Origin of the sequence: Pseudomonas sp. MCal1 (assembly GCF_026341415.1) — a bacterium.
Lineage (GTDB): Bacteria > Pseudomonadota > Gammaproteobacteria > Pseudomonadales > Pseudomonadaceae > Aquipseudomonas.
In genome coordinates, this window is record NZ_JAKUMP010000009.1 from 243205 (window position 1) to 297635 (window position 54431).

Genomic DNA, 54431 nt, shown 5'->3' on the forward strand with positions numbered 1-54431 from the left:
GTGCCGGTCACCCATAACCACTCCGCTCGACATGGCCTCGCCCGCAGGCCTCACGCCTTGTCCGCGACGGGCGCAGGCGCCGCCGGCAAGGTGAACCCGGACACCGAGCGACGCAACTGGCTGGCCATTTTCGCCAGGTTGCCGATGCTCTCGGCGGTGGCCGTGGAACCGGACGAGGTCTGCGAGGTGATCTGCTGAATCACGTTCATCGTCAGGGAAATCTGCCCGGCCGAAGATGTTTGCTGCTGCGCCGCGTTGGAAATGCTCTGGATCAGCGCCGCGAGGGTCTTGGACACGCCTTCGATTTCTTCCAGGGCCACACCGGCATCCTGCGCCAGCCGCGCGCCGCGCACCACTTCGGTGGTGGTCTGCTCCATGGAAATCACGGCTTCGTTGGTGTCGGTCTGGATCGCCCGCACCAGCGTTTCAATCTGCCGGGTCGCGGCAGACGAACGTTCGGCCAGCCGTTGCACTTCGTCGGCAACCACGGCAAAGCCACGGCCGGCGTCACCGGCCATCGAGGCCTGAATCGCCGCGTTGAGGGCGAGGATGTTGGTCTGGTCGGCAATGTCGTCGATCAGGCTGACGATGTCGCCGATCTCCTGAGACGACTCGCCCAGACGCTTGATGCGTTTGGCGGTGTCCTGGATCTGTTCGCGGATGTTGTCCATGCCGTGGATGGTGTTGTGCACCACCTCGTTGCCCTTGTTGGCGATCTCCACCGATCGCTCGGCCACCGCCGACGATTCGGCGGCGTTGGCCGACACCTGATCGATGGATTGGGCCATGTCGCTGATCGCGGTCGAGGCTTCGGAAATCTGCTGCGCCTGATGCTCCGAGGCCTGGGCCAGGTGCATCGCGGTGGCCTGGGTCTCCTGCACCGCCGCGGCGACCTGGCCGGCGGTGAGGTTGATGGTGGCCACCAGATCGCGCAACTGATCGACGGAATAGTTGATCGAGTCGGCGATGGTCCCGGTGAAGTCTTCGGTCACCGAGGCGGTCACGGTCAGGTCGCCGTCGGCGAGGTCTTCGATCTCGTCGAGCAGGCGCATGATCGCGTTCTGGTTGCGTTCGTTCTTCTCGGCGGTCTCGCGCAACTGGCGGTTGGTTTCCCGGACCATGACCATGCCGATCAGGATGATCGAAGCCAGCGCCAGCAGGCCCAGCACATAACCGCCGATGGTGTCGGTGCTGCGTCCGCCGGCAAGGTTTTCGAAACCGGTGGCCAGGTGCGAGGCTTCGTCGAGCAGGGTCTGCGACAGGCTGAAGATATTGGTGGCCGACTCACGGACCTTGAACAGCTCAGGCGAGGTTTCGAGGATTTCATCCACCGAACCGGAGACGAACTGGAACAGCTCAGAAATATCGCTCAAGCGAGCTCGGGCGTCGCGGTCTTCGACCTGGCTGATCTTCAGCGTCGAGTTGCCTTGCAGCATGCCGTTAAGCACCTGACCGAAGCGTGCGGCATCGCGACCGAAGGCGTCGGCGGCCTGCTGGGAGTTTTCATCGCCGGAGAGCACGGTGTTCACCGCGCCGAGAATCCGCTCGGCCAGCAGCGACTGACGCTGGGCCATCGCCACCTGTCCCGCCGGGGCACCGCGTTGCAGGAGGATTTCGACGACTTTTTCGTATTCGATCTGCAACTGCGGCACGGTTTCGGCCAGGGTCGCGGCCACCTGATGCAGGGACAGCACGGTCTGTTCGCTGGAGAGAATCGCGTCGGTGTTTTTCAGCAGGCGTTCCCAATCCAGCTGCACGGCGCGCATTTCCGGGCGCACGGTGGACGGCGCGGGTGGCAGGCCGGTGGCCGGGTCGCCTTTCTTCAAATAGCCCCAGCGCTGGGCGAAGTCGTTGCGCGCATCGCTCAACAACTTGAACGCGGCGGCCTTGCCGGCGGCGGCTTCGGTGGCGTTCTTGGCGATCCGCTGCGACAGCACCCGCAGCTCGCCGGCGTGGCCGATGTACTGCTTGTCGTAGTTGGCCTGGGTGTTGAGATAAGCGAAGTTGGCGAACAGCAGCATGATGAACACGATCAGTGCGATGAACAGCACGATGATCTGCGAGCGGCTGCGCGAGCCTTCTGCGGGCTTGCCTGTTTTTGCTTTGATCATCGGTCCTCGCCTGTTAAACCGCGACGTGCATGAAACTCGGTGACTGCGCCAGCGCAAACAGGCTGAACACCCGCCAGTTCTGCTCGCGCCGGAAATAGCCCTTGATGAACTCGCCCTTGGAACCTTGCCGTTTACTGATCGAGACCGACTCGAAACTGTCCTGCTCGAAGTGCTGCAGGCCGAAGACTTCATCGACCAGCAACCCGGCAAACACGTCCTGATGTTCTACCACCAATACCCGCCGCTGTTTGCGCATCGGTGACAGCTCATGGCCGAAGAATCCGCACAGGTCCATGACCGGCAGCAGCCGACCGCGCAGATTGGCCACGCCCTTGACCCACGGCTTGACGCCCGGCAGCTGGGTGACGCGCAGTTCGGGCAGCACTTCGCTGACTTCGCCCATCGGCGTGACGTACCAGTGCTCGCCCAGACGAAAGCCGATGCCGCTCCAGCGATCCTGGCGCGCAGCTTGCGACGGCAGGTCCGCCGCCAGCAGGCGACAGCGCTGGTCGATCTGCCACAACAGTTCGAACGCGGTCAGCGACTCGCTCATGACGGCGCGATCAACCGGCCAGCACGTTGTTCAGGGTCTTGATCAGCGTGTCTTCGTCGACCGGTTTGGTCAGGTAGTCCCTGGCGCCCTGGCGGGTGCCCCAGACCTTGTCGGTCTCCTGATCCTTGGTGGTGATGATGATCACCGGGATGTGGCTGGTTTCCGCATCCTTGGTCAGCTGACGGGTGGCCTGAAAGCCGTTGAGGCCGGGCATGACGATGTCCATCAGCACCGCGTCGGGTTTTTCCTGGCGGGCCAGGGCCACGCCGTCGGCGCCGTTTTCGGCTTTCAGCACTTCGTGCCCGTGCTTTTCCAGCATGCCGGTGAGTTTGTACATTTCGGTCGGCGAATCATCGACGATCAGGATACGTGCCATGGTCTTCCCCATTTTTCTTGTCGACACCGGGCCCGCTGGCCGAGCGTCTCTGTGCGTGTCTTACTGCGGCAAAGCGGCAGCGAAGCCCGGAACATGGGCCGAAATCGCGTCGAGCAGTTCTTCCTTGCTGAAAGGCTTGGTCAAAAATTGATCGGAACCGACAATCCGCCCCTTGGCCTTGTCGAACAACCCGTCCCGGGACGACAGCATGATCACCGGCGTGCCCTTGAACGCGTTGTTGTTCTTGATTAAAGCGCAGGTCTGATAACCATCCAGACGCGGCATCATGATGTCGACAAAGATGATCCCGGGATGGTGGTCGGCGATCTTCGCCAAGGCATCAAAACCGTCGATCGCGGTGATGACTTCGCACCCTGCATTTTTCAACAGGGTCTCGGCGGTGCGACGAATCGTTTTCGAGTCGTCGATCACCATGACCTTCAAGGCGCTGGACTGCTGTTCCATAAGGGGGCTCTACCGTCGCCTTTGCGAATCAATTTGTCCGTTTTGCGATGACTGATGGCTGGAAACCCTTGATGCTCAAGGGCCAGCACGGCTGGCAGCCTTTTTAGCACAGTCTCCAGACGCAATCTATCGACGGGTTTTTCCTTGACCGAAAACCCGCCCGGCGCCACTCTGGCGGCACTTTTTTCATACCGATCCGGTAGCCAATTTTCGAGGAAAACCCAATGAGCGTTCGCGTCGGGATTGTCATGGACCCTATCGCCAGCATTTCCTACAAAAAGGATAGCTCGCTGGCCATGCTGCTGGCGGCGCAGAAGCGCGGCTGGGAACTGTTCTATATGGAACAGAAAGACCTTTATCAGGGTGAAGGCCAGGCACGGGCGCGGATGAAGCCGCTGAAAGTCTTCGCCAACCCGGAAAAATGGTTCGAACTGGGCACCGAGCAGGATTCACTGCTCAGCGACCTGAACGTGATCCTGATGCGCAAGGATCCACCGTTCGACATGGAGTTCGTCTACTCCACCTACTTGCTCGAACAGGCCGAAACCGCCGGCGTGCTGGTGGTCAACAAGCCGCAGAGCCTGCGCGACTGCAACGAAAAGCTGTTCGCCACGCTCTTTCCGCAGTGCACGCCGCCAACCATTGTCAGCCGCCGTCCGGACGTGTTGCGCGAATTCGCCGACCACCACGGTGACGTGATCCTCAAGCCGCTGGATGGCATGGGCGGCTCGTCGATTTTCCGTCACACCGCCGGCCATCCAAATCTGTCGGTGATTCTGGAAACCCTGACCCTGCACGGCAAGCAACAGATCATGATCCAGGGTTATCTGCCGGCCATCGTCGATGGCGACAAGCGCATCCTGATGATCGACGGCGAGCCGGTGGATTACTGCCTGGCGCGGATTCCGGCCCATGGCGAAACCCGTGGCAACCTCGCGGCCGGCGGCCGAGGCGAAGCCCGTCCGCTGACCGACAAGGATCGCTGGATCGCCGCCCAGGTCGGCCCGACCTTGCGTGAGAAGGGCCTGCTGTTCGTCGGCCTGGACGTGATCGGCGAGCATCTGACCGAAATCAACGTCACCAGCCCGACCTGCATCCGCGAAATCGACAATGCTTTCGGCACCGACATCGGCGGGATGCTGATGGATGCCATCGAGAAAAAGCTGCAAGGTTGATGTGTGTCACATGCAGCCTGTCGCTTGATGCTTGAAGCCCAAGGCGTGAAACCAACATTGCGTTATCATGCGCGGCCTGTGAAAAACGCGATGTTGGTTTTCTTGTCATGACACTTCCGTCCGATCTGCCTGCTGAACTCGCCCACCGCGGCGTGCGCCCGGTCGATCGCCTCGGATTTACCCTGTTTCTCGCGGCGCTTATCCATTTGGCACTGCTGCTCGGCGTGGGCTTCACCATGGTCGAGCCCAAGCAGATCAGCAAAACCCTGGAAATCACCCTCGCCACCTTCAAAAGCGAAAAGAAGCCGGCGAAGGCCGATTTCCTCGCCCAGGAAAACCAGGAAGGCAGCGGCACTCTCGACAAGAAGGCGATCCCCAAGACCACCGAAGTCGCGCCGTTCCAGGCAAACGAGGTCAAGAAAGTCACCCCGCCGCCGGCCGCCAAGCCACAAGTGCAGGAAGCCGCGCCCAAGGCGGCCGTGACCACCGTCGCGCCGAAACCGAAAAAGGCGCCGACCAAGAAAGAAGAAGCCAGGACCGAGATCAAACCAACGGTCGATGCGCCGACTTTCGACAGTTCGCAACTCTCCAGCGATATCGCCAGCCTCGAAGCGGAACTGGCCAAAGAACAACAGCTGTACGCCAAGCGCCCGCGCATCCACCGCCTGAGCGCCGCATCGACCATGCGCGACAAGGGTGCCTGGTACAAGGACGAATGGCGCAAGAAGGTCGAGCGCATCGGCAACCTCAATTACCCCGAGGAAGCCCGGCGCAAGCAGATCTACGGCAATCTGCGCCTGATGGTGTCGATCAACCGCGACGGCTCGCTGTATGAAGTGCTGGTGCTGGAGTCCTCCGGCCAGCCGCTGCTGGATCAGGCGGCGCAGCGCATCGTGCGACTGGCAGCTCCGTTTGCACCGTTTACCGGCGACCTGTCGGACATCGACCGGCTGGAAATCATCCGCACCTGGAAATTCGCCCGCGGTGACAAACTCTCGAGCAACTGACACACCGAAGACCCCCTGTGGGAGTGAGCTTGCTCGCGAATGCGGTGTGTCATACAACATTGAAGTGACTGATCCACCGCTTTCGCGAGCAAGCTCGCTCCCACATTGGAACAGTGTTGCAAGCATCTCCAGCTTGTCAGTTCGCCCCCCGAACGCCACACTAGCGCACATGAAAAACGTCAGCCCCAGCTACCTCAAGCATCACTTCCTGATCGCCATGCCACACATGGCCGACCCGAACTTTGCCCACACCTTGACCTACATCGTCGAGCACACGGCCAATGGGGCCATGGGGCTGGTGGTCAACCGACCGCAAGAGCTGAATCTGGCCGACATCCTCGAACAACTGCGCCCGGACATCGATCCGCCAGCGCTGTGCCAGCATGTACCGATCTTCATCGGCGGCCCGGTACAGACCGATCGCGGTTTCGTGCTGCATCCGGCGGGCCAGACCTTCCAGGCCACCGTCGAGCTGGACGGCGACCTGGCCCTGTCGACCTCGCAGGACGTGCTGTTCGCCATTGCCGACGGCGTGGGCCCGGCCAAAAGCGTCATCACCCTCGGCTATGCCGGCTGGGAAGCTGGACAACTGGAGGCCGAACTGGCCGACAACGCCTGGCTGACCTGCCCGTACGACGCCGACATCCTGTTCAACACCAGCAGTGAACTGCGCCTGGAGGCGGCGGCCAGGCACCTGGGGATCAACCTCAGCCTGCTGACCAGCCAGGCAGGACACGCCTGATGGCCCTGCGCCTGATCCTCGGCTTCGACTACGGCACCAAACAGATCGGCGTCGCGGTCGGCCAGGTGATTACCGGCCAGGCCCGCGAACTGTGCACCTTGAAGGCGCAAAACGGTGTGCCGGACTGGAATCAGGTCGAAGCCCTGATAAAGGAATGGAAGCCCGACGCCGTGGTGGTCGGCCTGCCGCTGAACATGGACGGAACGCCCAGTGAAATGTGCGCCCGCGCCGAGAAATTCGCCCGACGCCTCAACGGCCGCTTCAACCTGCCTTTCTATACCCACGACGAACGCCTGACGACCTTCGAAGCCAAGGGCGAACGACTGGTGCGCGGCGGGCAGAAAGGCAGCTACCGCGACAACCCGGTGGACGCCATCGCCGCCGCCCTGCTGCTGCAAGGCTGGCTCGACGAAAACACCGCACTATTTGAATCCTGACAAGCGCTACGGCGCTTTTCTTTTGGTTACAACCCGAGCCAAGGTTCGCGAGAACCGGCTCGACCCCAAGAAGGAGCAACCATGAGCCTGCCCAATCCCGCCGATCTGATCAGCCAGATGGCGACCCGCCTCAAGGCGCACCTTGCCCAGCGTAATATCAGCGAACCGCGTTACATCGGCATCCGCACCGGCGGCGTCTGGGTCGCCCAGGCCCTGCTTGCAGAGCTGGGCAGCGACGCGCCATTGGGCACGCTGGATGTTTCCTTCTACCGCGACGACTTCAGCCAGAACGGCCTGCACCCGCAAGTGCGCCCGTCCGCCCTGCCCTTCGAAATCGAAGGCCAGCATCTGGTGCTGATCGACGACGTACTGATGAGCGGCCGGACCATCCGCGCCGCCATGAACGAACTGTTCGACTACGGCCGCCCGGCCAGCGTGACGCTGGTCTGCCTGCTGGACCTGGACGCCGGCGAACTGCCGATCCGCCCGAACGTGGTCGGCGCGACCCTGTCGCTGGCCGCCCACGAGCGGGTCAAGCTGTCCGGCCCGGAGCTGGCCCTCGAACTGCAAGACCTTGCCCTTTAATCCGCCCTATTGAGAGTCCCCTTCGCGATGACGCCTCTAGATACCAAGCGCCCGCTGCAGCTCAATGATCAGGGCCAGCTGCGCCACTTCCTCTCGCTCGACGGCCTGCGCCGCGAGTTGCTGACGGAAATCCTCGACACTGCCGACTCGTTCCTCGAAGTCGGTGCCCGGGCCGTGAAGAAGGTCCCGTTGCTGCGCGGCAAGACCGTGTGCAACGTGTTCTTCGAAAACTCCACACGCACCCGCACCACCTTCGAACTGGCGGCCCAGCGACTGTCGGCGGACGTGATCACCCTGAACGTGTCGACCTCGTCGGCCAGCAAGGGCGAAACCCTGCTCGATACCCTGCGCAACCTGGAAGCCATGGCCGCCGACATGTTCGTCGTGCGCCACGGTGACTCCGGCGCTGCGCACTTCATCGCCGAACATGTCTGCCCGCAGGTGGCGATCATCAACGGCGGCGACGGCCGGCACGCGCACCCGACCCAGGGCATGCTCGACATGCTGACCATCCGCCGCCACAAGGGCGGCTTCGAGAACCTTTCGGTGGCCATCGTCGGCGACATCCTGCACTCGCGGGTGGCGCGCTCGAACATGCTCGCCCTGAAGACCCTCGGCTGCCCGGACATCCGCGTGATCGCGCCGAAGACCCTGCTGCCGATCGGCATCGAGCAATACGGCGTGAAGGTCTACACCGACATGACCGAAGGCCTGAAAGACGTCGACGTGGTGATCATGCTGCGCCTGCAGCGTGAGCGCATGACCGGCGGCCTGCTGCCGAGCGAAGGCGAGTTCTATCGCCTGTTCGGCCTGACCACCGCGCGCCTGGCAGGCGCCAAGCCCGATTGCATCGTCATGCACCCGGGGCCGATCAACCGTGGCGTGGAGATCGAGTCGGCGGTGGCCGACGGCCCGCACTCGGTGATCCTCAATCAAGTCACCTACGGCATCGCGATCCGTATGGCCGTGCTGTCGATGGCCATGAGCGGACAAACAGCGCAGCGTCAATTCGAGCAGGAGAACGCCCAGTGAAGCTCAGCATTCTCGGCGCCCGCGTCATCGATCCAAGCAGCGGCCTGGATCAAATCACCGATATTCACGTTGAAGCCTGCAAGATCGTCGCCCTGGGCGCTGCACCGGCCGGTTTCAGCGCCGTCGAAACCATCGACGCCCAAGGCCTCGTCGCCGCTCCCGGCCTTGTAGACCTGAACGTTGCCCTGCGCGAGCCGGGCTACAGCCGCAAAGGCACCATCGCCAGCGAAACCCGCGCGGCTGCGGCCGGCGGCGTGACCAGCCTGTGCTGCCCGCCGAAGACCAGACCGGTACTCGACACCTCCGCCGTGGCCGAGCTGATCCTCGACCGCGCCCGCGAGGCCGGCAACACCAAAGTGTTCCCGATCGGCGCGCTGAGCAAAGGTCTGGATGGCGAACAGCTTGCAGAACTCGTTGCACTGCGCGACGCCGGTTGCGTGGCGTTCGGCAACGGCCTGGAGAGCTTCCGCAACACCCGTACCCTGTGCCGGGCGCTGGAGTACGCGGCGACCTTTGACCTGACGGTGATTTTCAACTCCCAGGATCACGACCTGGCCGACGGCGGCCTGGCCCACGAAGGCGCTACCGCCAGTTTCCTCGGCCTGCCGGGCATTCCGGAAACCGCTGAAACCGTGGCCCTGGCCCGTGACCTGCTGCTGGTCGAACAGACCGGCGTGCGTGCGCACTTCAGCCAGTTGACCAGTGCTCGTGGCGTAGCCCTGATCGCTCAGGCTCAGGCTCGTGGTTTGAAAGTCACGGCGGATGTCGCCCTGTATCAGTTGATCCTGACGGACGAAGCGCTGATCGATTTCAGCAGCCTGTATCACGTACAACCACCGCTGCGCACCCGCGCGGATCGCGACGGCCTGCGTGAAGCGGTGAAGTCCGGGGTGGTCTCGGCGATCTCCAGCCATCACCAGCCCCATGAGCGCGATGCCAAACTGGCACCGTTCGGCGCGACCGAGCCGGGCATCAGCAGCGTCGAGCTGCTGCTGCCGCTGGCGATGACGCTGGTGGAAGATGGTCTTCTGGATCTGCCAACCCTGCTGGCACGCCTGAGCGCCGGCCCGGCCGAGGCCCTGCGCCTGCCGGTGGGCAAGCTGGCGGTGGGTGGCGCGGCGGATATCGTGCTGTTCGATCCGAAGGCTTCGACCGTGGTTGGCGAAACCTGGCTGTCGAAGGGCGAGAACTGCCCGTTCCTCGGCCATAGCCTGCCGGGTGTGGTGCGTTACACCTTGGTGGATGGCCGGATCAGCCATCAGGCTTGATACCGAGTCGAGCCTAATCGCGAGCAAGCTCGCTCCCACAGGATTTGTGCAGTGACAAATCCCAGGTTACACACAGAACCTGTGGGAGCGGCGGTGCGACGATTCGACTTGCCAGCAATGACTTACTGAAAGGCACCCCGCCCTTCGGCATTACGCACCGACACCTGATCGTTCAGCGTCCAGAAGTCATACAGCACTCCCAGAAAGAACAACCCGCCGGTCAGCAGATAAATCACCCCGCTGATCCACTTGCCCTGATACATCCGGTGCACGCCGAGCGCGCCGAGGAAGGTCAGGAGAATCCACGCCACGTTGTACTCGATAGGGCCCGCGGCGAAACGCAGGTCGGCTTCGCGATCCATCGCCGGGATCAGGAACACGTCGATCAGCCAGCCGATTCCCAGCAACCCGAAGGTGAAAAACCAGATCGTGCCGGTCACCGGTTTGCCGTAATAGAAGCGGTGCGAGCCTGTGAAACCGAAAATCCACAACAGGTAACCGATCACCTTGCTATGGGTGTCTTTTTCCTTCACACGGGGCAGCTGATAGCTGTTCATTAAGACCTCGATACACGCGATAGATAAATATTCTTTAATTCTTTGTGACTTTTTTACAGGTTGCCGACGTATGGCAAATGCTACCGTGTCTCCCGTCAAACCCTTATAGCACCGGACTTCTGTCCGACAATTGCGTTTTTTTGCCGCTTATTTGGTTCCGTTGGCGCCCGATTGAATCGACCAACGGCCTCGGAAGTGACAAAAAAGCTGTTATAAAGTTGCGCGCTAACACACCAAGAGCCCTGCCTAATGCGTCCATTTTTCAAGACATGGCTAACCATTTGCCTATTAATGCCACTGGCCGCCCACGCCACCAATCGTGAGCAACGTCTTCCAAACGTTAACGGTTTCACCCCCAAATCCCATGCCTCTGCTCCTTCGAACAAAGGCAAACAGGTCAAACACACCACGCTGAGCAGCAACGGCCGCAGCAAGCTGGTGCCACCAATGGCGACCAAGGAAAGCAGCAATGTCCTGAGTCGTGCGGTAAACGTCCTCGGTACGCCATACCGTTGGGGCGGCAGCAGCCCGAGTAAAGGCTTCGACTGCAGCGGTCTGGTGAAATACGCGTTCAACGACGCCACGTTCGACCTGCCACGCACCTCGAATGCCATGGCCAGCGGTCACGGCGAGAAAGTCGAACGCAAGGACCTGAAGCCGGGCGACCTGATTTTCTTCAACATCAAGAGCCGTCGGGTCAATCACGTTGCCATCTACCTGGGCAACGATCGTTTCATCCACGCACCACGGCGCGGCAAGTCGGTGAGCATCGACACTCTGAACAAGCCGTACTGGGAAAAGCACTACGTGGTGGCCAAACGCGTATTGCCGAAGGAACAGGGACAGATGCGCGTCGTTCAGCGCTAACACCATACCGATCGTTCCCACGTCGAGGCGTCGAACCGTCCGCGTGGCAATGCCTCAATGGACGCTCCGCGTCCGCTTCGGCAGGGACGCAGAGCGTCCCGGGCTGCATTCCCAAGCAGAGCGTGGGAACGATCAGAACAAAAAAATCGCAGCCCACGGGCTGCGATTTTTTTTGCCTAGAAGTTATCCGGCGTACGCGCCTTCTCCCGCGCATGTTCGCGACTGATCAAGCCCTTGGTCACCAGATCCTTCAGGCACATGTCGAGTGTCTGCATCCCCAGTGAGCCGCCGGTCTGTATCGCCGAATACATCTGCGCCACCTTGTCCTCGCGGATCAGGTTACGGATCGCCGACGTCCCCAGCATGATCTCGTGCGCCGCCACCCGGCCGCCGCCGATCTTCTTGATCAGCGTCTGCGACACCACCGCCAGCAACGACTCCGAGAGCATCGAGCGCACCATGGACTTTTCATCCCCGGGGAACACGTCCACCACCCGGTCGATGGTTTTGGCCGCTGACGTGGTGTGTAACGTGCCAAACACCAGGTGCCCGGTCTCGGCGGCGGTCAGGGCCAGGCGAATGGTTTCCAGGTCCCGCATCTCGCCCACCAGGATCACATCCGGGTCTTCACGCAGCGCTGAACGCAATGCAGTGGCGAAACTGCGGGTATCGCGATGGACTTCGCGCTGATTGATCAGGCATTTGCGCGATTCATGGACGAATTCGATCGGATCTTCGATGGTCAGGATGTGGTGATGGCGATGGGTGTTGAGGTAATCGATCATTGCCGCCAGGGTTGTGGACTTGCCGGAGCCGGTCGGTCCGGTCACCAGCACCAGCCCGCGCGGCGCATCAGTGATCTTGCGAAAGACGTCGCCCATGGCGAGGTCTTCCATGCTCAGCACTTTCGATGGGATGGTCCGGAATACCGCGCCAGCGCCGCGGTTCTGGTTGAAGGCATTGACCCGGAAGCGCGCCACGCCAGGCACCTCGAAGGAAAAGTCGGTTTCCAGATGTTTCTCGAAGTCCACCCGCTGGGTGTCGTTCATGATGTCGTAGATCAGCTCGTGCACCTGTTTGTGATCCAGCGCCGGCAGATTGATCCGCCGCACGTCGCCATCCACGCGGATCATCGGCGGCAGACCGGCCGACAGGTGCAGGTCGGAAGCGCCCTGTTTGGCGCTGAAGGCCAGCAGTTCAGTGATATCCATAGCGTCCCTCAATTCCAGTAGAATGCCGCGAACCTTCAGACCGCTGGCGCCTCTTGATGTCCACGATAGCAGACAACATTCTCCAGGTTAGTTCGCGCATTAAGGCAGCCGTCAAAGCCGCCGGCCGCGATGAAAACAGCGTCCGGCTGCTGGCCGTGAGCAAGACCAAACCCGCCCAAGCCTTGCGCGAAGCGTACGCCGCCGGCCTGCGCGACTTTGGCGAGAACTACCTGCAGGAGGCCTTGGGCAAACAGCTCGAACTGGCCGACCTGCCCTTGATCTGGCACTTCATCGGCCCCATTCAGTCGAACAAGACCCGCTCGATTGCCGAGCATTTCGCCTGGGTGCACTCCGTGGATCGTCTGAAAATCGCCCAACGCCTGTCCGAACAACGCCCGGCGGATCTGCCGCCCCTGAACATCTGCATTCAGGTCAATGTCAGCGGTGAAGCCAGTAAATCCGGCTGCACCCCGCAAGACCTGCCAGCCTTGGCCCAAGCCATCAGCACCTTGCCGCGCCTGAAGCTGCGCGGATTGATGGCGATTCCCGAGCCGACCGAAGATCGCGCCGAGCAGGATGCTGCATTCGCTGCCGTCCAGAAATTGCAGGCCGGCCTCGATCTGCCGCTCGACACACTTTCCATGGGCATGAGCCACGACCTCGAGTCGGCCATTGCCCAGGGCGCGACCTGGGTCCGTATCGGTACGGCCCTGTTCGGCGCCCGCGACTATTCCCAATCTTGACCATTTCCAGATAAGGACCTGACATGAGCAACACACGTATTGCCTTTATCGGTGCCGGCAACATGGCCGCCAGCCTGATCGGCGGCCTGCGGGCCAAGGGTCTGGAAGCTGCACGGATTCGCGCCAGCGATCCGGGTGAAGAAACCCGCAACCGGGTCAGCGCCGAGCACGGCATCGAAACCTACGCCGACAACGCCCAGGCCATCGACGGCGCCGACGTCGTCGTGCTGGCAGTCAAGCCGCAGGCCATGAAGGCCGTGTGCGAGGCCATCCGCCCGAGCCTGAAACCGAATCAACTGGTGGTCTCCATCGCCGCCGGCATCACCTGCGCCAGCATGACGGCCTGGCTGGGAGAGCAGCCGATCGTGCGCTGCATGCCGAATACCCCGGCGCTGCTGCGTCAGGGTGTGAGCGGTTTGTACGCCACCAGCGCAGTGAGCGCCGAACAACGCCAGCAGGCTGAAGAACTGCTGTCCGCCGTGGGCATCGCGCTGTGGCTGAACGAAGAGCAGCAACTGGACGCAGTCACCGCCGTCTCCGGCTCCGGCCCGGCGTACTTCTTCCTGCTGATCGAAGCCATGACCGCCGCCGGCGTCAAACTCGGCCTGCCGAAGGAAACCGCCGAGCAACTGACCTTGCAGACCGCGCTGGGCGCCGCGCACATGGCGGTTTCCAGCGACGTCGACGCTGCCGAGCTGCGCCGCCGCGTGACCTCGCCGGCCGGCACCACGGAAGCCGCGATCAAATCGTTCCAGGCCGGCGGCTTCGAAGCCCTGGTGGAAAAAGCACTCGGCGCCGCCGCGCACCGCTCGGCCGAAATGGCCGAACAACTGGGCAAATAAGGAGCCTTACATGATCGGATTGAACACCGCAGCGGTTTACGTGCTGCAAACCCTCGGCAGCCTGTACCTGCTGATCGTGCTGCTGCGCTTCGTCCTGCAACTGGTGCGGGCGAACTTCTACAACCCGCTGTGCCAGTTCGTGGTCAAGGCTACCCAGCCGTTGCTCAAGCCGCTGCGCCGGATCATCCCGAGCCTGTTCGGCCTGGACATGTCGTCGCTGGTACTGGCGATCCTCGTGCAACTGGTACTGATGGCGCTGACCCTGCTGCTGACTTACGGCACCACCGGTAACCCGCTGCAACTGTTGATCTGGTCGCTGATCGGCGTGACGGCGCTGTTCCTGAAGATATTCTTCTGGGCCATGATCATCAGCATCATCCTGTCCTGGGTCGCACCGGGCAGCCACAATCCGGGCGCCGAGCTGGTGAACCAGATCTGTGAACCGGCCCTGGCGCCGTTCCGTCGCATCGTTCCGAACCTTGGTGGCCTGGACCTGTCGCCGATCTTCGCTTTCCTCGTGCTGAAGCTGATCGACATGCTGGTGATCAACAACCTTGCGGCGATGACGATGATGCCGGAAATCCTGCGCCTGCTGATGTGAGCTGGTTTCGTTGGGACGGTGACGATCTGATTCTGGAATGTCACCTGCAGCCGGCCGCCCGCAGCGATGACTTTTGCGGGCTGCACGGTGATCGCCTGAAGATCCGCCTGACCGCGCCGCCGGTCGAGGGCAAGGCCAATGCGTATCTGATGGGCTTTCTGGCCAAGGCTTTTGGGGTTTCCAGGAGTCAGGTCAGTTTGCTCAGCGGCGAGTTGAACCGGCAGAAGCGGGTGAAGATTTGCTCGCCGAAGAAGTTGCCGGATTTGCCGGGTTTGGTTTTTCCCTGATCGTTCCCACGCAGAGCGTGGGATCGAGCGCAGGTAGTTGCTTGCCGCTAACCCCACCGGTCTTTAGACTTACGCCTCATTTCAACGAGAGCAGGGTCGATGCCAGCTGCCTTTCCCCCCGATTCTGTTGGTCTGGTGACGCCGCAAACGGCGCACTTCAGCGAACCGCTGGCCCTGGCCTGCGGCCGTTCGCTGGCCGATTATGACCTGATCTACGAAACCTACGGCACGCTGAACGCGCAAGCGAGCAACGCCGTGCTGATCTGTCACGCCCTGTCCGGCCACCACCACGCCGCCGGCTACCACAGCGTCGAAGACCGCAAGCCCGGTTGGTGGGACAGCTGCATCGGCCCCGGCAAACCGATCGACACCAACAAGTTCTTCGTGGTCAGCCTGAACAACCTCGGCGGTTGCAATGGTTCCACCGGCCCGAGCAGCCTCAACCCGGAAACCGGCAAGCCGTTCGGCGCCGACTTCCCGGTGCTGACTGTAGAAGACTGGGTGCACAGCCAGGCACGCCTGGCCGACCTGCTCGGCATCGGCCAGTGGGCCGCGGTGATCGGTGGCAGCCTCGGCGGCATGCAGGCGCTGCAATGGACCATCACTTACCCGGATCGCGTGCGCCATTGCCTGGCCATCGCCTCGGCCCCCAAGTTGTCGGCGCAGAACATCGCCTTCAACGAAGTGGCGCGCCAGGCGATCCTCACCGACCCGGAATTCCACGGCGGTTCGTTCCAGGAACAGGGCGTGATCCCCAAGCGCGGCTTGATGCTGGCGCGGATGGTCGGGCACATCACCTACCTGTCCGACGACTCCATGGGCGAGAAATTCGGTCGCGGCCTGAAGAGTGAAAAGCTCAACTACGACTTCCACAGCGTCGAGTTCCAGGTCGAAAGCTACCTGCGCTATCAGGGCGAAGAGTTCTCCGGGCGCTTCGATGCCAACACCTATCTGTTGATGACCAAGGCGCTGGACTACTTCGATCCTGCGGCGAATTTCAACGATAACTTGGCGAAAACCTTCGAAGGTGCGAAAGCCAAGTTCTGCGTGATGTCGTTCACCACCGACTGGCGTTTCTCCCCGGCCCGCTCGCGGGAACTGGTGGACGCGCTGATGGCGGCGCGCAAGGACGTCAGCTACCTGGAAATCGACGCGCCACAGGGCCACGACGCCTTCCTGATTCCGATCCCGCGTTATTTGCAGGCGTTCGGCAATTACATGAACCGCATTACGTTGTGAGAAAGCCATGAGAGCTGATCTGGAAATCATCCAGGAATGGATCCCCGCCGGCAGCCGCGTGCTCGACCTTGGTTGCGGTGACGGCGAGTTGCTGACCTGGCTGCGCGACCACAAGCAGGTCACCGGCTACGGCCTGGAAAACGACCCGGACAACATCGCCGAGTGCGTGGCCAAAGGCATCAACGTCATCGAGCAGGACCTGGACAAAGGCCTGGGCAACTTCGCCAGCAACAGCTTCGACGTGGTGGTGATGACCCAGGCCCTGCAAGCCGTGCATTACCCGGACAAGATCCTCGACGAAATGCTGCGGGTCGGCCGCCAGTGCATCATCACGTTCCCCAACTTCGGCCACTGGCGCTGCCGCTGGTATCTGGCGAGCAAGGGCCGGATGCCAGTGTCCGAGTTCCTGCCGTACACCTGGTACAACACGCCGAACATCCACTTCTGCACCTTCGAAGACTTTGAAGAACTTTGTCGCGAACGTGAGGCGAAGGTCATTGATCGGCTTGCCGTGGATCAACAGCACCGCCACGGGTGGGCCAGTAAGCTATGGCCTAATCTGTTAGGTGAGATCGGTATCTACCGCGTCAGCAGCCCGGGGCTTGCGGATCACAAAATCGCGGTCTGAACCACGACATTGCGAGGAGAACGAACATGGGACGCTTGATTACCGTGCTATTGACCGCCTGCCTGAGCCTGTCGGCCGTTGCCGCCGATGCCATCAAGGGCGAGCGCAAGGAAGTGTTCGGTGATGTCACCGTGCATTACAACACCTTCAATTCCACCTACCTGACGCCGGACATCGCCAAGGCTGCCGAGCTGGTCCGCAGCAAGAACCAGGGCGTGATCAATGTCTCGGTGATCAAGGACGGCAAGCCGTTGATCGCCAACGTCACCGGTACGGTGAAAGATCTGACCAGCCAGAGCGTGCCGCTGACCTTCCGCCAGGTCACCGAACAGGGCGCGATCTATTACATCGCCCAGTACCCGGTGGAACAGCAGGAAACCCGCACCTTTGAAATCAAGGTGCAGACCGGCGACAAGATCAACACCATCAATTTCAACCAAGAGCTTTTCCCTGGCCAATGATCAATCTCAAGCAACTCGTACTGGCCAGCCACAACGCCGGCAAACTCAAGGAACTCCAGGCCATGCTCGGCGATTCGGTGCAATTGCGCTCGATCGGCGAATTCAGCAGCGTGGAGCCGGAAGAAACCGGCCTGTCTTTCGTCGAGAACGCGATCCTCAAGGCCCGCAATGCCGCGCGCATCTCCGGGCTGCCGGCGCTGGCCGACGATTCGGGCCTGGCAGTGGATTTCCTCGGCGGCGCGCCGGGCATCTATTCGGCGCGTTATGCCGACGGCAAGGGCGACGCGGCGAACAATGCCAAGCTGCTCGACGCCTTGAAGGACGTGCCTGAAGCCGAACGCGGCGCACAGTTCGTCTGCGTGCTGGCGCTGGTGCGTCACGCCGACGACCCGCTGCCAATCCTCTGCGAAGGCCTTTGGCACGGGCGCATCCTGACCGCTGCCAGCGGTGAGCACGGTTTCGGCTACGACCCGCTGTTCTGGGTGCCGGAGCGTAACCTGTCCAGCGCCGAGCTGAGCCCGAGCGACAAGAACCAGATCAGCCACCGCGCCCGCGCAATGGATCTGCTGCGCCAGCGTCTGGGCTTGAAATGACCCGTGATTCTTCCGCGTCGCCACTGATCGTCGGTGGCGCCGCCTCCTCGCCTCGGACGCCGTTGCCGACGCTGCCGCCCCTGGCGCTGTACATCCACATCCCGTGGTGTGTGCGCAAATGCCCCTATTGCGACTTCAACTCCCACACCGCCAGCCCGGTGCTGCCGGAGCAGGAATACGTCGATGCGTTGCTGGCTGACCTCGATCAGGATCTGCACGCAGTGTATGGCCGTGAGTTGAGTTCGATCTTCTTCGGCGGCGGCACACCGAGCCTGTTCAGCGCTGAAGCACTCGGTCGCTTGCTGGAAGGCGTGAAACAGCGCATTCCGTTTGCCGATGACATCGAGATCACCCTGGAAGCCAACCCCGGAACCTTCGAACAAGAGAAGTTCGTCGCCTACCGCAAACTGGGGATCAATCGCCTGTCGATCGGCATCCAGAGCTTCCAGCAGGAAAAACTCAAGGCCCTCGGCCGTATCCACAACGGCGACGAAGCGGTACGCGCCGCCGGCATGGCGCGTCAGGCCGGGTTCGATAACTTCAACCTCGACCTGATGCACGGCTTGCCGGACCAGTCGCTGGACGATGCCCTGAGCGATCTGCTCCAGGCGATCGAACTGAAGCCGACGCATATTTCCTGGTATCAGCTGACGCTGGAGCCGAACACCGTGTTCTGGAACCAGCCGCCGGTGCTGCCGGAAGACGACACGCTGTGGGACATTCAAGAGGCCGGACAGGCGCTGCTGGCCGAGCACGGTTACGCGCAATATGAAGTTTCGGCCTATGCGCAACCGGGTCGCCCGGCGCGGCACAACCTGAATTACTGGAGCTTCGGCGACTTCATCGGTATCGGCGCCGGCGCCCACGGCAAGCTCAGTCACCCGGACGGGCGCATCGTCCGCACCTGGAAGACGCGCCTGCCGAAGGACTACCTCAACCCGGCCAAAAGCTTCCAGGCTGGCGAGAAAGCCCTGACCAACGACGAGATGCCGTTCGAGTTCCTGATGAACGCCCTGCGCCTGACCGCCGGCGTCGAATCGCGCCTGTACCCGGAGCGCACCGGACTGCCGCTGGAGAGTCTCGACGAACACCGGCGCGAGGCCGAACAAAGCGGTCTGTTGCAGGTCGAACCGTCACGTCTGGCGGCCACCGAGCGCGGACAACTGTTCCTCAATGACTTGCTGCAGAAATTTCTGAGCTGACCGCTCTTAAGGAAACCGCATGGATTTGATACTCGACCTGCTCGCCACCGTGTCCCGCTGGAGCCGCAGCAACCTCTCGGAAATCGCTCTGGCGCTGGTGGGCTGTCTGCTGGTGCTGTTTGGCGCCGACTTCAAGGGCTGGGTCGAGCAACGCCTGGGCAGCATCGCCGGCGCCCTGCGCGTCCCGCTGATGGCCCTGCTGTGCATGATCGGCAGCGGCGCGGCGCTGATTTACGCCACACCCTGGGTGGTGAAGGGGCTGAGCCAGTTCAACAACTACAGCCTGGCGCCGGTGTTGCTGGTGGTGCTGGTGTTGATCGGCGTGGTCGCGGACCGCCGCTGATTTTCAGCTACTACCCAAAACGATCGTGGGAGCGAGCTTGCTCGCGATGGCGGTGTAACAGACGACATAAATGTTGAATGTGACGGCCTCATCGCGAGCAAGCTCGCTCCCACAGTTCTTATTGCGTGATGCTTAAGCGAGCTTTTCGAACTTCAGATCCCACACGCCATGCCCAAGACGTTCGCCGCGGCGTTCGAACTTGGTGATCGGGCGTTCGGCCGGGCGCGGCACGCACTTGCCGTCTTCGGCGAGGTTGCGGTAGCCCGGGGCGACGTTCATCACTTCCAGCATGTATTCGGCGTATGGTTCCCAGTCGGTGGCCATGTGCAGAATACCGCCAACCTTCAGCTTGCTGCGCACCAGTTCAGCGAAGGACGCCTGAACAATGCGGCGCTTGTGGTGACGGCTCTTGTGCCACGGGTCCGGGAAGAACAGCATCAGGCGATCGAGGCTGTTGTCGGCGATGCAGCGGTTGAGCACTTCGATCGCGTCGCAATCGTAGACCCGCAGGTTGGTCAGGCCCTGAGTCAGCACGCCATTTAGCAGCGCGCCGACACCCGGACGGTGAACTTCGACACCGATGAAATCCTGTTCCGGCGCAGCGGCGGCCATTTCCAGCAGCGAGTGGCCCATGCCGAAACCGATCTCCAGCGAACGCGGCGCGGAACGGCCGAACACCTGGTCGTAATCCACCGGCGCATCGGCCAGCGGCAGGACGAACTTCGGCGCGCCCTGATCCAGGCCGCGCTGCTGGCCTTCGGTCATGCGCCCGGCGCGCATCACAAAACTCTTGATGCGGCGGTGTTGGCGCTCGTCGCCTTGTTCCGTCTGGATTGGCGTGTCGTTCGATTCAGTCATCAATAGCTCTTACTTGATCAGACCATCCAGCGGCGAAGAGGCACTGGCATAGAGTTTTTTCGGCATGCGGCCGGCGAGGTAGGCCAGGCGGCCCGCGACGATCGCGTGTTTCATGGCTTCAGCCATCATGATCGGCTGCTGGGCATGGGCGATGGCCGAGTTCATCAGCACGGCGTCACAGCCCAGCTCCATCGAGATGGTGGCGTCGGAAGCAGTGCCGACACCGGCATCCACCAGCACCGGGATCTTGGCTTCTTCGAGGATGATCTGCAGGTTGTACGGATTGCAGATCCCCAGGCCCGAACCGATCAGACCGGCCAGTGGCATCACCGCGATGCAGCCGATTTCCGCCAGTTGCCGGGCGATGATCGGGTCATCACTGGTGTAGACCATCACGTCGAAACCTTCCTTGACCAGCACTTCGGCGGCCTTGAGGGTTTCGATCACGTTGGGGAACAGGGTTTTCTGGTCGGCCAGCACTTCCAGCTTCACCAGGTTGTGGCCATCGAGCAGTTCACGGGCCAGGCGGCAGGTGCGCACGGCTTCCACCGCGTCGTAGCAGCCTGCGGTGTTCGGCAGGAAGGTGTAGCGATCCGGCGACAGCACTTCAAGCAGGTTCGGCTCGCCTTCGATCTGGCCCAAGTTGGTGCGGCGCACGGCGAAGGTGACGATCTCGGCACCCGAGGCTTCGATGGCCAGGCGGGTTTCTTCCATGTCACGGTACTTGCCGGTACCGACCAGCAAACGCGACTGGTAAGTACGACCGGCCAGAACGAAAGGCTTGTCGCTACGAACGATGCTCATGGGGAATCCTCTGTTGGGGTGAGGGTCTTGCAGAATTGTCGGCCCATGCAGGCCTGGCGACTAGCCGCCGCCTATCGCGTGCACGACTTCGACATTGTCGCCGTCGTTCAGCGTGGTGTCGGCGTGCTGGCTGCGCGGGACGATATCCAGATTGAGTTCGACCGCGACGCGGCGTCCGGTCAGATCCAGACGGGTCAGCAGGGCCGCAACGGTTTCACCGTCGGGCAGTTCAAAGGATTCACCGTTCAACTGAATGCGCATGCGCAACGCCGCCATCACTTTTTAGGGGGTGGCATTCTAGCCCGATCATGACCTAAAGGTCAGCACCAAGCGTCAAGCGGTTGGCTGCAGGCGCCAGGCGGCGAGTCCGAGGCACAGCCAGCCGATCAGGAATGCCAGGCCACCGAATGGGGTGATGATGCCGAGCTTGCCGATGCCGAGGGTGGTCAACAGGTACAGGCTGCCGGAGAACAGCAGGATACCGACGGTGAACGAGATGCCGGCCCAGGCGACCAGACGCCCCTGAAGCTGCGTGGCCAGCAGCGCCACGCCGAACAGCGCCAATGCGTGTACCAACTGATACGTGACGCCAGTGTGGAAGATCGCCAGGTAATCCGGGGTCAGGCGGTTTTTCAGGCCATGGGCGGCGAATGCGCCAAGGCCGACACCCGTGAAACCAAAGAAGGCAGCCAGCATCAGAAAGCTACGCAGCATGTAGAACTCCACTCAGACTCGATCGGCAGGGTCTGTATAATGGCCCGCTCAACCGGTTCGGCCAAGCCATCTCTATGCTGCGTTTATTTCTCCGTCGTTTCACGAAGGCCCTGCTCTGGTTCGCGGGCGGCAGTGTATTGCTGGTGTTGGTGTTTCGCTTCGTGCCGCCGCCGGGCACGGCGTTGATGGTCGAGCGAAAGATCGAATCCTGGGTCGACGGCGAGCCGATCGATCTGCAACGCACCTGGAAGCCGTGGGACGAGATCTCCGATGACCTGAAGGTCGCGGTGATTGCCGGCGAAGACCAGAAATTCCCCGAGCACTGGGGTTTTGACCTGAGTGCAATCAAAGCTGCACTGGCCCACAACGAACTCGGTGGCTCGATTCGCGGCGCCAGCACGTTGAGCCAGCAAGTGTCGAAGAACCTGTTCCTGTGGTCAGGCCGCAGTTATCTGCGCAAAGGCCTGGAAGCCTGGTTCACCGCGTTGATCGAAGTGTTCTGGCCCAAGCAGCGGATTCTCGAGGTGTACCTGAACAGCGTCGAGTGGGATGACGGCGTGTTCGGCGCCGAAGCGGCGGCACGGCATCACTTCGGCGTAGGTGCCAAGTCATTGTCCCGGCAGCAGGCGAGTTATCTGGCGGCCGTACTGCCGAATCCTCGGGTGTGGAGCGCCAGTCATCCGACTGCTTACGTGTCGCGCCGCGCCGGATGGATTCGCCAGCAGATGAGCCAGCTGGGTGGCGACAGCTATCTGCTGACACTCGATGAGTCACGTCGGGCACCCTGGGCCCAATGAGTTTCTGAAGCGCACAAGAAAACGCCCCGATCATCACTGATCGGGGCGTTTTTTATTGCCAGACTACCGGTTATGCGGCAATCGACAACTTGAGCTTGTTCATCGCGCTCTTCTCGAGCTGACGGATCCGCTCGGCCGACACGTTGTACTTCTGCGCCAGATCGTGCAGCGTGGCTTTCTCTTCTGCCAGCCAGCGCTGGTAGAGAATGTCGCGGCTGCGTTCGTCCAGCACTTCCAGCGCTTCGTGCAGATTGTGATTGGAGTTGTCGCTCCAGTCGGCATCTTCCAGTTGACGCGCCGGGTCGTACCGGTGGTCTTCCAGGTAGTTGGCCGGCGACTGGAAAGCACTGTCGTCGTCGGCTTCGGCAGCCGGGTCGAAGGCCATGTCATGGCCGGTCAGGCGACTTTCCATCTCACGCACTTCACGCGGCTCGACGCCGAGGCTTTCCGCCACACGGTGGACTTCCTCGTTGTTCAGCCAGGCCAGACGCTTCTTCTGGCTGCGCAGGTTGAAGAACAGCTTGCGCTGGGCCTTGGTGGTCGCGACTTTCACGATCCGCCAGTTGCGCAGGATGAACTCGTGAATCTCGGCCTTGATCCAGTGCACCGCGAAGGACACCAGACGCACGCCCATTTCCGGGTTGAAACGCTTAACGGCCTTCATCAGGCCGACGTTACCTTCCTGGATCAGGTCAGCCTGAGCCAGACCGTAGCCGGAATAGCTACGGGCGATGTGTACGACAAACCGCAGGTGGGCGAGCACCATCTGCCGAGCCGCCCCCAGATCCTGCTCATAGTAGAGACTCTCGGCCAGTTCACGCTCCTGCTCCGGCGTCAGCAATGGAATGCTGTTGACGGTGTGCACGTAGGCTTCCAGGTTTGCGCCTGGAACCAATGCATACGCAGGTTGCAAAGAATTGGACATACGGAAAAACCTCCGACTTACATACTCATGCTTTTCAGCATTGCGAAAAATTGACCGGAAACTCAAATGAAAGTTTCCTTAACCACTGAAAGGTCAATCACGCGCAAAAAAGATTCTACTTCGGCGCCAACTCCCTGAGATGACGTGCGACTGCAATCCATGCACCGATATAACCCAACAGCACCGCGCCAAGCAAGAGCGACAGACCGTCGGCAACTGGCACGCCGGCCAGTGCGAAGTCACTGCCGTACAAGCCGGCCAGCCCGACCACCGCGTCGTTCAGCCAGTTCAGGCCGAACGCCAATACACCCCAGGACAGCAGCCCCGCACCGAAGCCATACAACGCGCCCATATAAAGGAAAGGACGACGCACATAGCTGTCGGTGCCGCCGACGAGTTTAATCACTTCTATCTCGGTGCGGCGGTTTTCAATATGAAGACGAATGGTATTGCCTATCACCAAAAGCAATGCGGAAACCAGCAACACCGTCAGACCGAACACAAAACGGTCGCCGAGCTTGAGTATGGCGGCCAGACGCTCGACCCAGACTAGATCAAGTTGCGCCTGTTGTACCTTCGGCAGCTCGGAAAGTTTTTGTCTTAATGCTTCCAGGGTCGACTTGTCGACCTCGTTCGGCGTCACCAGCACCACGCCCGGCAGCGGGTTTTCCGGCAGCTCGCGCAGGGCTTCGCCCAGTCCCGACTGCTGCTGGAATTCTTCCAGCGCCTGGTCGCGGCCGACATATTCAGCATCAGCTACGCCGGGCATGCCTTTGATCTGGTCGCGCAACGCTTCGCCCTGAGACGGACTGGCCTCGAGCTCCAGGTACAGCGAAATCTGCGCCGCGCGCTGCCACGAGCCGCCCAGGCGCTCGACGTTGCTCAGCAACAGCGAAAGCCCCATCGGCAGGCTCAGCGCAACCGCCATCACCATGCAGGTGAAGAAGCTGCCGATCGGCTGCTTGCCGAGACGGCGCAGGCTGTCGATCCAGCTGGCGCGATGGCTTTCGATCCAGGCACGGAACAATGTGGCGAAATCCGGGCCGTCGTCATCGTCGTGCTTTTTCTTCTTTGGCGGTTGCGGATCGGCTGCCTTCGGGGCCACGCGCTCGGAAACCTTTGGACTACGTGTTGCACTCATACGCCGGCCTCCCCGTCGCCGATCAATCGGCCGCGTTGCAGGGTCAGCATGCGATGGCGCATGCGCGCGATCAGCGCCAGGTCGTGACTGGCGATCAGCACGCTGGTGCCCAGACGGTTGATGTCTTCGAACACGCCCATGATCTCGGCCGCCAGACGCGGGTCGAGGTTACCGGTCGGTTCGTCCGCCAGCAGCAGAGCCGGACGGTGAACGATGGCGCGGGCAATGCCGACGCGCTGTTGCTGACCGGTGGAGAGGTCGCCCGGGTACAGTTCGGCCTTGTCCGACAGCGCCACACGCTCCAGCGCCGAATCGACGCGCTTGGCGATTTCAACCTTGGACAGCCCGAGAATCTGCAACGGCAGCGCGACGTTGTTGAACACCGTGCGATCAAACAACAGTTGATGGTTCTGGAACACCACGCCGATCTGTCGGCGCAGGAACGGAATCTGCGCATTGCTGATGGTGCTCAGGTCCTGTCCGGCCAGCAGCAGTTTGCCGCTGGTCGGACGCTCCATCGCCAGCAACAGGCGCAACAATGTGGATTTACCGGCACCGGAGTGGCCGGTGACAAACAGGAACTCGCCGCGACGGACTCGAAAGCTCAGCTCATGCAAGCCGACGTGACCGTTCGGGTAGCGCTTACCGACCTGTTCGAAACGAATCATGAACGCTCCCGTTCGGCGAACAATGCCTGGACAAAGGGTTCGGCTTCAAAGGTACGCAGATCGTCGATGCCTTCACCGACGCCGATGTAGCGGATCGGCAGGCCGAATTGCTTGGCCAGGGCGAAAATCACCCCGCCCTTGGCGGTGCCGTCGAGCTTGGTCAGCGCCAGGCCGGTCAGTTCGACGGTCTGGTTGAATTGCTTGGCCTGGTTGATGGCGTTCTGACCGGTGCCGGCGTCGAGCACCAGCAGCACTTCGTGCGGCGCATCGACGTCGAGCTTGCCGATCACCCGGCGAACCTTCTTCAGTTCTTCCATCAGGTTGTCTTTGGTGTGCAGACGACCAGCGGTGTCGGCGATCAGCACATCGATGCCACGGGCCTTGGCGGCCTGCACGGCGTCGAAGATCACCGAAGCCGAGTCCGCGCCCGTGTGCTGGGCGATCACCGGAATCTTGTTGCGCTCGCCCCAGACCTGCAATTGCTCGACAGCTGCGGCACGGAAAGTGTCACCGGCGGCCAGCATGACTTTCTTGCCTTCCAGCTGCAGCTTCTTCGCCAACTTGCCGATGGTGGTGGTTTTGCCGGCGCCGTTGACGCCGACCACCAGAATCACGAACGGCTTGTTCTGGGAAGCGATTTTCAGTGGCTGTTCGACAGGCTTGAGCATTGCGGCCAGCTCGGCCTGCAGGGATTTGTACAAGGCGTCGGAATCGGCCAGCTCTTTACGTGCGACCTTCTGGGTCAGACGCTGGATGATCACCGAAGTCGCCTCGACGCCGACGTCGGCCGTCAGCAGGCGGGTTTCGAGATCGTCGAGAAGATCGTCATCAATGGCTTTCTTGCCGAGGAACAGGCTGGCCATGCCTTCGCCAATACTGGCGCTGGTCTTGGACAGGCCTTGCTTGAGGCGGGCGAAGAAGCCGGCCTTGGTTTCCTCGGTGCGCGGAGCCTCGACCGGGGTTTCCACAGGAGCGACTGGCGCTACGGCGACTGGTGCAGGTGCAGGTGCAGGTGCAGGTGCAGGCTCGGGCGTTTCAACAATCGGGGCAACCGGGGCAGCAACCACAGGTTCTGGAATGACAGGAGCGGCTTCCACCACTGGCGCCTGAGCAGGTTCCGGCGTAAACGCAACCGGCGCAGGAATCGGCGGCGTAACGTGCGGCGCGGCCTCTTCGACCAGCGCCACCGGCTCTTCCGCCACCGGCAAGGTCAGCCACGGCTCACTGGCCGGGGTCAGCGGCAATTCGGCGGCAGCCGGCGCTTCAGGCTCGGCCTCGGCCACAGGTTGCAACACCGGCTCGGCGATCGGCAGCACAACCGGTGCCGGCGCTTCTTCTATTACGGGAGCGGGCGCGGGGGCTGGCTCAGGAATGGCAGTCGGCTGTTCGATGACGGGTTCCTGCGGTTTCTTGCGCAGCCATCCGAACAGGCTTTTCTTCTCGCCAGCCGCAGCTGGGGTCTTCTTGTCGTCGTTGGAACCAAACATGGAGGACGGCTATCTCACGGTAGCGACGCGCCACAGGGGCGCCCCGGCAAATAAATATTCGATGCAGAACAGACTGTGTTTCACCCAGCTTGTTCACGCGCAACATTTTGTCGAGGCACCAACGGCACCTCAAAGGAATCGTTTTAATGAAGGACTGGCCGGCAAAATCGGCGAAAAAGCGAAGTTTAGCTGATAAACCAAAGCCTTCTGCCGCAAACCCATACAACCTGATCAGGTTTCAAAACCGGATAGGCGTGGTCGCCGGTAAAACGGATCAGTATCCTAGCACCCTCTCGCCCGCCGACGCTAAGACCAAGCGGGCAGCCCAACAGGTTTAAAAAAGAATGAATGCTCTAGCCCGCCGCGCCGCAGGCCTGCTGCTCAGCACAGTCTGCCTGCCCCTTTCGGCCCTGGCGGCCGATCCGCAACCGACTCACGAATTTACCCTCGACAACGGCCTGAAGGTCGTCGTGCGCGAAGACCATCGCGCGCCGGTGGTGGTGTCGCAGGTCTGGTACAAGGTCGGTTCCAGCTACGAAACCCCGGGCCAGACCGGTCTGTCCCACGCCCTCGAGCACATGATGTTCAAGGGCAGCGAAAAAGTCGGCCCCGGCGAAGCTTCGCTGATTCTGCGCGACCTCGGCGCCGAAGAGAACGCCTTCACCAGCGACGACTTCACCGCTTATTACCAGGTGCTGGCCCGCGACCGTCTGGGCGTGGCCTTCGAACTGGAAGCCGACCGCATGGCCAGCCTGCGGCTGCCGGCCGACGAGTTCGCCAAGGAAATCGAAGTCATCAAGGAAGAGCGCCGCCTGCGCACCGACGACAAGCCGATGTCCAAGGCCTACGAGCGCTACAAGGCCATGGCCTACCCGGCCAGCGGTTATCACACGCCGACCATCGGCTGGATGGCCGACCTTGAGCGGATGAAGGTCGAAGAGCTGCGTCACTGGTATCAGTCCTGGTACGTGCCGAACAACGCCACATTGGTGGTGGTCGGCGACGTGACCCCGGACGAGGTGAAAAGCCTCGCCCAGCGCTACTTCGGGCCGATCCCGAAACGCGACGTGCCACCGGCGAAAAAGCCGCTGGAACTGGCGGAACCGGGTGAACGCCAGATCACCCTGCACGTGCAGACCCAACTGCCAAGCCTGATGCTCGGTTTCAACGTTCCGAGCATCGCCACCGCCGAAGACAAACGCTCGGTCAACGCCTTGCGCCTGATTTCGGCGTTGCTGGACGGCGGCTACAGCGGCCGCATCCCGACCCAGCTGGAGCGCGGTGAAGAGCTGGTGTCCGGCGGTTCGTCGAGTTACGACGCCTACACTCGCGGCGACAGCCTGTTCACCCTATCGGCCACGCCGAACACCCAGAAGAAAAAGACCATGGCCCAGGCTGAAGCCGGTCTGTGGAAACTTTTGGATCAGCTGAAAACCACCGCACCGTCCGCCGAAGAACTGGAGCGCGTGCGTGCGCAGGTTATCGCCGGCCTGGTCTTCGAGCGCGATTCGATCACCAGCCAGGCCACCGCCATCGGCCAGCTGGAGACCGTCGGTCTGTCGTGGAAACTGATGGACACCGAACTGGCCGATCTGGAAAGCGTCACCCCGCAAGACATCCAGAACGCCGCCAAGCTGTATTTCACCCGCGAACGTCTCAGCGTCGCCCACGTCCTGCCATTGGAGACGACTCATGAGTGAGCGCAAAACCCCACGCCTGCTGCTCGGCCTGATCGCCGTGGCCGTCATCGGCTCCGCTGCGTTCTATCTGGTGCCGAGCGACAACACCAAGGCCAGCGAAGCGCTGGATAACGCCAAGTCCAGCCAGAAGCTGCAATCGCTGGCGGAACTCGACGGCAAGGCCCCGGCCAGCCGCAAGCTCGACGTGCAGACCTGGAACACCGCCGAAGGCGCCAAGGTGCTGTTCGTCGAGGCCCGCGAATTGCCGATGTTCGACATGCGCCTGATTTTCGCCGCCGGCAGCAGCCAGGACGGTAACGCGCCGGGCCTGGCCCTGCTGACCAACGCCATGCTCAACGAAGGCGTGGCGGGCAAGGACGTCGGTGCCATCGCCCAAGGTTTCGAAGGCCTGGGCGCGGACTTTGGCAACGGCGCCTATAAAGACATGGCCATCGCCTCGCTGCGCAGCCTGAGCGCCGCCGACAAACGCGAGCCGGCGCTGAAACTGTTCTCGGAAGTGGTGGGCAAACCGACCTTCCCGGCCGACTCCTTCACGCGCATCAAGAACCAGATGCTCGCCGGTTTCGAGTACCAGAAACAGAACCCCGGCAAACTCGCCAGCCTGGAGCTGATGAAGCGTCTGTACGGCGATCACCCATACGCCCATTCCAGCGATGGCAACGCGCAAAGCGTGCCGAAAATCACGCTGGCGCAACTGCGTGAGTTCCACGCCAAGGCCTATGCGGCGGGCAACGTGGTGATCGCACTGGTGGGCGATCTGTCCCGCAGTGAAGCCGAGGCGATTGCCAATCAGGTGTCCGCTGCGCTGCCAAAGGGCCCGGCGCTGGCGAAAATCGAGCAACCGACCGAACCGAAGGCCAGCGTCGGCCACATCGAATTCCCGTCCAAGCAGACCAACCTGATGATCGCGCAACTGGGCATCGACCGTGACGACCCGGACTACGCCGCGCTGTCGATGGGCAACCAGATCCTCGGCGGTGGCGGTTTCGGCACCCGACTGATGAGCGAAGTGCGTGAAAAGCGCGGCTTGACCTACGGCGTGTATTCAGCCTTCAGCCCGATGCAGGCTCGCGGACCGTTCATGATCAATCTGCAGACCCGTGCGCAAATGAGCGAAGGCACCCTGAAACTGGTGCAGGACGTGCTCGCCGACTACCTCAAGACCGGCCCGACCCAGAAAGAACTGGACGACGCCAAGCGCGAACTGGCCGGCAGCTTTCCGCTGTCCACCGCGAGCAATGCCGATATCGTCGGTCAGCTCGGCGCCATGGGGTTCTACAACCTGCCGCTGAGCTATCTGGACGACTTCATGCGTCAGTCCCAAAGCCTGACGGTCGAGCAGGTTCGCGACGTTCTGAACAAACACTTGAGCACGGATAAACTGGTCATCGTCAGCGCTGGCCCGACCGTGCCGCAAAAGCCGTTACCGGCCCCATCTGATAAACCTGCCGAGCAGCCGCTCGGGGTTCCGGAGCATTAATGGCCAGTCCAAAGAAACCTGTACAAAAACTGCACAACGGGGTGAACCAGTTGCGCATCATCGGCGGCGAATGGCGCAGCCGCAAACTGAGCTTTCCTGATGCGCCGGGCCTGCGTCCGACGCCGGATCGGGTACGCGAAACCCTGTTCAACTGGCTCGCGCCGTACGTTGCCGGGGCCAAGGTTCTCGATCCGTTCGCCGGCAGCGGCGCACTGTTTCTGGAAGCGCTGTCCCGTGGCGCAGCAATGGGTCAGGCCCTGGACGCCAGCCATGTTGCGGTCTCCAGCCTGAAAGAACACCTCGGCACGCTGCGCTGCACCAACGGCCACGTACAGACCGCCGATGCGCTGCGCTACCTGGAAACCCAGACCGCGACTCCGTTCGACCTGGTGTTCCTCGACCCGCCGTTCAACCAGAACCTGCTGCCGTCGGTGTGCACATTGCTGGAAGAGCGCCAATGGCTGGCCGAAGATTCGTGGATCTACACTGAAAGCGAAACCGCACCATCGACCCTCGGCCTGCCGGGCAACTGGCGCCTGCACCGCGAGCAGAAATCCGGGCGGGTGTACTACGCGTTGTGGCAGCGCAGCCTGCCCGCTCTCTGACACCGTCGATGCATGCAATGCCCGGCGTGCGGTAGATAACTACCGCACGCCTCCCCTGCAAAATCTCCACAGTGGATTACGCCATTTCCGTAATCCACTGAGGATGAATCACTTATGGACACTTTGTGCAGCAGGATGCTGCCTTGCCTGGCCCTCGCCCCGCTGCTGGCGCTGGCCGATCCACCACCGACCACCCATGAGTTTCTGCTGGACAATGGCCTGAAGGTCGTCGTCCGCGAGGATCACCGGGCCCCGCTGGTCACCTCGCAACTCTGGTTCAAAGTCGGCTCGGCTGACGAATCGCCGGGCCAGACCGGACTGTCCCACGCGCTGGAGCACATGCTTTACAAGGGCAGCAGCAAGACTTGTCCGGGTGAGGCATCGGCCATTCTGGAATCCCTGGGCGCATCGGAAAATGCCTTTACCAATAAGGACGTCACGGCCTATTACCAGACGCTGCCCAAGCCTTATCTGGGCGTCGCGTTTGAGCTGATGGCCGACCTGATGTCGACCGCTCACCTCAGACCTGAGGATTTCAACCCCGAGATTGCCGTCATTCAAGAAGAACGTCGCTGGAGTGTTGAAGACAGTCCTCTCGACACCGCAATGGAACGCCTGGAAGCTCTGGCCTATCCCTCCAGCAGCTACCGGACGCCCGTCATCGGCTGGATGAATGACCTGCACGGTCTGAACGCCACTCAGTTGCGGGGCTGGTATGAGTCACGCTATTCCCCCGGCAATGCCACGCTGGTTATCGTCGGTGACGTCACGCTCGATTACGTTCAGCCCTTGGCTCAGCGTTACTTCGGCAGCCTGCCCGGTCGCGCCTTTCCACAAGCCGTGAAACCTCATGAACTGCCGGAGCCGGGCGAACGCCGAATCACACTCAATCAACCGGTTCCTGCCCCACAACTGATCATGGCAATCAACGTTCCCAGCCTGGCTACGGCAGACACCGATCGGACCGCACACGCACTGCAGCTGATCAGAATGTTGCTGGCAGGCTCCCAGAGCGCACGCCTGCAAAAACGCCTGTTGCACCAGGAGCATTTGCTCAGTCAAGTCGACGCCAGCTACAACCTTTACAGCCGTGGCGACACCCTCCTGATAGTGCGCACCCGGCTCGACAATTCGCAATCGGCCACGCCTGACAAGGCGCAATCACGCGTCTGGGATCTGTTCGAGGAGCTGCGCACAACGCCTCCCTCCATCGATGAACTGGAACGCGCGCGAACCCAGTTGATCGCCCAAAGGGTTTTTGCACGAGATTCTATCGAGAGCACTGCCCAACAGCTGGCCGCCCTCGAGAGCATTGGCCTGTCGTGGCAATTGCTCGATCAGGAGATTGCCGGGTTAAAGAACGTGACGCCCGAGGACATCCGTCAGACCGCTGAAAAATATCTGATCCGCGAACGCCTCAGCACCGCCCATGTGCTCATGGAGAAAAAACATGGATAAATCGGCGCGCGTCTTTGAGTCTGTCCTGGCCTGTTTCGCACTCATCAGCTGGCTGTCAGCCAGCCAGGCTACTGCCGCCAACTCGCCAGCCGGCTTTCCCGACACTCGATTGCAATCGTTGCTGGAAACAGACTCCACACAACAGGCTCCACGCCCCTTTACCATCAAGGGCTGGAAAACCACGACAGGCATCAAAACGTTATTCATCCACACCACGGATCTGCCAATGTTCGACGTTCACGTCAGCTTCGCCGGCGGCAGTGCGCACGATGGCGACACACCCGGTCTGGCAGCGGTGACATTCAGTCTGTTCAACGAAGGCGTCGCCGACATGAGCGATCATGCAGCGATCGCCGAAGTGTTCGACGGGCTGGGAGCGAAGCTCGGGATGGACCTGGATCAGGAACGTGCCACTTTCACGTTGCGCAGCCTGAGCGATCCAGACAAAAGCAGCCGGGCTCTGCAGCTGTTTACGCAAATGCTGGGGCAGCCCGCTCTTACCGAAGAAGCTCTGCTCAGGGTCAAGCGCGAGCTTCGTGGCTTGCAGCTGGCAGAACAGCAACAACCTGCGGAAATTGCCTCGCTGCGCCTGCTGGACCTGCTGGCTGCGGACACGCCATACGCCCGTTCGATCTACGGAACCGATGCCGGCCTGACCTCGCTCACCCGTCAGGCCGTTCAAACGTTTCACAGCCAGACCCACTCGGCAAGCCAGACACAAATTACATTGGTGGGAGACCTTTCCGTCGAACAGGCACAGGCCATCAGCCTGCAAATCGCCAACGCGCTACCCGCGCCCCTCGTTGCATTGCCCACCGTCGAACCGCTCAAGGCTTTCGGTACTGAAATGCATCGCCATGTCGAGCGCACACAGGAACAGGTTCACGTATTGCTGGGACAACCCAGCCTGTCGCGCCAACACGAAGACTTCGTTGCGCTGTATGCCGCGACGCTGATTTTCGGCAGGGGAGCAAACTCCCGTCTGATGACAGAACTGCGGCAAAAACGCGGCCTGGTGTACGACGCCAGCATTCGCAACAAAGACTGGGCGGGCAGCGGCCTGACATCAATCACCCTGCAGACCAGCCCTCAATTCGCGAATGAAACGGTGGCCCTGGTGAAATCGATGCTCAGCAAATTCCGGCGTGAGGGCCCGACACAGGAGGAATTGGCTTACTTCAAACGCCGACTGGCCAACGCCAACATCGTTGGCAGCGCCAGCAACGCGCAGATTCTCGGGCGCCTGGCCGAGATCAACCGGCATCACTTGCCACTGGACCTGGACTTCTTCGCACAACAGGTGCAGCGCCTGACGCTTGAACAGATCAGAACGGCAATGGACAAACATCTGCCGGACGATCAGTGGCGGGTAGTGACGGTCGGTCCGACGGTACCCCAAGTGCCGCTCCCGCAACCGGCCATTGTCCCGACCGTCGAGCCGTCGGGGCATTCGTGTCGCGCCGATGCAGGCTTTGTGGCAAGTTAGACCTCCCTTGAAGTGACAGCCCTTGTATGACTGTCACTTCATGCATGACACCGTCGAGATTTACCGTGCGCGCACTTCTTTCTCCTTCCGAACCAGGTTTTCGTTTCACGCCCGCCTTCGGCCTTGGCAATCCGCACCTGCAAACCTTGTGGGGGCCGCTTTGGCGCAAGACCGTTCACCTTGACCGCCAGCGCGAACGGCTATGGCTGGAGGATGGCGACTTTCTCGACCTCGACTGGTACGGCCCGCACAGCGCCGAAGCGCCACTGGTGCTGGTGTTGCACGGGCTGACCGGCTCCTCCAATTCGCCTTATGTGGCCGGAATCCAGGCAGCGCTCGCCGCACAGGGCTGGGCCAGTGTTGCGCTGAACTGGCGCGGCTGCTCCGGCGAGCCGAACCTGTTGCCGCGCAGCTACCATTCCGGCGCCAGCGAAGACCTCGCCGAGACCATCCGCCATCTGAAAGCCAAGCGGCCACTGGCGCCGTTGTATGCGGTCGGCTATTCCCTCGGCGGCAATGTGCTGCTCAAGCATCTGGGGGAAACCGGCAGCGCCAGCGGCGTACTGGGTGCCGTGGCGGTGTCGGTGCCGTTTCGCCTCGATCAATGCGCCGACCGTATCGGCCAGGGTTTCTCCAAGGTCTATCAGGCGCACTTCATGCGCGAGATGGTGGCCTACATCAAGAACAAGCAGCGCCAGTTCCAGCACGACGGGCGCGAGGACGGTCTTGCCGCACTGGCCGCTCTCGGCTCGCTGGAAAACATGCGCACTTTCTGGGATTTCGATGGCCGGGTGACCGCGCCGCTGCACGGTTTCGTCGATGCCGAGGATTACTATCGCCGGGCATCGAGCCGTTACTTTCTCGGAGAGATTCGCACGCCGACCCTGATCATTCAGGCGGCGGACGATCCGTTCGTGTTTCCCCACAGTTTGCCTTCAGCCAGTGAGCTATCGAGCTCGACCGTGTTCGAATTGCAGAACAAGGGCGGGCATGTCGGCTTCGTCGACGGCACGCTCCGCCAGCCGGGCTATTACCTGGAACGACGGATTCCGCAGTGGCTGGCTGACGCGGGTCGCGGGTGAGGTCATGAGCGATCGGGGCGAGTCGATCCGTTTCTGGCAAGCCGCGCCTCTGGCCGGGGTCGAGCTGTTGACCGCGCGCTACATCGAGCATCGTTTCGCCCCGCACGTCCACGACGGTTATGTGATCGGCATGATCATGGCCGGTGCCCAGCGCTACCGTTATCGCGGCGCCGAACACCTGGCGGGCAGCGGCACGCTGGTGCTGATCAATCCGGATGAATTGCACACCGGCCACAAGGGCACCGAGGACGGCTGGCTGTACCGTGCGTTCTACCCGGACACCGGCAAGATTGTCTCGCTGCTTGAAGAACTGGAACTGCCGACCGCGCCGATGCCGGCCTTTGGCGCAACGCTGTATCGCGACCCGGATCTGGTCACCGGCTTCAGTCAGTTGCACCGCTTGCTGGAAAGCCCCGCCACCGCGCTGCAACAGCAAACGGTGTGGCGCGAAATGATGAGGCGGCTGTTGCAGCGTCACGCGGCGGTGCAAATCAACGGCAACCCCGGCAAGGAGCATCGCGCGGTGGCGATGGCCAAGGAGTTGCTGCACGCGCAACTGGCGGCGCCGCCCTCGCTGGAAGAACTGGCGGCGGCCGTGAACCTGTCACCCTTCCACTTCGCCCGGGTGTTCCGCCGCGCCACCGGCATGCCGCCGCACAGCTGGCTGATGCAGCAGCGGATCGCCTGTGCGCGGGGCTTGCTGCAGAGCGGCTGCGTGCCGGTGGAAGTCGCCGCGCAGCTGGGATTTGCCGACCAGAGCCATCTGAGCCGGCAGTTCAAACAGGTTTATGGTGTGGGGCCGGCGGCCTATCGCAGCGCGCGGCTGGGTCGCTGAGCGCTTATTCGCCCGTCGCGATACCGCGCGACGGCTCGTTGATCCACTCGCTCCACGATCCGGCATACAGCGAACCCAACGGGTAACCCGCCAGACACAGGGCGAACAGGTTGTGACACGCTGTCACCCCGGAGCCGCAGTAAGCCACCAGATCGGCCGGCGAACGCTCGCCGAGTTTCGCGGCGAAACGCTGCTTGAGCTGATCGGCCGGCAGGAAACGCCCGTCGCTGCCCAGATTGTCGGTGAACGCCGCGCACTGCGCGCCGGGAATGTGCCCGGCGATCGGGTCGATCGGTTCCACTTCACCCTTGAAGCGCGGCAACGCGCGGGCATCGAGCAGGGTCAGGGCCGGTTGGCCGAGGCGCTGCTGCAATTGCTCGGCGCTGAGCAGCAGGTTCATGTCCGGCTGGCCGCTGAAGTTGCCGCGGACGGCTGACGGTGGATCGAGGCTCAGCGGCAGCCCCGCCGCATGCCAGGCCTTGAGCCCGCCATCGAGAATGAACACGCCGTCGCGCTTGCCCAGCCACGCCAGCAACCACCAGGCCCGCGCCGCATAGGCGCCCGGGCCGTCGTCATACAGAACCACGTCACTGTCGTTGTTGATGCCGAAGGCTTGCAGGCGATCAATCAGCGCCGTCGGCTCCGGCAGCGGATGGCGACCGGTCACGCCTTTGGTCACCGGGCCGCTGAGGTCCCGCTCAAGATCGGCGAAATGTGCCCCGGCAATGTGCCCCTCGGCGTAGCTGCGCTGGCCGTAATCCGGGTCTTCGAGGGCAAAACGGCAATCGAGAATCACCAGCCCCGGCTGCGCCTTGCGGGCATCCAGGGCGGTCGGGCTGATCAGTTGCGCAATCGGCATAGCGAACGACTCCAGTGAGGAAATGGAATTACGGTCTCTCTTCGAGGGCCTGGGCCAGCGGCACGTAGAACTCTTCGAACAAGGCGTTGACCTCATCGCGGGCCTGCTCGGTGACGAACCCTGCTTCCAGCACCAGCACCTGATACACGCCACGTTTGATGGCCTGTTCGCTGAGGTGATTGGAATTTTCTCGGGTCGTGCACAGGAAGCGCACCCACGAGGTGAGGATGATCCACGCGTTGAGGGTCAGGGATTCGATCTGCACCCGGTCCATCTTCAGGATCCCGGCGGCAACAAAGCCTTCGTAGATCGCCGCGCCCTGGATCACGCAGCGCTGGGAGAAGCGCCGGTAACGCCCGGCCAGATCCGGATCGCTGTCGAGCAGATGCTCGAGATCGCGGTGCAGGAAACGGTAGCGCCACATCGCCGACAGCAATTCCTTGAGATAGAAACGCTTGTCTTCGACCGTCGCGGCCCGGCCCTGGGGCGGACGCAGGAAGCTGTCCACCAGGCTTTCGTACTCACTGAACAGCACGGCGATGATCGCCTGCTTGTTGGGGAAGTGGTAGTACAGATTGCCCGGAGAAATCTCCATGTGGGCGGCGATGTGATTGGTGCTGATGCTGCGCTCGCCCTGCTGATTGAACAGCTCGAGGCTGTTCTGCACGATGCGCTCGCTGGTTTTGATCCGTGGGGCCATGGCTTGAGCTTTAATTCAGAGTGCGTTGGGGGGCATCTTACGACCTAACCGGAACCGGATAAAACCAGGATGCGCAAGGAAGCCATTTGACTTTCTAGAGCATAGACTCTAAAAAGTTCGTCACAACAACATCTCCGGAGCTGACAATGACTGCCGATATTGCCTACCTGCAAACGCTGCAACAGCCGCTGGAAGAGCTCAATCGGCTGTTCGATGCGCAGCGTGCCGCCTACGCCGCCAACCCGATGCCGCCGGCGGCCCAGCGTCAGCAATGGCTCAAGGCCCTGCGCGATTTGTTGAGCAGCGAGCGGCAGGCCCTGATCGACGCCATCAGCTCCGACTTCAGCCACCGCAGCGCCGATGAAACCCTGCTCGCCGAACTGATGCCGAGCCTGCACGGCATTCACTACGCCAGCCGGCACATCAGCCAGTGGATGAAACCTTCGCGGCGCAAAGTCGGCGTCGCCTTCCAGCCGGCATCGGCGAAAGTCGTGTACCAGCCGCTTGGCGTGGTGGGCGTCATCGTGCCGTGGAACTACCCGCTGTTCCTGGCCATCGGCCCGTTGACCGGCGCCCTCGCGGCCGGTAATCGGGTGATGCTGAAACTCAGCGAATCGACCCCGGCCACCGGCCTGCTGCTCAAGCAACTGCTGGCGCGAATCTTCCCCGAGGATCTGGTGTGCGTGGTGCTCGGCGAGGCCGATGTCGGCGTGGCGTTTTCGAAGATGCGCTTCGATCACCTGCTGTTCACCGGCTCCACCAGCGTCGGCAGGCACGTGATGCGCGCGGCGGCAGAAAACCTGACCCCGGTGACGCTGGAGCTGGGCGGCAAATCCCCGGCCATCGTCTCCCACGACGTGCCGCTCAAGGACGCCGCCGAACGCATCGCCTTCGGCAAGACCCTCAATGCCGGCCAGACCTGCGTGGCCCCGGATTACGTGCTGGTGCCGGAAGCGCGCATCGGCGGTTTCGTCGAAGCCTATCGCCAGGCCGTGCGCGGGTTTTATCCGACACTCGCCGACAACCCGGACTACACCGCCATCATCAACGAGCGCCAACTGGCGCGACTGAACAGCTACCTCAGCGACGCCACCAGCAAGGGCGCGCTGCTGATTCCGCTGTTCGAGCAGGGCCAGGGCCGGCGCATGCCGCACAGCCTGCTGCTGAATGTCAGCGACGAGATGACGGTGATGCAGGACGAAATCTTCGGCCCGCTGTTGCCGATCGTGCCGTATCAGGATCTGGATCAGGCATTTGCTTACATCAATCAGCGGCCACGTCCTCTGGCTCTTTACTACTTCGGCTACGACAAACGCGAACAGAAGCGCGTGCTCAGCGAAACCCATTCCGGCGGCGTCTGCCTCAACGACACGCTGCTGCATGTGGCGCAGGACGACATGCCGTTCGGTGGCATCGGCCCGTCGGGCATGGGGCATTACCACGGGCACGAAGGTTTCCTGACGTTCAGCAAGGCCAAGGGCGTGCTGGTCAAACAACGTTTCAACGCGGCGAAACTGATCTACCCGCCCTACGGCAAATCCATTCAGAAACTGATCCAGAAACTGTTCATTCGCTAACGTCACCGCCGGGTAATAACAACAATGCACCCAAGCCTGACCGAAACACCTGCCCTCTCGCGCCGTGGCCTGCTGAAATTCAGCCTGGGCGCCACGGCGTTCCTCGCCACCGCCGGGCTTGGTGCCAGCCTCAGCGGCTGTTCATCGAGCGTATCGGCCCACGGATTCACCACGCTGCGCAGCGGTGACCTGCTGTTTCTGCGCGCGCTGATTCCGGTAATGCTCGATGGCGCCGTCGCGGTGGAAAAGATGCCCGCCGCTGTCGATGGAACCCTGAAGTCGCTGGATTACAGCCTCGATCACCTGTCGCCGGAAATGCTCAAGCTCACCCGGCAACTGTTTGATGTGCTGGGCATGGCGGTGACGCGCGGGCCATTGACCGGAATCTGGGGCAGTTGGGAAAACGCCAGCCCCGAGGCGATCCGCCATTTCCTCGATCGCTGGGAAAACAGCTCGCTGAGCCTGCTGCGCATGGGCCACAGCTCATTGCTGCAAATGGTGATGATGGCCTGGTACACCCGCGCCGAATCCTGGGCCCATTGCGGTTACCCCGGCCCGCCCGCCGTTTGAGCCTGGCGCCCCACGCAAAACAATAATAAGAGAACCTGATCGATGCCCGTACCCGACCCGTTTCGCGAAGGCCTTGCCCGTGGCTGGAAAACCTACAACGGCGCGCAACTCAGCGATGACCTGACCCTGGCAACCGATGTCGCCATCATCGGCAGCGGCGCCGGCGGCGGCACCACCGCGGAAATCCTCAGTGCCGCCGGCTACAAAGTGCTGTTGATCGAAGAGGGTCCGCTCAAGACCAGCAGCGATTTCAAACTGCTGGAAGACCAGGCCTACAGCAGCCTCTATCAGGAAGGCACCGGCCGCATGAGCAAGGACGGCGCGATTACCATCCTTCAGGGCCGCGCGGTTGGCGGCACCACCCTGATCAACTGGACATCGAGCTTTCGCACGCCGGAGCCGACCCTCGAACACTGGGCCAAAGAACACAACGTCAAAGGCCACAGCCCCGCCGACATGGCACCGTGGTTCGAGAAAATGGAGCAGCGCCTCGGCGTCGCCTCGTGGAGGGTGCCGCCCAACGCCAACAACGACGTGATCCGCAAAGGCTGCGAACAGCTCGGCTACAGCTGGCACGTGATTCCGCGCAACGTGCGCGGCTGCTGGAACCTCGGTTACTGCGGCATGGGCTGCCCGACCAACGCCAAGCAGTCGATGATGGTCACGACCATTCCGGCAACGCTGGAAAAGGGCGGCGAACTGCTCTATCTGGCCCGGGCCGAAAAACTGTTGATCAACGGCGACAAGGTCACCGGGCTGCAGTGTGTGGCGATGGACGAACGCTGCGTCGAGCCGACCGGACGCACGATCACCGTCAAGGCGCGGCATTACGTGCTGGCCGGCGGCGGGATCAACAGCCCGGCGCTGCTGATGCGTTCGGATGCACCGGATCCGCACAAACGCCTGGGCAAGCGCACCTTCCTGCATCTGGTGAACATGTCCGCCGGGCGTTTCGACGAAGTGATAAACCCGTTCTACGGTGCGCCGCAGTCGATCTATTCGGATCATTTCCAGTGGAAGGACGGCACCACCGGCCCGATGGCTTACAAGCTTGAAGTGCCGCCGCTGCACCCGGCGCTGGCTGCCACATTGCTCGGCGGGTTCGGTCAGGAAAGTGCGCAACACATGGCGGACCTGCCGCACACCCACGCGATGCTGGCCCTGCTGCGTGACGGTTTTCACCCGGACAGCCAGGGCGGCAGCGTCGAGCTGCGCGGTGACGGCTCGCCGGTACTCGACTATCAGGTTTCGCCTTACGCCTGGGAGGGTTTGCGTCGCTCCTTCCACAGCATGGCCGAGATCCAGTTCGCCGGCGGCGCCAAAGCAGTGATGCCGATGCACGCTGATGCGCGCTACGTGAACAGCCCGGCCGAGGCCCGCTCGTTGATCGACAGCCTGAGTCTGCAGTTGTATCGCACCCGCCTGGGCAGTGCCCACGTCATGGGCGGCTGCGCGATGGGCGAAGACCCGAAAACCGCCGTCACCGACAGCCTCGGCCGCCATCATCAACTGCGCAATCTGTCGATTCATGACGGCTCGCTCTTTCCCACCAGCATCGGCGCCAACCCGCAGTTGTCGGTCTACGGTCTGACGGCGCAACTGGCGACATCCCTCGGCGAACGGCTGAGAAACCCGTGAAAAAGACGAAAATTCCGATCGTCTATAGTGCTTTCTTACCCAACAGGCGACTTTCCCGACCGGGACGGCTGCGATACCATCCGACTCCCCAACGGATTCCCGCCAGGACGACGCGATGAACCGAGTGTTGTACCCAGGTACCTTCGACCCTATTACCAAGGGCCATGGCGATCTGGTCGAACGCGCCTCGCGCCTGTTCGACCACGTGATCATCGCCGTCGCCGCCAGCCCCAAGAAGAATCCGCTGTTCCCGCTGGAACAACGGGTCGAGCTGGCCCGCGAGGTCACCAAACACCTGCCGAACGTGGAAGTGGTCGGCTTCTCGACGCTGCTGGCGCATTTCGCCAAGGAACAGAACGCCAACGTGTTCCTGCGTGGCCTGCGCGCGGTGTCGGACTTCGAATACGAATTCCAGCTGGCCAACATGAACCGCCAGTTGGCCCCGGATGTGGAGAGCCTGTTTCTCACCCCGTCCGAGCGTTATTCGTTCATTTCCTCGACCCTGGTGCGGGAAATCGCGGCCCTGGGCGGCGATATCAGCAAGTTCGTCCACCCGGCGGTGGCCGAAGCCCTGACCCTGCGCTTCAAGAAGTAACGACCGTTCAAACGGCGCCCGCGTGCACTACGGGCGCCAATGCGGCACAATTGCGCGCATTGATTCATAGCGCCCGGGCTCCCCGCCCCGGCTGGAGTTAGCATGTCCCTGATCATCACCGACGATTGCATCAACTGCGACGTCTGCGAACCCGAGTGTCCGAACGCCGCCATTTCTCAAGGCGAAGAGATCTACGTGATCGACCCGAACCTGTGCACCCAGTGCGTCGGCCACTACGACGAGCCACAGTGTCAGCAGGTCTGCCCGGTGGATTGCATTCCACTGGACGAAGCCCATCCGGAGACTGAAGAACAGTTGATGGAGAAGTACCGCAAGATCACCGGCAAGGCCTGAGTTTCTGACCGTGATCGCAGCAGCAGGCTGCGATCACGTCATTCACGCTGTTCGAATCCCTCTCCAGTGCAGCCCAGGCAACGCACGAACGCCGCTTTCGCCGGCGCCACCACCAGCGCCTCTCCCGCATCGCCAATCCCGCCACCCAGCGCGGTGAACGGCAACGACACAACGAACGCCCCGGCACCGATCACCGTCGCCACCACCAGTAACGGACGGGCAATCAGCAGATCGCCGAGCATGGCGTAGGCCGGTGGATTCTGGATGGCGTAACGAGGATCGCCGCTGCCGCCTTCCGCGGCCTGAATGGTCAGGCTGAAGCACAGCAGCAGGGCGACGATGAGGGTTTGCAAGGACTTCATGGCACGATCCTTCGGGCTGAACAGTGAGACAACTCACTATAGACCGTAGGCGTTTTTCGGACGTCCAGCTCAGCTTTGGCAGCGCGGGCACCAGACGCTGGCGCGCTGGCCGAGCTTCATTTCCCGCAAGCCTGTGCCGCAGACCTTGCAGTGCTCGCCACCGCGACCGTAGACAAACAGCTCCTGCTGGAAATACCCCGGCTGCCCGTCGCCACCGATGAAATCACGCAACGTGGTGCCGCCGCGCTCGATGGCAGCAGCGAGGATGCGCTTGATCTCGATCGCCAGCTTCAAATACCGCGCCCGGGAAATGCCTTTGGCTTCACGGCGCGGATCGATACCGGCGGCGAACAGTGCTTCGGTCGCGTAGATATTGCCGACCCCCACCACCACCGCGTTATCCATGATGAACGGTTTGACCGCCATCGAGCGCCCGCGCGACAGCTGATACAACCGCTCGCCATCGAACAGATCGGTCAACGGCTCAGGGCCCAGACGGATCAGCAACTCGTGATTGAGCGGGTCATTGCTCCACAGCATCGCGCCGAAACGTCGCGGATCGGTGTAGCGCAAGGCCAGTCCGGAATCCAGTTCGATATCGACATGCTCATGCTTGGCCGCCGGCATCCCGACCTCAACCAGCCGCAAGTTGCCGGACATGCCCAAGTGGCTGATCAGCGTACCGGCCTCGGCGTTGATCAGCAGATACTTGGCGCGTCGCTCGACCAGCACGATGCGCTGCCCGGACAGCCGCACATCGAGGTCTTCGGGAATCGGCCAGCGCAGCCGCCGGTCCCGCACGATCACCCGGCTGACGCGCTGGCCTTCCAGGTGCGGGGCGATGCCGCGACGGGTGGTTTCGACTTCCGGCAGTTCAGGCATGGATTCCTCGAATCATCAGCTTCTCTAATCAGTGCGCGCCAAGTTCGCGGATCGTCTGCTTCAACGTTTCGAAGTCGTAATCCGAGAGGCCGATGTACTCAAGCACCAGCGGCCCGACAGCCTGCCATTCGAAGTCTTCGGTCTGGTTGCCCAGCACCCGGTACGACGCACAGATGTGCTCGGCCATCTTCAGGATCGCCAGCAGGTTCTTCATCTGACTGTTGCGCGAGGTCTCGTCGCTGAAGATCGCCAGGGCATTGTGGTGGTTGGCGATGGCCGCGCTGACATGTTCCGGCAGGCGCCAGGACTTGGCGGTGTAATAACCGACCACCGAGTGATTGGTGTTGTAGACATCGTTCTCGGTATCCACGACCCGGCGCTCGGCACTCGCGTTGGCGTAGGCCTTTTCGAGCGTCGTCATGTAATCCGGGAAACGCTGAAGCATCAGCGGCACGCCGCAGTCGTGGAACAGACCCAAGGCGTAAGCCTCGTCGCTCGCCTCGGTGCCGACGCGCTTGGCCAGGGTCAGGCAGGTCATGGCCACGTCCTGGGCGGTGTCCCAGAAACGGTTCAGGGTGACGATGGTGTCGTCGTTCATCTCGCCCTTGATCGACATGGCATTGATCAGATTGATGATCGAACGGCTGCCCAGCAGGTTCACCGCGCGCTTGATCGAGGTGATCTTGTTGCTCAGGCCGTAATACGGCGAGTTGACGATTTTCAGCAGCGAGCCGGAAAGGCCGGGATCCTGGGAGATCAGCTTGGCGATCGTCTCCAGGTCCGGGTCGGGCATGTATTGCTCCATTTGCAGATCCACCATGATCTGCGGCTGCGCGGGCACGCTGATGCCTTGCAGGGACTGTTGAATCTGTTCGGTGGTCAGCTCTTGGGACATAAGTACACACTCTGGGACAGGCGGCGATTCTAACCTCTAAAAACCGCCGCACGACACACCAGTGGGCAATTCGCAGGAACTTTCACTTTTGCCCGGCCTTCGGAATCTGTAGTGCCTGGAACAGTTCTCGATCTGTCCCGGGCTGTAATCCCAACAGACTCAGGAGCTTAACGATGGCAAATTCTCTCGGCAGCAAGCGCGTCGCTTTTCTGGTAACCGATGGTTTCGAGCAAGTTGAACTGACCGGTCCCAAAAACGCACTCGAGCAGGCTGGAGCGCAGGTTGACATCCTCTCTGCCGAAACCGGCAGCGTCAAAGGCTGGAACCACGATAAACCTGCGGACGATTTCAAGGTCGACCAGACTTTCCAGGGCGCAAGCATCGATCAGTACGACGCCGTGGTGCTCCCGGGCGGCGTGCAGAACTCTGACACCATCCGCATCGACCAGGACGCGCAACATCTGGTCAAGACCGGTGCCTCCGCCGGCAAACCGATCGCGGTGATCTGTCACGGCAGCTGGCTGTTGATTTCGGCCGGGCTGGTCAATGGCAAGACCATGACCAGCTACAAGACCGTCAAGGACGATCTGGTCAACGCGGGGGTGAACTGGGTCGATCAGGAAGTCGTAAAAGACGGCAACCTGATCAGCAGCCGCCAACCGGACGATATTCCGGCATTCAGCAAAGCGCTGATTGACGCGCTGTCGGCATAGAGCACAGGCGAGTGGACACGGGAGCGGGCCTGCTTGCGATGAGGCCCGCCGCGTTTCATCGCACGCCAAACCCGGCATAAGGCGCAACACGGTATACTCCCGCTCTTTTTTCCGGAGCGACGTCATGTCCCTGCCTAGCTTGCGCCTCAAAGCCAACGCCGACCGTCGCCTGCGCGCCGGTCACTTGTGGATCTACAGCAACGAAATCGACGTGGCCGCGACCCCGTTGCACGGCTTCAAGGCCGGCGACCAGGCGATCCTCGAAGCCGCCGGCGGCAAGCCGCTGGGCATCGTTGCCATGAGCCCGAACAACCTGATCTGCGCCCGCCTGCTGTCGCGCGACATCAAGCTGCCGCTGGACAAGTCGCTGCTGGTGCATCGCCTCAACGTGGCCCTGTCGCTGCGCGAGCGCCTGTTCGACAAACCGTTCTATCGTCTGGTCTACGGCGATTCCGACCTGCTGCCGGGTCTGGTGGTCGACCGTTTCGGCGACATCCTCGTGGTGCAACTCGCTTCGGCGACCATGGAAGCCCATAAAGATGACGTGATCGCGGCGCTGACCCAAGTGCTCAAGCCAAGCGGCATCCTGTTCAAGAACGACTCCGCTGCCCGCGATGCCGAAGGCCTCGAGCGTTACACCGAAACCGTCTTCGGCGTGGTGCCGGAGTGGGTAGCACTGGAAGAGAACGGCGTGAAATTCGAAGCACCCGTCGTTCAAGGTCAGAAAACCGGCTGGTTCTACGATCACCGCATGAACCGCGCCCGCCTGGCCCCTTACGCCAAGGGCAAGCGCGTGCTGGACCTGTACAGCTACATCGGTGGCTGGGGCGTGCAGGCCGCCGCATTCGGCGCCAGCGAAGTGTTCTGCGTCGACGCATCGGGCTTCGCCCTCGACGGCGTTGAGCGCAACGCCGCACTGAACGGTTTCGCCGACAAGATGACCTGCATCGAAGGCGACGTCTTCGAAGCCCTGAAGGAACTCAAGGCCGGCGAAGAGCGCTTTGACGTGATCGTTGCCGACCCGCCTGCGTTCATCAAACGCAAGAAAGACCTGAAAAACGGTGAAGGCGCCTACCGTCGCCTGAACGAGCAAGCCATGCGCCTGCTCAACAAGGACGGCATCCTGTTCAGCGCTTCGTGCTCGATGCACCTGCCGGAAGACGATCTGCAGAACATCCTGCTGACCAGCGCCCGTCACCTGGACCGCAACATCCAGCTGCTGGAGCGCGGCGGTCAGGGCCCGGATCATCCGGTACACCCGGCCATCCCGGAAACCCGCTACATCAAGAGCATCACCTGCCGCCTGCTGCCGAACAGCTGACAGATCCACGGCATTGACGCTATCGAAAGGGGAGCCCACGGGCTCCCCTTCTTTTTGTCTTTGATTTTGCTTTCCTACATTTATCTTCCTACCAACGTGCAGGATATTTCCGCAAATACTTTATTTACTGAAATTTAACTTACATAACCAGTTCCAGCCAAAGATCACTCCGACAAAATTACTGGATTATTCCTACTTAATATTTGCTTGCGATTAATCCATTACAAACTATTATTAAGTCGTCACCACGGAGGTGACACCAACTAATCCAAGTAACAATGAACAAGGAGTTCAATCATGAAAGCAATCACTCTGGAATCCCGCACCCTCGCAAACCTGGCTTTTCTGGTCGCACCTAAAGCCCGTTAAATAAGGTGGGCGCTGGGTATAGCCGGCTACCCAGCGCCTCTGACAAAGCAACTATCCAGAGCAGCGTGTCCCAACATGCATATAAACCCTTATTTATTCATACTGCCGCGAACTCCCGGCCAGATAGTCTGGAATTACAGAGACCATACTCAACATGAACTTGATCTTGAGTATTCCTCCCGACTGGCGCAACTTATTCACAACCCCGACTTATATGACAGCAGCAACATAATAGATACACAGCTATTAAATGCCGGAATACTGACTTCTTTAAAAATCTCCGCCCCTGCCTGGGGCTGGGATGAACTGTCCATGATCTACCATATCGGGACTCGGGATATTCCTTGCGAACATACTCCCCGAAATATTCAGGAATGGTCCAGGCAATACCTCGAACACTGCAACACGGTGCTCGCCACTCCACCGCCACACGACATGCCTGTGGATATCGGTCCGAACGCACTCATCGCCCTGCCCGAGCCGCTGGCATTGAATGACGACAGCCTGTCGAATTCGCTGACCCGGCGAAAGACCTGCCGATCCTTCACCGGCGCCGCCGTGTCGCTGGACGATGTCGGCACCTTGCTTTATCTGTCACTTGGTTACCTGCGAGAACGCGACGCCGATCGCGACGACAGCATCGCCGATGGACTTGGCGCGCGACGCAGCAGCCCTTCCGGCGGCGGCCTCAATGCCTGCGCCGGGTTCGTGCTGGTACAGAACGTCGACGGACTGGCGCCCGGCATGTATGCCTACCGCCCCACCGAACATGCCCTGAGCTTCATCAACCCTTTGCCCGATACCGCGCCCGGCAATCTGCTGGGAGGCCAGCACTTCATCAACAACCTGCCATTGGGGCTGTTCATCACCGCCCGTTTTGACCGGCTCTGGTGGAAATACCCGCATTCGCGTGCCTATCGAATGGCATTCGTCGAAGCCGGGCACCTTTCGCAGACGTTTCAACTGGTGGCTACGGCCCTGGGCATGAACACCTGGCTCACGGGCGCGTTTTCCGATGATCAGGTCGAAACGTTGCTGCAACTCGAGAACAGTGCGGAGCAACCCTTGTTTTTCGTCGGTTGCGGGGAAAGCGACGGTCAGGCGATGTGTCAGGAAATGCGCGACCTGCTGCGTGAGGCACAACCATGAACGCCCTCGCCCCGGCACCGGTTTTCCAGTTCACCCTGAGTGACTGGAACACCCGCGCCTCGGTCCGCACCAGCCCTCACGATTACCGCTTGCCGGACAACGTGCAGGAACAACTGGAGACCCGGCACTGGTTTCCGCCGACATTCCTGCCCTACCTGGCCCACCCGGCCATCGAGGCAGCGGGCCGTTCGATGCTGCATCGGCTTACGGCCCGACATCTGGTGCATTTTCTCGACTACACCACATTGCTCGAACACCGGATCGTCAATCGCGCCGTCGAAACCATCGTCCACGGAGAACTGCCGGTCGCGGTGCCGGCGCCGATGAAAACCGCCGCACTGCAGCTCTACACCGACGAGGGCTATCACGCTCTGTTTTCCAGTCAGGTGGCGGAGCAGATCGCCAGTCTCTACGCCATCACCGGGCGCCCGGTCATGCCCGGACGGATCACCCGGATGAACCTGCTGATCGCACGCACCGGGCAGGAGCACCAGCCGCTGGCGCGCTTTCTTCTGGGTTTCGTCTCGGAAACCATCATTGCCCGTGAACTGCTGGATGTCTGCCGCGACAGCCTGGTGTCCGGCGTCAACGATATGTTGCGCGATCACCTCACCGACGAAGCGCGCCACAGCCGCTATTTCACCGAAGTGTTCCACTACCTCTGGTTGCACCTGGACCCGCGACAGCGAACGTTCACCGCGACGACCTTGCTCGACATTCTGGAAATCTTCTTCGAAGTGGATGAGCACTGGCTGCAGGAAAGCCTCTGTGGCGCGGGCATTGCCAACACCACGGTGATGGACATTCTCGGCACGATGACTACAGCGCAGGCCATTCGACAGCGAGCACGCTCCGGCAGCCTCGCCACGATAAGCGCATTGAAGAAAGCCGGATTTTTCGCCGAACCTCAAAACCAGACACTTTTTGCCAGGGCGGGACTGATCGATGGATGACGGACAATCTGTGGTGACCGGACGTCAGCGGCGCGGAGCTGTCAGTCTTTTGCTGGCGATGGTGTTGCTCGGCGTCTTTCCGCTGGATGTCCTGCTGCCTTCGTTCCCAGCACTGGCCGAACACTTTCACCGCACCCCGGCGGACATCGCCCTGTCGATCAGCCTGTTCGCCGTCGGTATCGCCTTCGCCCAGTTGCTGATCGGGCCGCTGTCGGATGTGATCGGACGCAAAGGCCTGCTGCTCGCCGGCATGAGCGTTTCTATGCTCGGCGCCCTCGGGTGCGTGATGACCTCGGACTATTCGCTGTTTCTGACGTTCCGGGTGGTGCAGGCGCTGGGGTGCGGTTGCTTCGTGCTGTCCCAGGCGCTGGTGCAGGATCTGTTCGAAGGCGAAGAACGCGATCGCCTGCGGATCCTGATGGTCACCGCCGGCGGGATATTCATCTCGGTATCGCCGCTGGCAGGCACCTTTCTTCAGGCGACACTGGGTTGGCGCGGCAGCTTCTGGGTGTTCATCGGCTTATCCGCCGCAGTGCTGCTCAAGGCCTGGCTGCTTCTGGAAAACACCCGACCGACCGCCAGTGACACACGTACGAACTTCTTCATGGCCTATCGACGGGTTCTGGGAGATTTCGACTTCGTCGGCTACTGGCTGATTTCAGCGTTTGCATTCGCCTGCCACTTTTCATTCATCGTGATCTCGCCGCTGATCTTCATGGATCGGCTGCAACTTTCCGCTTACGAATTTTCGTTGATCCTGCTGATCTACGGTGCGGCTTACGTCACCGGGGGTATCCTCGCCAGCCTGTTGAGCAGACGCCTCAACAGCGACCAGCAGATGGTCGTCGGCCTGAGCCTGATCCTGTCCGCGGGCCTGAGCATGCTTTACCTGTCATCAAGCTTTGCACTGGCTCCGGCGACCGTGCTGATCCCGATGCTGATCTGTACCGCCGGCACTACCATTGCACGGCCGGCGGCCACTTCCCGGGCCATGAGCCTGTTTCCGGAAAACGCCGGCACCTCGGCCTCGGCCGGCAGCACGATCATTTTCATCTGCGGCGGCATGATCAGTGCCTTGATCAGCCTGAGCCCGGCCAACCTGCAATCCACGCTCGGCTACAGCTTCGTGATACTCAGCGGGGTAGCACTGGTATTGAACGCCCGGATCAGTCGGCGCAATGATCTCGTGGGGCGACCGGACAGCGATTAAACTTGCCGGTCGTCATCCCGCACGCTTCGTCAGCACTGGAACAACGCTTTGCGCCATTCCCTCCTGACGCCAGCGGTGTAGAATCGCGAGATTCATCGCCATTCATCCCCGGCGGGTTTATGAGCTCAGGCTGAGACCAGCGGCGATCCCGCAACGTCATCGGCAACATCAGGACACACGGCCATTTCTGAGTGTTCCAGACGTCAATAGAAGCTCACTCCCTTTTGATACCTGATTAGCCGCCCGGAGTGCTCCATGCCAGATTACCGCTCGAAAACATCCACCCACGGCCGCAACATGGCCGGCGCCCGCGCACTGTGGCGCGCCACCGGGATGAAAGATGACGACTTCAAGAAGCCGATCATCGCCATTGCCAACTCCTTCACCCAGTTCGTACCGGGCCACGTTCACCTGAAGGACCTGGGCCAGCTGGTTGCTCGCGAGATCGAACGCGCTGGCGGCGTCGCGAAAGAATTCAACACCATCGCCGTGGACGACGGCATCGCCATGGGTCACGACGGCATGCTCTATTCGCTGCCGAGCCGCGAGATCATCGCCGACTCCGTCGAGTACATGGTCAACGCCCACTGCGCCGACGCCATCGTCTGCATCTCGAACTGCGACAAGATCACCCCGGGCATGCTGATGGCTGCGCTGCGCCTGAACATACCGGTGATCTTCGTCTCCGGCGGTCCGATGGAAGCCGGCAAGACCAAACTGGCCAGCCACGGTCTCGACCTTGTCGACGCCATGGTGATCGCCGCCGACTCCAGCGCTTCTGACGAGAAGGTTGCCGAGTACGAGCGCAGCGCCTGCCCGACCTGCGGTTCGTGCTCCGGCATGTTCACCGCCAACTCGATGAACTGCCTGACCGAAGCCCTGGGCCTTGCATTGCCGGGCAACGGTTCGACCCTGGCCACCCACAGCGATCGCGAACAGCTGTTCCTGCAGGCCGGCCGCACCATCGTCGAACTGTGCAAACGCTACTACGGCGAGAACGACGAATCGGTTCTGCCGCGCAACATTGCCAACTTCAAGGCGTTCGAGAACGCGATGATGCTCGACATCGCCATGGGTGGTTCGACCAACACCATCCTGCACTTGCTGGCCGCCGCCCAGGAAGCCGAGATCGACTTCGACCTGCGTGACATCGATCGTCTGTCGCGCAAGGTGCCGCAACTGTGCAAGGTCGCACCGAACATCCAGAAGTACCACATGGAAGACGTGCATCGCGCTGGCGGCATTTTCAGCATCCTCGGTTCGCTGGCCCGTGGCGGCCTGCTGCACACCGACTTGCCGACCGTGCACAGCCGCAGCATGGAAGAAGCCATCGCCAAGTGGGACATCACCCAGACCGACGATGAAGCCGTGCACCACTTCTTCAAGGCAGGCCCGGCCGGCATTCCGACGCAAACCGCGTTCAGCCAGTCGACCCGTTGGGAAACCCTGGACGACGACCGTGAAAACGGCTGCATCCGCAGCTTCGAACACGCCTATTCGAAAGAAGGCGGCCTGGCCGTGCTGTACGGCAACATCGCCCTGGATGGCTGCGTGGTGAAAACCGCCGGCGTCGATGAGTCGATCCACGTCTTCGAAGGCAACGCGAAGATTTTTGAAAGCCAGGACAGCGCCGTGCGCGGCATCCTCGCCGACGAAGTGAAGGAAGGCGACATCGTCATCATTCGCTACGAAGGCCCGAAAGGCGGCCCAGGCATGCAGGAAATGCTCTACCCGACCTCGTACCTGAAATCCAAAGGCCTGGGCAAAGCCTGCGCCCTGCTGACCGACGGCCGTTTCTCCGGCGGTACTTCCGGCCTGTCCATCGGCCACGCTTCGCCAGAAGCTGCGGCCGGCGGCGCGATCGGTCTGGTGCAGGACGGTGACAAGGTGCTGATCGACATTCCAAACCGCTCGATCAACCTGTTGATCAGCGACGAAGAACTGGCGGCACGCCGGGTCGAGCAGGACAAGAAAGGCTGGAAACCGGTCGAGAAGCGTCCACGCAAAGTGACCACGGCCCTCAAGGCCTACGCCCTGCTGGCGACCAGCGCCGACAAAGGCGCGGTGCGCAACAAGGCGATGCTCGACGGACTGTGATGCTTAACCGTCGTGCATAAAAATGCCCCGCCAAGTGCGGGGCATTTTTTTGCCTTCAGTTTGATCGTTCCCACGCTCTGCGTGGGAATGCAGCCCGTGACGCTCCGCGTCACTGGACGCGGAGCGTCCCGGTAGGCATTCCCATGCGGACGGTTCGACGCCTCGACGTGGGAACGATCATCGTAGAAAGGTTTACTGGATTTCTTCCGGCTTCACGATCACCCAGTTCTTGTCCGCCGTCACCGGCAAACCTTCTTTCGCCTGGGCCGCTGCGTGCTTGGCCATCATGCCGTTGAGCTGGGTCATGTACTTGTCCTTGCGGTTGATCCACAGGTGAATACCGCCCTTGGCCACGTCCACATCGTGGAACAGCATGTAGCCGTCGCTGGTCGGCGTGTCGCCACCCACCAGGACCGGTTTTTTCCACTCGTCGATGTAGGTCAGAATCGCCGCGTGCTTGCCGGCCATCCAGGTCGCCGGGGTCCACAAGTACGGGGTCAGTTCGAGGCCGAGGTTGGCCTTCTCGTCATACTTGCCGGCGGTGATCTGCTTGCGCGCGGTGGTCAGTTCGCCGGTCTCGCGGTTCTTCAGCAACGTGGTCACGCCGATCACGTTCTGCGGTTTGACGTTGTATCCGTACTTCGGATCGGCCGCGACCATGCGCACCAGTTCTTCGGAAGCGGCGGTCATCACGTAGACCTCGATGCCGTTTTCCATCAACTTGTTGTACAGCTCTTTCTGGCCGGTGAAGATCTTCGGCGGGTTCACGTCCAGATTCTTGACCACATCACCTTCGTAATAGGTCGTCGGCACCGGTTTGCCTGAGGCCATCAACTCATCGACGTAGCCCTTGAGTTCCTTGAGGGTGAAACCGGAAAACACCTGCGCGACCCATGGATAGCAAACCATGTCGTCAACTTCGCAGAGGCGGTAGTAGTAGCTGAACAGGCTTTCCTTGTGGTCGGCGGTGTCCTTGAACGGCATCAGTTTCAGGGAAGGGTCGAGCTTGTCGCGGGTGATCAGGCCCTTGTTTTCCATGAACGGCAACAACGACTCTTCGAGGTCGTAGCGGTAACTGGTGTTGTCCATGTCGAACACCGCGTAGTTACCCTTGTTGGCATTGGCGGCGATCATCGCGTCCAGTGCCTTGGCCTGATCCGCCGGCCAGTGTTTCAGGTCGGTGGCGAATGCCTGAGTGACCAGGCCCATTCCCACAGTCAGTGCGACAGCCAGAAATTTCGGTGCAAACTTCATTGGCGCTTCTCCCTGGGTCAAAGAAATCGACGCTAACAAATAAATGTGACAGTCCCCGTCTGTCAGCGACCATCCGCGTCCGTTTCGCGCCAGTTGCATCCCCGTGAGCGACACCCGCTTATTCCAAAACCGACGGACGACCTTTGATTTCGGTATTAAATCATTGGAAATCAAACTGTTAGGCTTGCCGGTTCGCAACAGCCCCGGAAGGTTGTTGGCACAGTCTTTTCTGGAGTTCTCATGAATCTGCCCCTGATTCTCAACTTGCTGGTGTTCCTTGCCCTGCTCTTCGGTCTGGCGCAAACCCGTCACACCACGTGGAGCCTGGCGAAAAAAGTCCTGCTCGCGCTGGTGCTGGGCGTGGCATTCGGCGTCGCGCTGCACACGATCTACGGTGCCGGCAACCCGGTGCTGAAAGCCTCGATCGGCTGGTTCGACCTGGTCGGCAACGGTTACGTGCAACTGCTGCAAATGATCGTGATCCCGCTGGTGTTTGCCTCGATCCTCAGCGCCGTGGCCCGTCTGCACAACGCTTCGTCGCTGGGCAAGATCAGCTTCCTGACCATCGGCACGCTGCTGTTCACCACCGCGATTGCCGCGCTGATCGGCATCGGCCTGACCAACCTGTTTGGCCTGACCGCCGAAGGCCTGGTCGCCGGGACGCAGGAAATGGCCCGCCTGCAAACCATTCAGACCGACTACGCCGGCAAGGTCGCCGACCTGAATGTGCCGCAATTGCTGCTGTCGTTCATCCCGCAGAACCCGTTCGCCGACCTGGCCCGAGCCAAGCCGACCTCGATCATCAGCGTGGTGATCTTCGCCGCGTTCATGGGGGTTGCCGCGCTGCAACTGCTCAAGGATGACGTCGAGAAAGGTCAGAAAGTGATCAACGCCATCGACACCCTGCAAGCCTGGGTGATGCGCCTGGTGCGTCTGGTGATGAAGCTGACCCCGTACGGCGTACTGGCGTTGATGACCAAAGTGGTGGCCGGTTCCAACCTGCAAGACATCATCAAGCTCGGCAGTTTCGTCGTGGTGTCGTACCTCGGTCTGGGCCTGATGTTTGTGGTGCACGGCCTGCTGGTGTCGGCGGCCGGGATCAACCCGCTGCGTTTCTTCCGCAAGATCTGGCCGGTGCTGACCTTCGCCTTCACCAGCCGCTCCAGCGCGGCGAGCATTCCGCTGAGCATCGAAGCGCAGACCCGTCGTCTGGGCATTCCGCAATCGGTGGCAAGTTTCGCCGCTTCGTTCGGCGCGACCATCGGCCAGAACGGTTGCGCCGGTCTGTACCCGGCGATGCTGGCGGTGATGGTTGCGCCAACCGTCGGCATCAACCCGCTGGATCCGCTGTGGATCGCGACGCTGGTGGCGATTGTTACCTTGAGTTCGGCCGGTGTGGCGGGCGTGGGGGGCGGTGCGACCTTCGCCGCGCTGATCGTGCTGCCGGCCATGGGCTTGCCGGTTTCGCTGGTGGCGTTGCTGATTTCGGTCGAGCCGCTGATCGACATGGGTCGCACGGCGCTGAACGTGAGTGGTTCGATCACCGCCGGTGCGATTACCAGCCAGGT

The 54431-nt window shown here is 61.5% G+C and carries 60 protein-coding genes (2 of these 60 only partly in view); 39 read left to right on the forward strand and 21 right to left on the reverse strand.

The window, feature by feature from the left end; all coding sequences use genetic code 11:
- The 5 genes in view from MKZ87_RS16895 to pilG are tightly spaced (at most 60 nt apart) and all read right to left on the reverse strand, a layout consistent with a single transcriptional unit that may run on beyond the window.
- Positions 1–15: the start of an Hpt domain-containing protein gene (locus MKZ87_RS16895; RefSeq protein WP_266201351.1), read on the reverse strand. It extends 5898 nt beyond the left edge of the window; the window shows 15 of its 5913 coding nt (coding positions 1–15); the start codon lies at positions 13–15; the stop codon falls past the left edge of the window.
- A 35-nt stretch (positions 16–50) separates the two neighbouring features.
- Entirely contained in the window at positions 51–2111 is a 2061-nt protein-coding gene (locus tag MKZ87_RS16900; RefSeq protein ID WP_085697844.1) for a methyl-accepting chemotaxis protein, read from the reverse strand.
- A gap of 13 nt (positions 2112–2124) precedes the next feature.
- Entirely contained in the window at positions 2125–2664 is a 540-nt protein-coding gene (locus tag MKZ87_RS16905; protein WP_085689623.1) for a chemotaxis protein CheW, read from the reverse strand.
- A gap of 10 nt (positions 2665–2674) precedes the next feature.
- The gene (pilH, locus tag MKZ87_RS16910; RefSeq protein WP_011336365.1) at positions 2675–3040 is read right to left on the reverse strand and encodes a twitching motility response regulator PilH; all 366 of its coding nucleotides are present in this window, start codon (positions 3038–3040) and stop codon (positions 2675–2677) included.
- Between the two features lie 60 nt (positions 3041–3100).
- Positions 3101–3505: a twitching motility response regulator PilG gene (pilG, locus tag MKZ87_RS16915; protein WP_007953330.1), complete on the reverse strand. Its 405-nt coding sequence runs from the start codon at positions 3503–3505 to the stop codon at positions 3101–3103.
- 224 nt (positions 3506–3729) lie between these two features.
- Between pilG and gshB the strand changes: the two genes are divergently transcribed.
- The 7 genes from gshB to MKZ87_RS16950 all read left to right on the forward strand — a co-directional run bounded on the left by gshB (position 3730) and on the right by MKZ87_RS16950 (position 9751).
- Positions 3730–4680, forward strand: coding sequence for a glutathione synthase (gene gshB / locus MKZ87_RS16920; protein WP_085697846.1), 951 nt, complete (start codon positions 3730–3732; stop codon positions 4678–4680).
- A 107-nt stretch (positions 4681–4787) separates the two neighbouring features.
- On the forward strand, positions 4788–5687 hold the full coding sequence (locus tag MKZ87_RS16925; RefSeq protein ID WP_266201354.1) for an energy transducer TonB: 900 nt from the start codon (positions 4788–4790) through the stop codon (positions 5685–5687).
- A 169-nt stretch (positions 5688–5856) separates the two neighbouring features.
- The gene (locus MKZ87_RS16930) at positions 5857–6429 is read left to right on the forward strand and encodes a YqgE/AlgH family protein (RefSeq protein WP_085689619.1); all 573 of its coding nucleotides are present in this window, start codon (positions 5857–5859) and stop codon (positions 6427–6429) included.
- On the forward strand, positions 6429–6866 hold the full coding sequence (ruvX, locus tag MKZ87_RS16935) for a Holliday junction resolvase RuvX (RefSeq protein WP_007953334.1): 438 nt from the start codon (positions 6429–6431) through the stop codon (positions 6864–6866). The genes MKZ87_RS16930 and ruvX overlap by 1 nt, the downstream gene beginning before the upstream one ends.
- An 81-nt stretch (positions 6867–6947) precedes the next feature.
- Positions 6948–7451: a bifunctional pyr operon transcriptional regulator/uracil phosphoribosyltransferase PyrR gene (gene pyrR / locus MKZ87_RS16940; protein ID WP_011336369.1), complete on the forward strand. Its 504-nt coding sequence runs from the start codon at positions 6948–6950 to the stop codon at positions 7449–7451.
- Between the two features lie 27 nt (positions 7452–7478).
- A complete protein-coding gene (locus tag MKZ87_RS16945; protein ID WP_007913665.1) occupies positions 7479–8483 on the forward strand; it encodes an aspartate carbamoyltransferase catalytic subunit in 1005 nt (334 codons plus the stop codon).
- Positions 8480–9751 carry a dihydroorotase gene (locus MKZ87_RS16950; protein ID WP_266201358.1) on the forward strand — a complete coding sequence of 424 codons (1272 nt, stop codon included), beginning with the start codon at positions 8480–8482 and terminating at the stop codon, positions 9749–9751. Before MKZ87_RS16945 ends, MKZ87_RS16950 begins: the two co-directional genes overlap by 4 nt.
- A gap of 122 nt (positions 9752–9873) precedes the next feature.
- Here the strand turns inward: MKZ87_RS16950 and MKZ87_RS16955 are convergent, their stop codons facing one another.
- Positions 9874–10308 carry an NINE protein gene (locus MKZ87_RS16955; RefSeq protein ID WP_085697850.1) on the reverse strand — a complete coding sequence of 145 codons (435 nt, stop codon included), beginning with the start codon at positions 10306–10308 and terminating at the stop codon, positions 9874–9876.
- 249 nt (positions 10309–10557) lie between these two features.
- Here MKZ87_RS16955 and MKZ87_RS16960 point away from each other — a divergent pair, with 249 nt between their 5' ends.
- Positions 10558–11175: a C40 family peptidase gene (locus MKZ87_RS16960; protein ID WP_007953345.1), complete on the forward strand. Its 618-nt coding sequence runs from the start codon at positions 10558–10560 to the stop codon at positions 11173–11175.
- A gap of 176 nt (positions 11176–11351) precedes the next feature.
- On the opposite strand, the gene MKZ87_RS16965 is transcribed toward MKZ87_RS16960, so the two are convergent.
- Positions 11352–12386, reverse strand: coding sequence for a type IV pilus twitching motility protein PilT (locus tag MKZ87_RS16965; protein ID WP_007953348.1), 1035 nt, complete (start codon positions 12384–12386; stop codon positions 11352–11354).
- Between the two features lie 56 nt (positions 12387–12442).
- Here MKZ87_RS16965 and MKZ87_RS16970 point away from each other — a divergent pair, with 56 nt between their 5' ends.
- The 10 genes from MKZ87_RS16970 (at position 12443) to MKZ87_RS17015 (ending at position 19325) form a co-directional block, all read left to right on the forward strand.
- Positions 12443–13129: a YggS family pyridoxal phosphate-dependent enzyme gene (locus MKZ87_RS16970; protein WP_085702903.1), complete on the forward strand. Its 687-nt coding sequence runs from the start codon at positions 12443–12445 to the stop codon at positions 13127–13129.
- A gap of 23 nt (positions 13130–13152) precedes the next feature.
- Complete coding sequence (proC, locus tag MKZ87_RS16975; protein ID WP_085702904.1) at positions 13153–13971, forward strand: pyrroline-5-carboxylate reductase; 819 nt, start codon at positions 13153–13155, stop codon at positions 13969–13971.
- Positions 13972–13981: 10 nt separating this feature from the next.
- Entirely contained in the window at positions 13982–14572 is a 591-nt protein-coding gene (locus tag MKZ87_RS16980; protein WP_085689611.1) for a YggT family protein, read from the forward strand.
- On the forward strand, positions 14569–14859 hold the full coding sequence (locus tag MKZ87_RS16985; RefSeq protein WP_085689609.1) for a DUF167 domain-containing protein: 291 nt from the start codon (positions 14569–14571) through the stop codon (positions 14857–14859). The genes MKZ87_RS16980 and MKZ87_RS16985 overlap by 4 nt, the downstream gene beginning before the upstream one ends.
- A gap of 99 nt (positions 14860–14958) precedes the next feature.
- On the forward strand, positions 14959–16098 hold the full coding sequence (metX, locus tag MKZ87_RS16990) for a homoserine O-succinyltransferase MetX (RefSeq protein WP_085697852.1): 1140 nt from the start codon (positions 14959–14961) through the stop codon (positions 16096–16098).
- Between the two features lie 7 nt (positions 16099–16105).
- Positions 16106–16726 carry a methionine biosynthesis protein MetW gene (gene metW, locus MKZ87_RS16995; RefSeq protein ID WP_085697853.1) on the forward strand — a complete coding sequence of 207 codons (621 nt, stop codon included), beginning with the start codon at positions 16106–16108 and terminating at the stop codon, positions 16724–16726.
- 26 nt (positions 16727–16752) lie between these two features.
- Entirely contained in the window at positions 16753–17187 is a 435-nt protein-coding gene (locus tag MKZ87_RS17000; RefSeq protein ID WP_266201362.1) for a DUF4426 domain-containing protein, read from the forward strand.
- Positions 17184–17780 carry an RdgB/HAM1 family non-canonical purine NTP pyrophosphatase gene (rdgB, locus tag MKZ87_RS17005; RefSeq protein WP_085697855.1) on the forward strand — a complete coding sequence of 199 codons (597 nt, stop codon included), beginning with the start codon at positions 17184–17186 and terminating at the stop codon, positions 17778–17780. The genes MKZ87_RS17000 and rdgB overlap by 4 nt, the downstream gene beginning before the upstream one ends.
- Positions 17777–18982, forward strand: a complete 1206-nt coding sequence (hemW, locus tag MKZ87_RS17010; RefSeq protein WP_266201365.1) for a radical SAM family heme chaperone HemW — start codon at positions 17777–17779, stop codon at positions 18980–18982. The genes rdgB and hemW overlap by 4 nt, the downstream gene beginning before the upstream one ends.
- Before the next feature lie 19 nt (positions 18983–19001).
- Positions 19002–19325, forward strand: coding sequence for a DUF3392 domain-containing protein (locus tag MKZ87_RS17015; protein ID WP_011336381.1), 324 nt, complete (start codon positions 19002–19004; stop codon positions 19323–19325).
- A 132-nt stretch (positions 19326–19457) separates the two neighbouring features.
- Here the strand turns inward: MKZ87_RS17015 and trmB are convergent, their stop codons facing one another.
- From trmB to MKZ87_RS17035, 4 genes are all read right to left on the reverse strand, one after another.
- Positions 19458–20183, reverse strand: a complete 726-nt coding sequence (trmB, locus tag MKZ87_RS17020; protein WP_266201368.1) for a tRNA (guanosine(46)-N7)-methyltransferase TrmB — start codon at positions 20181–20183, stop codon at positions 19458–19460.
- 9 nt (positions 20184–20192) lie between these two features.
- Positions 20193–20987 carry a thiazole synthase gene (locus tag MKZ87_RS17025; protein ID WP_007953385.1) on the reverse strand — a complete coding sequence of 265 codons (795 nt, stop codon included), beginning with the start codon at positions 20985–20987 and terminating at the stop codon, positions 20193–20195.
- 60 nt (positions 20988–21047) lie between these two features.
- Positions 21048–21248: a sulfur carrier protein ThiS gene (gene thiS / locus MKZ87_RS17030; RefSeq protein WP_007953386.1), complete on the reverse strand. Its 201-nt coding sequence runs from the start codon at positions 21246–21248 to the stop codon at positions 21048–21050.
- Positions 21249–21320: 72 nt separating this feature from the next.
- Positions 21321–21701: a DUF423 domain-containing protein gene (locus MKZ87_RS17035; RefSeq protein ID WP_085697857.1), complete on the reverse strand. Its 381-nt coding sequence runs from the start codon at positions 21699–21701 to the stop codon at positions 21321–21323.
- A 74-nt stretch (positions 21702–21775) separates the two neighbouring features.
- Between MKZ87_RS17035 and mtgA the strand changes: the two genes are divergently transcribed.
- Positions 21776–22498: a monofunctional biosynthetic peptidoglycan transglycosylase gene (gene mtgA / locus MKZ87_RS17040; RefSeq protein WP_085697858.1), complete on the forward strand. Its 723-nt coding sequence runs from the start codon at positions 21776–21778 to the stop codon at positions 22496–22498.
- Positions 22499–22568: 70 nt separating this feature from the next.
- Here mtgA and rpoH read toward each other — a convergent pair whose 3' ends face one another.
- From rpoH to ftsY, 4 genes are all read right to left on the reverse strand, one after another.
- The gene (gene rpoH, locus MKZ87_RS17045; protein WP_007953393.1) at positions 22569–23423 is read right to left on the reverse strand and encodes an RNA polymerase sigma factor RpoH; all 855 of its coding nucleotides are present in this window, start codon (positions 23421–23423) and stop codon (positions 22569–22571) included.
- 115 nt (positions 23424–23538) lie between these two features.
- Positions 23539–24564: a permease-like cell division protein FtsX gene (gene ftsX, locus MKZ87_RS17050; RefSeq protein WP_266201371.1), complete on the reverse strand. Its 1026-nt coding sequence runs from the start codon at positions 24562–24564 to the stop codon at positions 23539–23541.
- Entirely contained in the window at positions 24561–25232 is a 672-nt protein-coding gene (gene ftsE, locus MKZ87_RS17055; RefSeq protein WP_007953396.1) for a cell division ATP-binding protein FtsE, read from the reverse strand. The genes ftsX and ftsE overlap by 4 nt, the downstream gene beginning before the upstream one ends.
- Entirely contained in the window at positions 25229–26719 is a 1491-nt protein-coding gene (ftsY, locus tag MKZ87_RS17060) for a signal recognition particle-docking protein FtsY (protein ID WP_266201372.1), read from the reverse strand. The genes ftsE and ftsY overlap by 4 nt, the downstream gene beginning before the upstream one ends.
- Here ftsY and MKZ87_RS17065 point away from each other — a divergent pair.
- The 8 genes from MKZ87_RS17065 (at position 26718) to MKZ87_RS17100 (ending at position 35365) form a co-directional block, all read left to right on the forward strand.
- Complete coding sequence (locus MKZ87_RS17065) at positions 26718–26912, forward strand: hypothetical protein (RefSeq protein ID WP_080511029.1); 195 nt, start codon at positions 26718–26720, stop codon at positions 26910–26912. The two genes, ftsY and MKZ87_RS17065, sit on opposite strands and share 2 nt — an antisense overlap.
- 151 nt (positions 26913–27063) lie before the next feature.
- Positions 27064–28419 carry a M16 family metallopeptidase gene (locus tag MKZ87_RS17070; RefSeq protein WP_085702912.1) on the forward strand — a complete coding sequence of 452 codons (1356 nt, stop codon included), beginning with the start codon at positions 27064–27066 and terminating at the stop codon, positions 28417–28419.
- Positions 28412–29899, forward strand: coding sequence for a M16 family metallopeptidase (locus tag MKZ87_RS17075; RefSeq protein ID WP_266201375.1), 1488 nt, complete (start codon positions 28412–28414; stop codon positions 29897–29899). Before MKZ87_RS17070 ends, MKZ87_RS17075 begins: the two co-directional genes overlap by 8 nt.
- Positions 29899–30504 carry a 16S rRNA (guanine(966)-N(2))-methyltransferase RsmD gene (gene rsmD, locus MKZ87_RS17080; protein ID WP_085697863.1) on the forward strand — a complete coding sequence of 202 codons (606 nt, stop codon included), beginning with the start codon at positions 29899–29901 and terminating at the stop codon, positions 30502–30504. The genes MKZ87_RS17075 and rsmD overlap by 1 nt, the downstream gene beginning before the upstream one ends.
- A 114-nt stretch (positions 30505–30618) precedes the next feature.
- Complete coding sequence (locus tag MKZ87_RS17085) at positions 30619–31962, forward strand: M16 family metallopeptidase (protein ID WP_085702914.1); 1344 nt, start codon at positions 30619–30621, stop codon at positions 31960–31962.
- Positions 31955–33448 (forward strand): M16 family metallopeptidase, encoded by a 1494-nt coding sequence (locus tag MKZ87_RS17090; RefSeq protein WP_266201377.1) that lies wholly within the window; start codon positions 31955–31957, stop codon positions 33446–33448. Before MKZ87_RS17085 ends, MKZ87_RS17090 begins: the two co-directional genes overlap by 8 nt.
- A gap of 65 nt (positions 33449–33513) precedes the next feature.
- Complete coding sequence (locus MKZ87_RS17095; RefSeq protein ID WP_234206097.1) at positions 33514–34530, forward strand: hydrolase; 1017 nt, start codon at positions 33514–33516, stop codon at positions 34528–34530.
- Between the two features lie 4 nt (positions 34531–34534).
- The gene (locus tag MKZ87_RS17100) at positions 34535–35365 is read left to right on the forward strand and encodes an AraC family transcriptional regulator (RefSeq protein WP_085702917.1); all 831 of its coding nucleotides are present in this window, start codon (positions 34535–34537) and stop codon (positions 35363–35365) included.
- Positions 35366–35369: 4 nt separating this feature from the next.
- Here MKZ87_RS17100 and MKZ87_RS17105 read toward each other — a convergent pair whose 3' ends face one another.
- Positions 35370–36224 carry a sulfurtransferase gene (locus MKZ87_RS17105; RefSeq protein ID WP_085697868.1) on the reverse strand — a complete coding sequence of 285 codons (855 nt, stop codon included), beginning with the start codon at positions 36222–36224 and terminating at the stop codon, positions 35370–35372.
- 28 nt (positions 36225–36252) lie between these two features.
- The gene (locus MKZ87_RS17110) at positions 36253–36924 is read right to left on the reverse strand and encodes a TetR/AcrR family transcriptional regulator (protein ID WP_007953407.1); all 672 of its coding nucleotides are present in this window, start codon (positions 36922–36924) and stop codon (positions 36253–36255) included.
- Positions 36925–37070: 146 nt separating this feature from the next.
- On the opposite strand from MKZ87_RS17110, the gene MKZ87_RS17115 reads away from it, so the two are divergent.
- From MKZ87_RS17115 to MKZ87_RS17135, 5 genes are all read left to right on the forward strand, one after another.
- Positions 37071–38501 carry a coniferyl aldehyde dehydrogenase gene (locus MKZ87_RS17115; RefSeq protein ID WP_085702918.1) on the forward strand — a complete coding sequence of 477 codons (1431 nt, stop codon included), beginning with the start codon at positions 37071–37073 and terminating at the stop codon, positions 38499–38501.
- 24 nt (positions 38502–38525) lie between these two features.
- Positions 38526–39071, forward strand: a complete 546-nt coding sequence (locus MKZ87_RS17120; protein ID WP_085697871.1) for a twin-arginine translocation pathway signal protein — start codon at positions 38526–38528, stop codon at positions 39069–39071.
- 42 nt (positions 39072–39113) lie between these two features.
- On the forward strand, positions 39114–40709 hold the full coding sequence (locus MKZ87_RS17125; RefSeq protein ID WP_085702919.1) for a GMC family oxidoreductase: 1596 nt from the start codon (positions 39114–39116) through the stop codon (positions 40707–40709).
- A 115-nt stretch (positions 40710–40824) separates the two neighbouring features.
- Positions 40825–41304: a pantetheine-phosphate adenylyltransferase gene (coaD, locus tag MKZ87_RS17130; RefSeq protein WP_007953414.1), complete on the forward strand. Its 480-nt coding sequence runs from the start codon at positions 40825–40827 to the stop codon at positions 41302–41304.
- 102 nt (positions 41305–41406) lie between these two features.
- Positions 41407–41658 carry a YfhL family 4Fe-4S dicluster ferredoxin gene (locus MKZ87_RS17135; protein WP_003195146.1) on the forward strand — a complete coding sequence of 84 codons (252 nt, stop codon included), beginning with the start codon at positions 41407–41409 and terminating at the stop codon, positions 41656–41658.
- Between the two features lie 38 nt (positions 41659–41696).
- On the opposite strand, the gene MKZ87_RS17140 is transcribed toward MKZ87_RS17135, so the two are convergent.
- From MKZ87_RS17140 to MKZ87_RS17150, 3 genes are all read right to left on the reverse strand, one after another.
- A complete protein-coding gene (locus tag MKZ87_RS17140; protein ID WP_085697873.1) occupies positions 41697–42020 on the reverse strand; it encodes a multidrug transporter in 324 nt (107 codons plus the stop codon).
- A gap of 69 nt (positions 42021–42089) precedes the next feature.
- Positions 42090–42902: a bifunctional DNA-formamidopyrimidine glycosylase/DNA-(apurinic or apyrimidinic site) lyase gene (gene mutM / locus MKZ87_RS17145; protein WP_085702920.1), complete on the reverse strand. Its 813-nt coding sequence runs from the start codon at positions 42900–42902 to the stop codon at positions 42090–42092.
- Between the two features lie 28 nt (positions 42903–42930).
- Positions 42931–43743, reverse strand: a complete 813-nt coding sequence (locus MKZ87_RS17150) for an HDOD domain-containing protein (protein ID WP_176247728.1) — start codon at positions 43741–43743, stop codon at positions 42931–42933.
- Positions 43744–43970: 227 nt separating this feature from the next.
- On the opposite strand from MKZ87_RS17150, the gene MKZ87_RS17155 reads away from it, so the two are divergent.
- The 6 genes from MKZ87_RS17155 to ilvD all read left to right on the forward strand — a co-directional run bounded on the left by MKZ87_RS17155 (position 43971) and on the right by ilvD (position 51609).
- Positions 43971–44510 (forward strand): type 1 glutamine amidotransferase domain-containing protein, encoded by a 540-nt coding sequence (locus tag MKZ87_RS17155; protein ID WP_085689565.1) that lies wholly within the window; start codon positions 43971–43973, stop codon positions 44508–44510.
- A gap of 124 nt (positions 44511–44634) precedes the next feature.
- Positions 44635–45831: a class I SAM-dependent rRNA methyltransferase gene (locus MKZ87_RS17160; protein WP_085702921.1), complete on the forward strand. Its 1197-nt coding sequence runs from the start codon at positions 44635–44637 to the stop codon at positions 45829–45831.
- A 444-nt stretch (positions 45832–46275) separates the two neighbouring features.
- On the forward strand, positions 46276–47349 hold the full coding sequence (locus MKZ87_RS17165) for a SagB family peptide dehydrogenase (RefSeq protein ID WP_085702922.1): 1074 nt from the start codon (positions 46276–46278) through the stop codon (positions 47347–47349).
- A complete protein-coding gene (locus MKZ87_RS17170) occupies positions 47346–48302 on the forward strand; it encodes a diiron oxygenase (protein ID WP_085702923.1) in 957 nt (318 codons plus the stop codon). Before MKZ87_RS17165 ends, MKZ87_RS17170 begins: the two co-directional genes overlap by 4 nt.
- Positions 48295–49512, forward strand: a complete 1218-nt coding sequence (locus MKZ87_RS17175) for an MFS transporter (RefSeq protein ID WP_266201381.1) — start codon at positions 48295–48297, stop codon at positions 49510–49512. The genes MKZ87_RS17170 and MKZ87_RS17175 overlap by 8 nt, the downstream gene beginning before the upstream one ends.
- A 255-nt stretch (positions 49513–49767) precedes the next feature.
- Positions 49768–51609, forward strand: a complete 1842-nt coding sequence (gene ilvD, locus MKZ87_RS17180; protein ID WP_064380052.1) for a dihydroxy-acid dehydratase — start codon at positions 49768–49770, stop codon at positions 51607–51609.
- A 192-nt stretch (positions 51610–51801) separates the two neighbouring features.
- Here the strand turns inward: ilvD and MKZ87_RS17185 are convergent, their stop codons facing one another.
- A complete protein-coding gene (locus MKZ87_RS17185) occupies positions 51802–52863 on the reverse strand; it encodes a phosphorylcholine phosphatase (RefSeq protein WP_085702925.1) in 1062 nt (353 codons plus the stop codon).
- Positions 52864–53103: 240 nt separating this feature from the next.
- Here MKZ87_RS17185 and MKZ87_RS17190 point away from each other — a divergent pair, with 240 nt between their 5' ends.
- A protein-coding gene (locus MKZ87_RS17190) for an L-cystine transporter (protein WP_085702926.1) crosses the window boundary here: on the forward strand, positions 53104–54431 show its 5' portion. The gene runs 64 nt beyond the window's last position; the window shows 1328 of its 1392 coding nt (coding positions 1–1328); its start codon is at positions 53104–53106; the stop codon falls past the right edge of the window.

Excerpts from the sequence above, each read along its gene's own strand:
- MKZ87_RS16900 (WP_085697844.1), bottom strand. The coding sequence starts at position 2,111 with ATGATCAAAGCAAAAACAGGCAAGCCCGCAGAAGGCTCGCGCAGCCGC.
- MKZ87_RS16905 (WP_085689623.1), bottom strand. The coding sequence starts at position 2,664 with ATGAGCGAGTCGCTGACCGCGTTCGAACTGTTGTGGCAGATCGACCAG.
- pilH (WP_011336365.1), bottom strand. The coding sequence starts at position 3,040 with ATGGCACGTATCCTGATCGTCGATGATTCGCCGACCGAAATGTACAAA.
- pilG (WP_007953330.1), bottom strand. The coding sequence starts at position 3,505 with ATGGAACAGCAGTCCAGCGCCTTGAAGGTCATGGTGATCGACGACTCG.
- gshB (WP_085697846.1), top strand. The coding sequence starts at position 3,730 with ATGAGCGTTCGCGTCGGGATTGTCATGGACCCTATCGCCAGCATTTCC.
- MKZ87_RS16925 (WP_266201354.1), top strand. The coding sequence starts at position 4,788 with ATGACACTTCCGTCCGATCTGCCTGCTGAACTCGCCCACCGCGGCGTG.
- MKZ87_RS16930 (WP_085689619.1), top strand. The coding sequence starts at position 5,857 with ATGAAAAACGTCAGCCCCAGCTACCTCAAGCATCACTTCCTGATCGCC.
- ruvX (WP_007953334.1), top strand. The coding sequence starts at position 6,429 with ATGGCCCTGCGCCTGATCCTCGGCTTCGACTACGGCACCAAACAGATC.
- pyrR (WP_011336369.1), top strand. The coding sequence starts at position 6,948 with ATGAGCCTGCCCAATCCCGCCGATCTGATCAGCCAGATGGCGACCCGC.
- MKZ87_RS16945 (WP_007913665.1), top strand. The coding sequence starts at position 7,479 with ATGACGCCTCTAGATACCAAGCGCCCGCTGCAGCTCAATGATCAGGGC.
- MKZ87_RS16955 (WP_085697850.1), bottom strand. The coding sequence starts at position 10,308 with ATGAACAGCTATCAGCTGCCCCGTGTGAAGGAAAAAGACACCCATAGC.
- MKZ87_RS16960 (WP_007953345.1), top strand. The coding sequence starts at position 10,558 with ATGCGTCCATTTTTCAAGACATGGCTAACCATTTGCCTATTAATGCCA.
- MKZ87_RS16965 (WP_007953348.1), bottom strand. The coding sequence starts at position 12,386 with ATGGATATCACTGAACTGCTGGCCTTCAGCGCCAAACAGGGCGCTTCC.
- MKZ87_RS16970 (WP_085702903.1), top strand. The coding sequence starts at position 12,443 with ATGTCCACGATAGCAGACAACATTCTCCAGGTTAGTTCGCGCATTAAG.
- proC (WP_085702904.1), top strand. The coding sequence starts at position 13,153 with ATGAGCAACACACGTATTGCCTTTATCGGTGCCGGCAACATGGCCGCC.
- MKZ87_RS16980 (WP_085689611.1), top strand. The coding sequence starts at position 13,982 with ATGATCGGATTGAACACCGCAGCGGTTTACGTGCTGCAAACCCTCGGC.
- metX (WP_085697852.1), top strand. The coding sequence starts at position 14,959 with ATGCCAGCTGCCTTTCCCCCCGATTCTGTTGGTCTGGTGACGCCGCAA.
- metW (WP_085697853.1), top strand. The coding sequence starts at position 16,106 with ATGAGAGCTGATCTGGAAATCATCCAGGAATGGATCCCCGCCGGCAGC.
- MKZ87_RS17000 (WP_266201362.1), top strand. The coding sequence starts at position 16,753 with ATGGGACGCTTGATTACCGTGCTATTGACCGCCTGCCTGAGCCTGTCG.
- rdgB (WP_085697855.1), top strand. The coding sequence starts at position 17,184 with ATGATCAATCTCAAGCAACTCGTACTGGCCAGCCACAACGCCGGCAAA.
- hemW (WP_266201365.1), top strand. The coding sequence starts at position 17,777 with ATGACCCGTGATTCTTCCGCGTCGCCACTGATCGTCGGTGGCGCCGCC.
- MKZ87_RS17015 (WP_011336381.1), top strand. The coding sequence starts at position 19,002 with ATGGATTTGATACTCGACCTGCTCGCCACCGTGTCCCGCTGGAGCCGC.
- trmB (WP_266201368.1), bottom strand. The coding sequence starts at position 20,183 with ATGACTGAATCGAACGACACGCCAATCCAGACGGAACAAGGCGACGAG.
- MKZ87_RS17025 (WP_007953385.1), bottom strand. The coding sequence starts at position 20,987 with ATGAGCATCGTTCGTAGCGACAAGCCTTTCGTTCTGGCCGGTCGTACT.
- thiS (WP_007953386.1), bottom strand. The coding sequence starts at position 21,248 with ATGCGCATTCAGTTGAACGGTGAATCCTTTGAACTGCCCGACGGTGAA.
- MKZ87_RS17035 (WP_085697857.1), bottom strand. The coding sequence starts at position 21,701 with ATGCTGCGTAGCTTTCTGATGCTGGCTGCCTTCTTTGGTTTCACGGGT.
- mtgA (WP_085697858.1), top strand. The coding sequence starts at position 21,776 with ATGCTGCGTTTATTTCTCCGTCGTTTCACGAAGGCCCTGCTCTGGTTC.
- rpoH (WP_007953393.1), bottom strand. The coding sequence starts at position 23,423 with ATGTCCAATTCTTTGCAACCTGCGTATGCATTGGTTCCAGGCGCAAAC.
- ftsX (WP_266201371.1), bottom strand. The coding sequence starts at position 24,564 with ATGAGTGCAACACGTAGTCCAAAGGTTTCCGAGCGCGTGGCCCCGAAG.
- ftsE (WP_007953396.1), bottom strand. The coding sequence starts at position 25,232 with ATGATTCGTTTCGAACAGGTCGGTAAGCGCTACCCGAACGGTCACGTC.
- MKZ87_RS17065 (WP_080511029.1), top strand. The coding sequence starts at position 26,718 with ATGGAGGACGGCTATCTCACGGTAGCGACGCGCCACAGGGGCGCCCCG.
- ftsY (WP_266201372.1), bottom strand. The coding sequence starts at position 26,719 with ATGTTTGGTTCCAACGACGACAAGAAGACCCCAGCTGCGGCTGGCGAG.
- MKZ87_RS17070 (WP_085702912.1), top strand. The coding sequence starts at position 27,064 with ATGAATGCTCTAGCCCGCCGCGCCGCAGGCCTGCTGCTCAGCACAGTC.
- MKZ87_RS17075 (WP_266201375.1), top strand. The coding sequence starts at position 28,412 with ATGAGTGAGCGCAAAACCCCACGCCTGCTGCTCGGCCTGATCGCCGTG.
- rsmD (WP_085697863.1), top strand. The coding sequence starts at position 29,899 with ATGGCCAGTCCAAAGAAACCTGTACAAAAACTGCACAACGGGGTGAAC.
- MKZ87_RS17085 (WP_085702914.1), top strand. The coding sequence starts at position 30,619 with ATGGACACTTTGTGCAGCAGGATGCTGCCTTGCCTGGCCCTCGCCCCG.
- MKZ87_RS17090 (WP_266201377.1), top strand. The coding sequence starts at position 31,955 with ATGGATAAATCGGCGCGCGTCTTTGAGTCTGTCCTGGCCTGTTTCGCA.
- MKZ87_RS17100 (WP_085702917.1), top strand. The coding sequence starts at position 34,535 with ATGAGCGATCGGGGCGAGTCGATCCGTTTCTGGCAAGCCGCGCCTCTG.
- MKZ87_RS17105 (WP_085697868.1), bottom strand. The coding sequence starts at position 36,224 with ATGCCGATTGCGCAACTGATCAGCCCGACCGCCCTGGATGCCCGCAAG.
- MKZ87_RS17110 (WP_007953407.1), bottom strand. The coding sequence starts at position 36,924 with ATGGCCCCACGGATCAAAACCAGCGAGCGCATCGTGCAGAACAGCCTC.
- MKZ87_RS17115 (WP_085702918.1), top strand. The coding sequence starts at position 37,071 with ATGACTGCCGATATTGCCTACCTGCAAACGCTGCAACAGCCGCTGGAA.
- MKZ87_RS17120 (WP_085697871.1), top strand. The coding sequence starts at position 38,526 with ATGCACCCAAGCCTGACCGAAACACCTGCCCTCTCGCGCCGTGGCCTG.
- MKZ87_RS17125 (WP_085702919.1), top strand. The coding sequence starts at position 39,114 with ATGCCCGTACCCGACCCGTTTCGCGAAGGCCTTGCCCGTGGCTGGAAA.
- coaD (WP_007953414.1), top strand. The coding sequence starts at position 40,825 with ATGAACCGAGTGTTGTACCCAGGTACCTTCGACCCTATTACCAAGGGC.
- MKZ87_RS17135 (WP_003195146.1), top strand. The coding sequence starts at position 41,407 with ATGTCCCTGATCATCACCGACGATTGCATCAACTGCGACGTCTGCGAA.
- MKZ87_RS17140 (WP_085697873.1), bottom strand. The coding sequence starts at position 42,020 with ATGAAGTCCTTGCAAACCCTCATCGTCGCCCTGCTGCTGTGCTTCAGC.
- mutM (WP_085702920.1), bottom strand. The coding sequence starts at position 42,902 with ATGCCTGAACTGCCGGAAGTCGAAACCACCCGTCGCGGCATCGCCCCG.
- MKZ87_RS17155 (WP_085689565.1), top strand. The coding sequence starts at position 43,971 with ATGGCAAATTCTCTCGGCAGCAAGCGCGTCGCTTTTCTGGTAACCGAT.
- MKZ87_RS17160 (WP_085702921.1), top strand. The coding sequence starts at position 44,635 with ATGTCCCTGCCTAGCTTGCGCCTCAAAGCCAACGCCGACCGTCGCCTG.
- MKZ87_RS17165 (WP_085702922.1), top strand. The coding sequence starts at position 46,276 with ATGCATATAAACCCTTATTTATTCATACTGCCGCGAACTCCCGGCCAG.
- MKZ87_RS17170 (WP_085702923.1), top strand. The coding sequence starts at position 47,346 with ATGAACGCCCTCGCCCCGGCACCGGTTTTCCAGTTCACCCTGAGTGAC.
- MKZ87_RS17175 (WP_266201381.1), top strand. The coding sequence starts at position 48,295 with ATGGATGACGGACAATCTGTGGTGACCGGACGTCAGCGGCGCGGAGCT.
- ilvD (WP_064380052.1), top strand. The coding sequence starts at position 49,768 with ATGCCAGATTACCGCTCGAAAACATCCACCCACGGCCGCAACATGGCC.
- MKZ87_RS17185 (WP_085702925.1), bottom strand. The coding sequence starts at position 52,863 with ATGAAGTTTGCACCGAAATTTCTGGCTGTCGCACTGACTGTGGGAATG.